This window comes from Nocardia sp. NPDC052001 (assembly GCF_040680615.1).
Taxonomy (GTDB): Bacteria; Actinomycetota; Actinomycetes; order Mycobacteriales; family Mycobacteriaceae; genus Nocardia.
On sequence record NZ_JBFAXC010000015.1, the window covers coordinates 55113 to 110981 of the forward strand.

A 55869-nucleotide genomic window follows, 5' to 3' on the forward strand; every position below is an offset into this window, starting at 1 on the left:
CTGCGCGCCAATCTCACCGCGCTCGCGGGCGCGCTCGAGAAGGGCCCGGGGTCGATCGGTCAGATGACAGATGCCATGGCGGCTTTCGTCGATGTGGTGAACCGGCAGAACACCGAGGTCAATCGGGCGCTCGATGTCGCCGACGAATACATCGGGTTGCTCGGGGATTACCGCAAGGCGATCGGGGCCATGCTCACCAAGATCGGTGCCATGGAGACCACGGTACTCGGCCGGCGTGCGGATGTGGAGAACGCCTTGCGCATTGTCACCGAACTGCTGTCGCGCATCGCGGCCATCGAACCGGCGTATCGCACTCACCTGGAGCCGTTGCTGGACAAGCTTTTCGAGACCAAACCGTCACTGGAACAGCTCGGGCAGCGGCTCGGGGTGGTCATCGATTCGCTCAATCAGCTCGGCACCCGGATACAGGGGTTGCAGGGTCCGCACGGGGGGATCGCGATAAATCAATTGGGACAGAGCATTTCGGCATCCTCGCTCTGCATTCCGGTGCCGGGGAGGGATTGCTGATGTTGCGCACCTTCGTCGCTTCCCGCGCCTTCGTCTCGCTCATGGCCGGGGTGCTCGCGGTGATCGTGGCCGCGGTCGGCGCGGTCTACTTCCTGCAACCGAACAAGAAGATGATCGCCTACTGCGCGATCATGCCCGACGGGATCGGGCTGTACCGCGGCAACGACGTCAAGATGCGCGGGATGAAGGTCGGGTCGGTGACCGATCTGCGGCCCGAGGGCACCGGGGTCCGAGTCGATTTCGAGGTCGAGGCCGCGCATCCGCTGCGCGGCGAGGCCAGCGCCACCACGGTGTCGGACAGTATCGTCGCCGACCGCACACTGGCGGTGTTCGGCACCAAGGGCCCGCAGTGGAAGAACGCGGACTGCATTACGAAAACCGTTACGCCCAAGAGTCTTACGCAGACCTTCAGCGCCATGTCCAAGGTCGCCGATGAGCTCCGAGGGGGTGATGATCCGGCACAACAGGATCGGATCAACCAGGCGATCACACTGTTCGATCGGGCCACCGCGGGCACCGGCCCGAAGATCAACGACATCATCACCCAGTTGGCGGCGGCGCTGCGCAGCCCGGACGCGGCGGTCAGCCATATCGGTTCGCTGATAGACAAACTCAACGAGTTGATCGCCAGCGTCGCCAATAACTGGGGTGATCTGCGGCAGATGCTCGACGGGTTCGCGCCGATCCTGCAAACGGTCAATGACGTGTGGGATCAGGTGACCGAGCTGGTGAATTCCATTGTCACCATTCTGCCCTGGCTCAACGATGTCACCACGAAATACGGCGGGCCGATACTGCAACTGCTGGATTCGTCGGTGCCGCTGGTGCATCTGCTCGGCGCGAATGTCGGTGGCCTGCAACAGCTCGTGTCGATGGTGCCCTCGATCGCCGGAATGTTCCGCACCGCGACCGATCCGCAGACCGGTGCGATCGGGGTGAGCTGGGCCGCGCCCCGGGTGGCGCTGCCCGCGCAACAGGCCGAGCAGGTGTGCGCGGCGCTCAATGTGGTCGCGCCGGGGCGCTGCGGCGGGACCCAGGACGGTATGACCTCGGTGGATCTGGTGCCCCTGATTCTCGGATCGGTAGGTGTGCGATGACAATTCGTGCGAACTCGGGGCGGTGGCGGCGGGTGCTCGCCGCGGCGGCTCTGGCACAGGCGGCGCTGGTGGGGGTGGCCGGATGCGGGGTCGATCCCGCGCGGTTCACGCTGCCCGGGGCCGGGATATCGGGGCAGACCTATCGGATCGATATCCGGTTCAGCAGTGCGCTGAACCTGCCCTCGGGGGCGAAGGTGGTGGCCAACGGCGCGCGGATCGGGCAGCTGAACAAGATCACGATTGCCGATCCGACCGCCACCGGTCCCGGATCCGCCACAGCGGAAGTCGATATCCAGCAATCGATCTCATTGCCCGCGGAGACGCGCGCACAGCTGCGGCAGGACACCATTCTGGGAGACATCTACATCTCACTGGACACCAATGTCGCGGGTGCGGCCGGTACGTTGCGCCCCGGGGACACCATTCCGGTACAGCACACCGTGCCCGCCTTGCAGATCGAGGACGTCATCTCCGGTCTGGCCACCTTCGTCTCCGGTGGGGCGCTGCGCTCGGCGCAAGACATTGTCGACCAACTCAATTCGGCGCTGCCGCAGGATCCGGCGGAGACCGCGCGCATCGCGGGGGTGCTCAAAGACAACCTCATCGACGTCTCACAGCACCTGGATCAATCCGATGCGTTTCTGACCGGTATCCAGTCGAATGTCGCTGCCATTCAGAACAATCGGGAGGCGCTGGACGTGCTGCTCACCCCGCAGGGCGCACAGGACATCACCAAGCTCGCGCAGACGCTGATCCACACCATCGGCATTATCGGCGCGATCGGCGGTATCGCGCACGCGCTGATCTGGCTCACGCCGCTGGTGCAGGCGGGCAATGCGGCCGCCACGGCGTTCGTTCCGCTGGTATTGAATGCCGGGCGGCCGTTGAACCTGGACGCTCCCTCCAACCTGAATCAGCTGACGGATCTCTTGCGCGACAAGCTGATTCCCTTCTTCGACCACGGACCCAAGATCGCCGTCAACGGGCTGTCGGTGCAGGGCGATGCGGGTGCGCCCGTCATCTCCACCGATCAGCAGGTGGCCACCATGATCGCGACCCTGCGCATGATCGGAATGGTCCGATGAGAGCACGCATGAGTTCGGTGCTGTCGCTGGGCGCGATCGCGGTGATCTTCGTGGTCGGCAGCGTCTACCTGACCTTCGGGATCGCGCGGGTCAACCTGTTCCAGCAGTACATCAGCGCCTCGATGGAGGTGAGCGATGCCGCCAATCTGGTGCCGCGGTCACCGATCCTGCTGTCCGGCTTACGGGTTGGCGAGATCACCGAGGTGAAGAACTCGGCCAACGGGGTGCGGGTGGACTTCCGGGTCGAGCGGGAGTACCGGATACCGGTGGCCAGCATCGTCACCATCGAATACCTGTCCGCGCTCGGTGAGCCGTACCTGGAATTCCAGCCGCAGCGGGCGGGGGCACCGTACCTGGAGGACGGGGCGCAGGTAAACGCCAAGTCGATCACGATGCCGGTCTCGATTCCGGAGATGGCCAATACCGTCACCCGGCTACTGGAGCAGTTCGATCCGCAGTCCGTCAGTTCGCTGGTGAACACCTTCTCGCAGTCGCTGGCGGGTACCGATGCGGTGCTGCCGGATCTGATTCGGGCCTCGAATCTGTTGTCCGCCACACTGCTCAGCCGCGCGCCGCAGCTGCGGGACATTCTGCAGAACGCGCAAGTCCCCGGGCCCGATGTGGCCAAGGCCGGTTCGGATATGGCGACCGCCGGACCGAAATGGGGTGAATTCGGGGTCAAGGTGCAGAGCGTCGTGAAATCGCTGGAGACGCTGCTGAACGCGCGTCAGGTGCCCGAGGCGTACACCACCGGCGACGGTCTGCTGGTGTTCCTGCCCAAGCTCACCGAATATCTGCGCACCATCGGTCCCGATCTCGGGGCGGCCTATCCCGCTGTCGCACCACTGCTTTCGCAGGCGTCGGGCTCGCTGCCGGGAATCGATCTGTCCGCGTTGATCGCACAGGCCCTGCAATCGGTGAAACCGGATGGCGGCGTCCGGCTGCAAATCCAAGTCAAATAGCTGGGAGAAGAGTATGACCACACTGGAGAAGACGAGCGACGACACCGCGGCGGAAACCGAAGCGGTGCGGAAGGATACGCGTGCGGGCAAGCCGTCGGTGACGCTGTCACTGCCGGTATCGACGCTGATCGCCGCAGCGGTGGCGGTGGTGCTGCTGCTCATCTCGGGCACCGTCGGTGTGCTGCTGTGGCAGTCGCGCGGCGAACTCGCCGACCGTACGGCCGCCGCGGCCGACGATAGGCACGCCGAGCAGGTAGCTACCGATTACGCGGTCGGCGCGGCCACCATCAACTACAAGGACTTCAATTCCTGGGTGGCCAAGCTCAAGACCAATACCGTTCCGCAGCTTGCCAATACGTTCGACGCGACCGCGCCCAAGTTGCAGGAGCTGATGGTTCCGCTGCAATGGACCTCCACCGCCTCACCGATCGCGGCCAAGGTCGAATCGGTGTCCGGCAACAGCTACAAGGTGGACGTTTTCGTCAATGTCACCTCCACCAATGCGCAGAACCCGCAGGGTGTGCAGACGACCGTCACCTACAACATCACCGTGGACAAGAACGCGGACTGGAAGATCACCGACGTCGGCGGCACCGCCGCGGCATTGCCGCTCAAGTGAATGCGGGCGGCCCGACCGGGTACGCCGTTCGAAACCTCCCGCCGGAATGGATGACTCATGACCGACACCGGGCGCGGTATCGCGTCACCGACCGCCGCGCTGGCCGATGCGGTCCGATACTGGGCGCCGCTCACCCGGGCGGCCCTGCGGACCGTGCCGGTGCGCCGCACCCCGGCGACCGTTGCCGCGCTTCGGCACGGGGTCGGGCTGGCGACGCTGCTGGCGCTGTCGGCGGCGCGGCACCCGGATCGGCCCGCCATCATCGATGACGAGGGTGCGATCACGGCGGAACAGTTGCAGCGCAGGGTGATCCGGCTCGCGGCGGCGCTGCGGGATGACTACGACGTCGGACCGGGGTCGAAGGTCGCGGTGCTGTGCCGCAATCACCGCGGCTTCGTGGAGGGGTTGCTCGCCGGGGCGCGGCTGTCGGCCGATTTGGTGCCGATGAACTACGACTTCTCCGGGCCGCAATTGCGCGGGGTCATCGAGCGCGACGGCATCGACGTGCTGATCTACGATGCGGAATTCCATCAGCGGGTCGAGCACGCCGGGTTCACCGGGGTGCGCGTGATCGCGAAACACGATGGCCTGCCGCCGGTTTCCACCGTGTCGGGCACACCTGTGCCTGCCATCGACGAACTGGTGGCCCGCACCCGGCGCGCGGTGGTGCGTCCCGCGCGTGGCAGCCAGCTGGTGATTCTCACCTCCGGCTCCACCGGCACTCCCAAGGGCGCGTTGCGGCGCATGGGAATTCGCGAACTGCGTGAGAAGGCGTCCTATCTGCACCCGCGCTTGTTGATGCTGGCCGCCGAGGCACCACGGTTCGCGCGCCTGCGCGCGATCCCGATTCCGGGACGGCCTATGGTGCTCGCACCGCCCATGCATCACGTCATGGGCATGCTCGGCCTCGTCAGCGGTCTGGCCACCACGTCACCCCTGATCATGACCACCTGTTTCTCGCCCGAATGGGTGCTCGCCAGCATCGAAAAGCACCGCGCCACAGCCGCATTCCTGGTCCCGACGATGATCAAGCGAATCATGGATCTGCCCGTGGAGGTCCGCACGGGCTATGACACCGCGTCTCTGGTTTCGGTCCCCAGCGGTGCCATGCCGCTGCCCCCGCACCTGGGCACCGAATTCATGGACGCCTACGGCGACATCCTGTTCAACGCGTACGCCTCCACCGAAATCGGCCCCTGCACCGTGGCCCTGCCCGAAGACCTGCGCGCCGCCCCCGGCACCGTGGGCCGCCCTATCCGCGGACTGGTCCGCCTTCGTCTCCTGGACGACAATGGCACCCCGGTCCCACCCGATATCACCGGCCGCATTTTCAACCGCAACCCATTCCAATTCAGCGGCTACAGCGGCGGTGGCGGCAAGGAAGTCATCGACGGCTTCATGAGCACCGGCGATGTAGGCCATTTCGACTCCGCTGGAAGGCTTTTCATCGACGGCCGCGATGACGAAATGATTGTCTCCGGCGGCGAGAACGTCTACCCCCAAGAGGTAGAGGAAACCCTGCTGACCCACCCCGCCATAGCCGAAGCGGCCGTCTGGGGCGTTCCTGACCCTGATTTCGGTCAGCGCTTGGCCGCCTTCATAGTCCGCAAACCCACCGCCGACCTCACCTCCGAAGAAGTTCGCGCCCACGTCAACCAGAATCTGGCGCGGTACAAGGTACCGCGCGATGTCCACTTCGTCACGGACCTACCTCGCACCACCACAGGCAAACTCAAACACAAGGCCCTCACCGACCTGGCCGAATCGCTCCGGTCACCCGAGCATTAGACCTCTCCGCGAAACCACCTCTCGGTTCAGGAATTCCTTCAGGTCGCCGAATCGGGTGTATTCGATGTCCTCGATTTCCCATACCGGTGCGGCGGTCCGCCGCTGTTCGGGGCTGCCGACGGTGACGTATTGGATGCCGTCGGGAGTGCCGCCGATGAGAACCAGGTTGTCGAAGGAATCCATTTCGAGATCGCCGGGCTCGATCAAGGATTCGCGGAACATATCGAGCATGGCGCGGTGTTCCGGGGAGTTCTTCGAAATGTCGCCGAGCGGGTAGAGATCACCGCCGCCGGAGAATGCGGTCCAGCCGTTGACGTGGGAGAGCCACTGCCGGTATTGATCATCGAACCGGAGACCGAGGGTGGTTTCCGCGGCGTGGATATCGTCAGGTGCGGCACCCGGGTTCGGTGCGCTCAACATCCATTCCGACATCCGTCCGGTCCCGGAATTGCGGTCGTACCAGTCCCGCTGCTGCGCCTTGAGCATCGAAATAATCGATGGCACCCAGTCATCATGAGCCCCGCCACCAGTCGATGGCAACATTTCAGCGTTACCCATGGGGCAACTCTAGATTCCGCCACCCCAGAATCTCGGTTTGTTGCCGATGTGTCGGCGACTCGGACAATCGGCGCGCGCTGCGGTGGTTTCCGCATCACGCCGCACGGTAGCGGGGTAGGCAGCAACGGCAGTTGGGCGTCCGGGGGGGCGGGGCGTCTTTCGACTGAGACCTTGAATTCATGACTCCGGGTCGGCCGGATTATGTGGCTGATTCCTGATGCCGCCGTAGATGCCCCGGCGCACGATGAATGGTTGCAGGCGGGACCAAGCCGGGATGGGGATGGCTCGGCCCGTTGGTGTGAAGATCTCCAGGGTGTTGCGCTGGGTGCCCACCACCGAACCCCAGCGGCGGCGCGCGGGGATGAAGGGTTTGGCTTCGCCGCCGGTGAGGTCGGCTCGGATGTTGTGTGCCAGTAGGGAATCGGCGCGGCTGCGGGCCGAGGTGCGCAGGGGATCGGTGGCGGCTACGTCGCCTATCGCGTAGACGCCGGGGGCGGTGGGGACGCGGAGGTAGGGGTCGACGTTGACGAAACCGTTCTCATTCAAGAGTTCTCGGGGGAGCCAAGTGGTGTTCGGGACGGTTCGGCCGATGGTCCAGAGCACCGCTGCGGCTTTGGTTTTCGGTTGACCGGTGCTCCATTCGACCGGGTCGCTGGTGATGTCGTCGCAGGCGAAGTCGTTCGGGATGATGGCGCGATGGCGAGGGTGCAGTCCGACTCCGAGCCGGTCGAGTCGAGCACTCAATGTGCGCCACACCCGGGGGTGGTGATGGGGGAGTGCTCGGTCGCCTGGGAAATACAGGTCTACCTGTTTGCCCGGCCACGTGGTGGCGACATTGAACGCGGTGCTGACCGCTGCAGCGCCGCCACCCAGGACGATCACCGAATCCGCTGTCGCGAGGCGTGCGTGGTCCGCGGCGATGGTGGCGGCGACCTGGTCACGGGTTTGCAGCTCGGGGCGTCGCCAGAAGCCATTGGATACGCCGGTCGAGATCACCAGGGCGTCATAGGGTTCCGTGGCGGGGGTTCCGTCGGAGCCGGTGAAATGGACTCGACGAGCTTGGACATCCAGGCCCGTCAGGCTGGCGTGCACGGTGCGCACCGAATCCAGCCGATGGAAGCGATCGAAGGGCACCCAATAGTCGCGCGCCCACTCGCCGGGACGCGATAGTCGCATGCCCAGCTCCTGGCCGCTGACAAGGCCGGGCTTGGCGGAAATGCCCAGCACGTCAGCATGTTTGGCGAGATGGATCGCGGTCAGCAGGCCCGTATCCCCGAGGCCCGCGACGATAATGCGCGGGCGGCTCATGCGATGTGCTCACTTACTTCGCGATTCACCTTGCGCGGCGGGCGCGGCACGAAACGCGGCACCCGGTCGATCACCCGCTGGTATTCCGGTCGGCGTTCCAGGCTGCGCTGCTCCATCATCGGGATGCTCGCGCCCTGGAACATCGCGTACATGCCGAGCGCGCCCAGCAGCACCCACCACCACGCGTGCGGTGCCGCGGCCTGGCCGAACAACCCCAGCGACAGCCAGAAGGTGAACTCCCCGAAGTAATTCGGATGCCGAGACCAACTCCACAGCCCCTGATCCATGGCCTGACCCGGACGGCGATGCGCGACAAAGCGATACATCTGAAGGTCTGCGGTGAACTCGAGCACCACCGCGCCGATACCGACCACGGCGGCGACGATATCGAGCCACCCGATACCGCGATCGGTATGCGTGAGCACCGCGTACACCGGCAGCATCCCGGCGAAGACCTGCAAAGTCGGAAAGAGATGAATCCCAACCAGATCGGCGAGCGCCTCGGCCTTACCCGCGCGCGCCCGAATCATCGGATAGCGCCAATCCTCATGATGCAAACCGGGAAACGCGTACACCCAGTTCCCGGTCAACCGCACCGCCCAGAACACGATCACCCCCAGCACCAGCCAGGCCCGCGCCCCACCCGAATCGAGCTTCACCCACCACGCGATCATCAACAGCGGCGGCAGCACACTCCAGTACGCGTCATAGAAGCTGGAGTTCTTGTACACCCGACTGGCCGCGAACACCACCAAGGTCGCGATTACATCGGCGATCAACCCATCCAGCAGCAAACTCGCCGTCTCAGGCCCCCACGCCAGCCACGCACCACCCGCCCCGAAGGCGAGCACATACGCGACCCCGACGCGCACAATCGACCCGGTCTTGTTCATGCCCCGACCGTACCTAGAACGAGTTCTAGTTGGCGGCTTTCCGGACAACCGGGCGCATGCTGTCCTCACTGCTCGGAAAGAGCATTGCGGGCGCCCATGATGAGCTTTGACCTGTGACGCGCCCAAAACTGTTGATAGACACTGTTGATGTCTCCTACGGCGAGCAATGGGGTTCCTATCACGGCACGGCTCATCCGCAACCGATATCCATCGCGGTGGCAGAACGCCGGCACATGGTCGGGCGGAGCTTCTCCGTGTTGTTGTCCGTAGCGGATCAGCCACTGGCGATGGCCGAGTATTGGCCACGGCCGAGCGCAGGCGATTGGCGGGTCTACCTGTTCGACGATCGGGCTCATCGGATACAGATGATTGATCTGGAGCCGCACTCCGACACCCTCATGCGGGTATACCGCGACACGCGGTGGCTGCTGCCGGGAACCGATCACCCATTCGGTGCCTGGGAGGAGCAGACCACCATCGCGATCTCATCCGAGGGGCGGGTTGAAATCGAAACCGCCTCGGACCGTGACGCATGGGAGGCGCGGTCACAGGCATGGATGCGCGGACAAGGCCGACCCGAGCTGGACACCGTTACGGCGCAGTACTTTTCGATTCCAGAAGACCATCTGACCGCCCGCCGGTCGATCAGGGTCACGCCCTACTGTGCGGTGAGCGGCCATGACCGCACCCCGATGGTTCTGGCCATCCCCACTCCGGAATTCGGTGACTGGAGCGTCTTCGTGCAGCTGATCGGCTTCCGTGGCCACGAACTCGCACCTCGGTTCACGTTCCGCCACGACGAATCCGCAGGTGTGCACGAGCCGCTGACCGGCGATGGCATCGACCAACTGCTGATCGCGGGAGCAGCGCTCGACACGAGCGAGGGGCCCGCCGTGGTCGAACTGGCGGATGCCGGGTCGGTACGTGTGCCCTCCGGGCATTTGGCCGCCGCCGACCCCGGCTGGATCACCGACGACCCGCGGACGGTGCGGGTACCGCCGGGCGACTATCCGGTCACGTTGTCCCTCATGCGTTTTCCCGACGGTGGCAAGCGAGTCGGAGCCGCGCGGGTATCGGTCACGGACGCCCCGGTCCGCACCTGGGAGATGGCCCTGGGCGCCGATGAGGATCCGCTGGTCCTGGGCCCCGGTCAGTTCTATGGTGTCGGCGTGGACACCGGCTACGCGGCCTTCTTCGACGCGAGCCACGGTCCCCTCGATGACGACACCTTCGACGGCCCCCTGCTCGACGCACTCGAGGCCGATCTGACAACCGACCTGACCATTGCGCACACTCCTGGGCTCAACCTCATCGCCTTCAGGGCGGGTCTCGGCGATGGCGCCTACCCCCTCTGGATCGGCCGGGCGGCCGATGACGAAGTGAGCTGCGTGGTCGTGGACTTCCAACTCGTCCGGCCGCACTCGTAGCCACCAGCCGGATGTGGCGGCCAGGGCTGGTGCGTGCCGGTCAGGCGGACACGAACGCGGCCAGGATGAGGGTGGCGGCCCCGAGGGCGAAGCAGCCTTGGGTGATGACTATTCGCAAGGGGAGATTGCGAGTTTGGGGGAGGCGGCGGTGGCGGCCGTGACGGGTACGGGCGCGGCGGACTTCGCTGCGGGTGAGCCAGGCGCCGAGAATGATCAGGCCGGATGCGGCGGTGGCGAGCAAGGGTTGCCAAAGCAATGTACTGCAACACCGCGCCCCCAGGGCAAATGTCGTGTCCGAGTGAATGATAACGCCAACACGGGTGCCCCGGGCGACGTTTCGGCAACCTCGACGGGCGCGATATTGAGCCAAACCACTATCTGTCCGGCACATTCCCGAGATAAAGCGCAGCTATCCAGGAGTCAGTAGTAGTTTTCACTCAATTCGAGTGCAGTCTCCGGGGAAGTGCTGATGCGCACTCGATTTCGTTGCCTTGTCGCGATCTGGCTGGTCATGGTCGCTGTTTTGTTCCTGGTGCCCGGGACGGCCGGTACCGCGCCGGAGCGGCTCACGAGTGTGCTCGGCGATGAATTCCTGTGGGGTGTGGCGGCTTCCGGGTTTCAATCCGAAGGTCAGTCACCCGATAGCAATTGGACCCGCTACATCGAGGCCAATCCGGGGTGGGATCGGCTCGGTGCTTCGGTCGATTTCCGGTCTCGGTACCGGTCCGACATCGCCTTGGCCAAGCAGATGGGCGTCAAGGTCTTTCGGGTCGGACTGGAGTGGGCTCGGCTGGAACCGCAAGCGGGAGTGTGGGATTCGGCGGCCCTCGGATTCTACGACGGATTGATCGATGCCATAGTCGCGGCCGGGATGCGGCCGATGCTGACGCTGGATCACTGGGTGTATCCGGGGTGGGAGGCCGATCGGGGCGGGTGGCGCAATCCGGGCATGGTGGCGGATTGGCTCACCAATATGCGCAAGGTGGTGGACCGGTACGCGGTGCGCAACCCCGTCTGGGTGACGATCAATGAGCCGGTCGCCTACATCATGCACGAGGTGACCCAGAACGGGACCGACGCCGATCAGATGCTGGGCCGGGTGGCGCAGGCGCACAACGGCATCTACGACTACATCCATCAGGTGCAGCCGAATGCGCTGGTAACCAGCAACGTCGGCTATGTCGCCGGGGCGGAATCACAGGTCAACGGGCCGTTGATGGCATTGATCGGGGACAAGCTCGATTTCATCGGGGTCGACTACTACTTCGGTTATGCCGCACCCGAACTCGCCGCGCAAACGCAGGGCGCTGCGGCCGCACCCGCGGGCATGTGGGATCTGCCGATCAGCCCGGAGGGCATTTACTATGCGCTGCAACGCTATTCGCGACAGTTCCCCGGAAAACCGCTGTGGATAGTGGAAAACGGGATGCCTACCTACGACGGACATCCCCGCGCGGACGGCTACACCCGCTCGGACCATCTGCGTGACACCGTCTACTGGCTCCAGCGCGCCAAGGCCGACGGCATGAATGTCATCGGCTACAACTACTGGAGCCTGACCGACAACTTCGAATGGGGTTCGTACGCACCGCGATTCGGCCTCTACACGGTCAACGTGCGCACCGATCCGGCCCTCACGCGCATACCCACCGACGCGGTCGCCACCTATCGCGACATCATCGCCCACGATGGCGTGGCCGCCGGCTACCTACCGGTCCGCCCGGTCGCAGACTGTCAGCTGGTGGATCCGCCCGCAAGCTGCGCCACCCCGGTCGCTGCACGTTGAAGGTCGAACTCGGTTACAGAGCTTGACGCATACCGATATGGGAATATGATGGTCGCATGGCACGAGCAGCGACGACATCGGACGTCTTCAACGCGATCGCCGAGCCGCAGCGACGGGAAATCCTGGAACTGCTGCGCGGTGGTGAGCGCCCGGTGACCGAGCTGGCCCAGGAGCTGGGTCTGACCCAGCCGGGAGCCTCCAAGCACCTGCGGGTACTCCGCGAGGTCGGTCTCGTCAGGGACCGCAAAGTGGGCAAACAACGCCTGTACGGCCTCGACGCCACCGGCCTGCGACCGATACACGAATGGGCCGGCGGTTTCGAGCGGTTCTGGAACGCGAGCTTCGACCGGCTGGACGCATACGTGCAGACACTCGCGCAGGCGCCATCCACAACAGCGAACGAAGGGACAACCGAATGGGTTCGGGATCAATGACAACGGCCGACCGCGAGATCGTGATCTCCCGCAGCATCAGCGCCCCGAGGGAGTTGGTGTTCGAGGCGTTCACCGACATCCGCCATCTCTCGCAGTGGTGGGGACCGGAGGGCTTCACCACCACCACGCGCGCATTCGACTTCCGCGTCGGCGGCACATGGGATTTCGTGATGCGCGGCCCGGACGGCACCGACTACCAGGAGTGGATCTCCTGGACCGAGATCACCGCCCCGGAGCGAATCACGCTGCGGCACGGTGAATTCCAGGACGATCCGAACGCCTTCGAATCCATCCTGACCTTCGCTCCCGAGGGCACCTCAACCCGGCTGGAAATGCGCACGGTATTCCCCACCAAGGAACTACGCGACGAAGCGGCCGAGAAGTACCACGCCATCGAAGGCGGCCGCCAAACCCTGGCCAAGCTCGACGCCTACATCACCGAAATCGTTTCGAAGGGAGCACAGAACTGATGGCCGGAAAGGTTTTCTTCAGCGTATCGATGTCACTGGACGGATTCATCGCCCCCGAATCCGCCGAGGAGCTGATGGGCAAGCAGTGGATGGAGCTGCAGCAGTGGGTCTTCCCGCTGCGCTTCTTCCGCGAAAACGGCGGGCTCGGCCAGGGCGGCGAGGAAGGCCACGAAAACGACATCGCCCGTGCGACATTCGAACGCACCGGAGCCAGTGTCATGGGCAAGCGCATGTTCGACGCCGGCGAAAAAGCCTGGCCCGAGGACGCCCCCTTCCACACCCCGGTCTTCGTGGTCACCCACGAACGCCGCGAGCCCTGGAAACGCCTGGGCGGCACCACCTTCCACTTCATCAACGATGGCATCGAGACCGCCCTCGAGCAAGCCCGCGCCGCCGCCGGAGACCGAGACGTCCGCATCGCGGGCGGCGGCACCGCCATCCTGGAGTACCTCAACGCCGGCCTGATCGACGAGTTCTCCATCGCCCTCTCACCGGTCCTGTTCGGCACCGGCATCCGCCTCTTCGAGGGTATCGACGCCAGTCGCATTGCCCTGGAACAGATCAACGCCGAGCCCGGCAAACGCGCCACCCACCTGACCTACGCCGTCCGAGCCCGGTAACCGTCCCGGGCGTTGTCGGCGGCGATCTCCAGGAAGTGGCGGGCCGGTGGGGTGAAGCGGTGGTGGGGGCGCCAGCAGGCGTGCAGGTTGCGTTCGAGGGTGAGGGTGGGGATGGGGACTTCGATCAGAGTGCGGTCGGCTAGTTCGTCGCGGACGGGCAACTCGCTCAGGACCGCAGGGCCCAGGCCGCTGTGTCCGGCTTCGGCGAACCCCAGTTCCGCACCGCCGCGATCGCTCAGCAGGCCGGGTACTCATCTCGCATCATTCGGGCGAGACCGAGGACGCCAGCATCGCCGATCTCGCCGTCGCCCTCGGATGCGGACAGATCACAACCGGTTCACTCTCGCGCTCGGACCGCACCGCGAAGTACAACCAACTCCTGCGCATCGAAGCCGAACTCGGCCCTCAGGCCCGCTAGCGGGAGCCCTCACGCTTGCGGGCGCGAGGACCCCGAGCTCGAGGTGAGGCGACTCGCGAGAAAGGCGACGTAGGCCAGAAACCCGATGGTTCCCAGGGGGCGGGTGCGGCGGAAGGTGATGGCCAGGCCGACAAGCAGTTCGGTGAAACCGTTGCGGTAGGTCCAGCGGCGAGTCGAGTGCGGGAAGGCTTTGCCGGTGAGGGGATCGAAGATCTGTGGAGCGGTGAAATGCGCGGCCCCCGTCCCAGCCAATCCGAGGCCGAAGAGCCGGGCGCGGGTGCTGTCGGGGGTGCGCGCGGTGATGACGACCGGGTTCTTGGGAGTCTTACCCGCGATCAGTGCTTGCTCCGCCTGACGTTGTCTTCTGCTATTGGTCATGATTCGCTCCCGGGTTCGCTGGATCACGCCCGGTCCGGGTCGGGCGACTCCGCGAGCGATCTTGTCTCAGACAGTTTGCCATATGGTGTGCGGATTCCGGTTTCCAATGTGTCAGCCAGGGCACGCCAGCGGTCGGCGCAGTCTCGGGCCAGGCTCGCGAGCATGGCCATGCGATGCGGAGGCAGTTCGCCGAGGATGCGTTCCCAGTGCGGATCCTGGAAGTTGGGCAGATCCAGTCGGCGCAGCAGACGGCGGCCGGATTCGGTATCACGCAGGGTGGAGTTGCGACGCAACTCGCGCAGCATGGGCGAATGGCTCATGGCGGCCGGGGGTGATCCGGTGGATTCGTTCGCACGGGCCGCGCGCAGGGCGCGTCGGCGGTAGCGGGCAATCCGCGCCGGCTTCGAATCACCGTTGAGCAACAAGGAGATTCGCAGATCGTCGATGGCCGCTTCAGGCATGTTCGATATCTTCGCCAGCTCCGGGGTCGACGTCGCCGGAAGCAGAGTGAGGAGTTCGGTGACGACCGCGCGTTCGGTGTTGGCGTCGAGCGGGCCGGTGGGGACCGGAACGAGTGCGCCTGGGCGCGCACCCTTCGGTCTCCTGCGATGGAAACCGCCCGTATCGGAATCGCTCATGAGCCCACCTCATTTTTGTGAATGTTGGAGCACATATTTACATAGTGGTGCTGTTCAAAGATGCGGTATAGATAGAATACGCATTAACTTAACTGGGAATCGGACTGGAGACAGCCATGGCGTACCACCGGCGATCGGCACGGCCCACGAATGAGGCATCGCATGTCGTGGTGGTGGGCGGGGGACTGGCCGGGCTCGCGACATCGGTGTGGCTTGCCGAGCGTGGATATCGAATTACGTTGGTGGAGAAGCGAGGTCGGCTCGGCGGCCGCACGATATCGTTCGAGGTCGCCGGAGTGCGGAGGCTGGTCGACAACGGACCGCATTTGTTCGCGGGCTGCTACGACGCGCTCTTGCGGTACACCGGCACGATCGGGACCCGGGATAGATTGCTCTGGGACGCACCGCCTTTCGCGGTCCGGACCGGGCCCGATCGGCTGCTGACCATGCGATCGCCGAAATGGCTGCCACGCCGCACGCATCGCGTGCTGGGATTGGCATGGCTGGCCTGGCCGCCGATTCCGCTGCGCGATCGCCCTGCCGCCCTGCGGACATGGCTGGCATTGGCCGCGGCCGCACGCAAGCCGCGACCGGAGTTGGACTCGGTCACGGTGGATCGCTGGTTGCATAGCATCGGCGCACCGCGCTCGCTGCGTGCACTGGTGCTGGATCAGTTCGTGATCGGCCTGCTGAACGAGAAGCCGGAGCGGGTGTCGGCGTACACCTTCGCGCAGGCGCTGCATTTCCTGACCGGCCGCGCCTTGGCCGGGAATCTGCGGGCCGGGGACGCGGTGTGGCCGCGGGTGAGCCTGCACGAGCTCTTCGTCGCTCCGGCCGAACAGTTCCTGCGGGACCGATATGCCGAAATCCTGACCGGCACAGGCATTTCCGACGTCGTGCTGGAGAGCGACTGCGCCACCGGTGTACAACTCTCCGACGGCCGCACCATCGCCGCCGATGCCGTCGTCCTCGCGGTCCCGCCCTGGTCGCTGACCACCCTGATCGATCACGGAAACCTCGGCCGCTTCGACGAATTCGCCCCGGCCCGCAAGATCGAAGCCGCCCCGATCTCCAGCGTGTACGTCTGGCTCGACCGTCCGCTGCGCATGCGGCGGCTCGCGGAAAACCTGCGCGACACCACGATCGAGTGGGTATTCGACACCGGCGGCATGCACGGCGACACCGCAGACGGCCACTGCTATGCCCTCGCGGTCAGCGCCTCCTACGATGTACTGCACCTCAAGAACGCCGAATTCATCTCCCGCGCAGTGCAATCGCTGCACCAGCACTACCCCGATTCCATCGACGCACAGGTGCTGCGCACCCACGTCATCCACCAGCCCCGAGCCACCTTCTCCGCCCAGCCCGGTTTCGAAGACCTGCGCCTACCCCAGCGCACCTCGATCCCCGGCCTGTTCCTGGCCGGGGACTGGACCCGCACCGAACTACCCTCGACCATGGAGGCCGCCGCGGAAAGCGCTTCGCGCGCAGTGGAAGCGGTGGTCCAATGCCTGGGGATCAGACCTCCGTCATTTCGATCCATGTAGTCGCGGTGGAGCGGTGGTAGGTCCGCTTGGTTACCTTGAATCGCGTGCCGGGTGGGAATACCACCTCGCGTTCGGCTGGATACCGCGAATCCGCGCTGATCAGTTTGCCCGACTGGACATGATGCGGTAACGCACCGCACCGGTGAAGACTCCGTTCTTGGTCGATGAACTGACGAAGGCCTTCTCGTCGATGATGCTGCCGGGCCGATAGCGAGCCAGCACCGCGGGCGGCAGTGTGGGGGTTCCGCGGTAGACCATTCCGTGGTGATCGGGCAGCTTGGTAAGTGCGGTTCGAAGCGCGTCTATCTCTGCGGCCATGGCCGGATCGACGCGACCGGATCTGAGTGCCTCGTTCATGCGGGCGAAGCGCGGTCCCGAATATGCATGGAGCGCAGCGACATCGACCTTCGTCAATGGCAGAACATCGGCTTCGACCGAGGTGCGCGCCGCGTGCTTGGATGCCTGGCCGCCGCGTCGCGGCAACTGCGATGCTCCGGTACCCGCATCGCGAATCGCCGACTCGATCGGCTTGAGGACTCGCTCGCCGAATATTCTGGACAGCCTGCTCACTCGGTGGTCTCGCGATCGGTACCGAACCCACTGCTTTCGGAGTCTGCCACCTGCACATCCTCCTCCGCAGCGCCGGTCCTCCTCGCGTATCCGACACCGTACCCCCTCTAATCACCGGGATTCAGGGCGACGGCGCGAGGTTGTCGGAGAGGCCGCCGGTCAGCAGGCGTTTGACGACCTTGCCGGTTTCGCCTCGGGGCAGCGAGGGGAGGAAGACGATGTCGCGGGGGACGCTGAAGCGGCTCAGGCGGTGGCGGATGTAGGTGCGGATCATGTGCGGATCCAGGTCGGAGCCTTCGCGTTTGACGATGTATGCGGCCAGGCGCTGGCCGAATTCCTGGTCGGGGACGCCGACCACTGCGACCTCGCTGATTTGCGGGAGATGGGACAGGGCTTCTTCGACGGGGCGGGGGAAGACGTTCTCGCCGCCGGAGATGATCATCTCGTCGTCGCGCCCGGCGATGAACAGGCGGCCCGCGACATCGAGGTAACCGAGGTCGCCGGTGTCGAGCAGGCCGCGCGCCTCGTCCGGGGGCGGGCAGTTGACGTAGCCGTCGAAAAGCATGTGGTTGCCAACGTAAATGCGGCCGATGGCACCAATCGGGACGGCCTTGCGGTCCTGATCGAGCACCGAGACCCGGGTACCCAGGGGCGGTCGCCCGGCGGTGGTGGGGGAGACGCGCAGATCCGCCGGGGTGGCGATGGACGCCCAGGAGACCTCCGTGGAGCCATAGGTGTTGTAGAGGACGTCACCGAACGCGTCCATGAAGCGCAGAACCGTCGGACCTGCCAGTGGCGCACCACAACTGGCGACCACGCGCAGACTCGACAGGTCATACCGGGTGCGCACCTCGAGCGGCAGATCGAGGATGCGCTGCACCATGGTCGGGACCACGATGAGGGTGCTCGCGCGATGTTCAGCGATCAGGCGCAGACAGTCCTGCGCGTCGAATCGGCTGGGCAGCACCACCGTCGCGCGCAGCGCGGTGCTGAGCTGCAACGCTGCCAGACCCCAGGTGTGGAACAGCGGTGCGGGGATGACCATGGTCTCGTTCATGCGCAACGGGATTCGGGACAGCAACGCGGCGATGGTGGCGAACCCGCGCGGATGCGGACGGCGCGCGCCCTTGGGGGTGCCGCTGGTTCCCGAGGTCAGCACGATCAATCGGCCTCGACGCGACGAAGCGCGAAAGCCCCTGCTGCCCTGCGCGATCAAGCCGTCCACCGAATCGTCCGCATCCGGTGCGTCGGTGAGGTAGCGATGGATATCCGGATGCAGATAGTCGATCAGCGGCACCAGTTCCTGATCGGCGAACAGCGAGGTGAGCCGGTGCCGCTGCACGATATCTTCGATGGTCCGCGCGGAGAGTCCGGCATTGAGCAGGAAGACGTCCACGCCGAGTTTGCCTGCGGCGACCATGGTTTCGACCATCTCGGCATGGTTGCGCGATAGCAGTCCGATCGCGTCCCCCGGACCGAGTCCGAGACCGGACATCGCGCCCGACAATGCCCGGCTGCGATCGTGCATCTCCCGAAAGCTTCTCGATCCGCGGTCATCGATCACCGCGATCCGATCGGGTGCGTACGCGGCCGCGGCGGCATAACCGCCCGCCAGATTGAACCCCCATTTCGCCAGGCCGCCAATCTGTTTCACCGAGCGGATCGGGTGCAGCGGCCGCACCACGCCGGTCGACATGATCTGCCCTGCCACCTGTGCGCGCCGCCGCAGCGGCCGATCCTCGCCATTGACCACAACCGAGGTGTCCGCGCCCGAGAGCAATTCCCCCAGCCGGTGCAACCCGGCCTCGACCCAGGTGATGACCTCGGCATTGGACAGCTCGGCCACCGCGGGATGTATGCGCCCGGCCCCGAAGAACGTGACGGTGAGCCGGGTGTGCTCGTCCCGCTTGCGCAACCGCACATTCACCAGCGCACCGGTTTCCAGGCATCGCAATTGCAGCCCGCCGCGCCGATCCGGTCGGAAGATGGCGCGGCGGGAGCTCACCCCGGTGGCGGGGGTCCCGATGCGGATCAGCCAGGTCAGCCCGTCGAGTAGCGTTTCGAGCTGCTCACAGGCACCGACCCCGGCGAATATCCTCGGATACAGCTGCGGATCGACCAGCAGTTCCCGGACCGATTCCGGTGCGACCGGCAAATCCACTGTCGTATCGAAGACTTCGGTAACCAATTTCGCGGGCCGTTCTACCAGGTGTCCATGACGATCGGGACAGCCGCGCACTCGGGAGATGGAATGCGTCGGCGGATTCCGAATATCAACGGTAACAGCGTAATTCGGTCGTTGACCGCAGGCGGAACAGGTTTGTGGTGAATACCAGCGCGGGTGGGGCGTTACTGCCGAACTCTCCCAAAATTCTCGATCTCCCCCCGCGATGAGGCCCTCGAGGTGGTCGTGATTCGCTATCGCCGAAAGCTGAGCATTGTTGTCGAAAGTGTGCGGTCGCAGCGGCTCGAAGTTCACCTCTTCGCTACGTACCCTCAGGTAGAGCCCAGATTAGCGATCACACCCAATGCACCGCGAAGGAGAGTAGAAAGTGAGCCCTCGACCACTTTAGAGTTCGAACTCCACCGTTGACGTGCGGTAGACCACAACGGAAGGAGTCAACGATGACCACCGAGGGAGCACTCAGAACGGGCCTGACCGTGTCGGGCAGACCAATGTCCAACCCACTCCAGGATGTGCGGACCGTTTCGGAACAACTGGTGGGACTCTTCGTCGACAAGGTGGCGCCCTGCGGCACCATGCCCGGAGATTTCCTCGCCGGTGAGGTCACCTCGGTGACGCGCGTGTGTTTGGAAATGGCCGTCGGGATGCTCGACGGTCAGGACATGCCCGCCAAGATCGGGCGGCTGGCCGAGACGGCCAGCGGCTGGGCGCGCGAGGGCGTGCCGATCGACAGCATCCTGCACTCCATCCACGAGGGCTTCAAATACGGGATGGACCTCATCTCCGCGAACTCCTCGGCGCAGGACCACACCAATCTGATGGACGGCGCCAAGCGCGTGATCGAGATGCTCGACGCCATCAGCGTCACCGTGGCGCAGGCCTATGTGCGCGAGCACAAGGCGGTGGTCAGCGAACACCACAACGCCGTGCACACGCTGACCTCGGCGCTACTGGGCGGGCATTCGACCTCGACCATGGCGCGCGAATGCGGGATCGAGCTCGCGGCGGAGTATTCGGTGCTGGCCCTTGATATTCCGCGTCACCCCGATGAACTGCATCCGATGCTCGACGGAGAGGTGGTGGCGCGGCGCAAATTGCGGCGACTGCAAGCCGAACTGGCGACCCGTTGCGCCGGAACGGCTTTGGCGCTGCTGAGCGTCGACGGTGGCACGGTGCTCATTCCCACCACCGCACTGGCCGACAGCGAACTCGACGAACTGGTGGCGCGGCTCTCGGCGGCGGCGCATGTGCCGGTCATGGCGACGGTGGTGACCAGCGCGCCCGATGATGTGCCGTCCGCGGCCGATCGCGCGCACGAGCTGCTCGATATGGTCAAGCGCCTGCACAGTGTGGCGCGACTGTATCGATTCACCGATATGGCGCTGGAATATCAACTCACCCGGCCCGGACCGGGACGCGAAACCCTCGGCGCGCTATTGGACCCGCTGGACGACTATCCGGAACTGTTGCAGACCTTGCGCTGTCATATCAGCAACAATCTGAATCGGCAACGCACGGCGCATCTGATGCATATCCACACCAATACCGTCGACTACCGGATCAAACGCGTACGCCAGCTCACCGGATTCGATCCGGCGGCGAATTCCGGACTGTGGCAACTGCGTTCGGCACTGATCGCCCGGACATTCAACGATCAGCGTTAGGGCCGAAAACGCGCATCAGTTCGAGTAATTCATCGGGCGTGTAGGTGCCGCTCACCGCCACCCCCGCGGCGCCGAACGTAGCCAGCGCCCGGGGCAGGTGATATCCCGAGGTGATCAGGACCGCATCGCGAGCCCCGAGCGTGTCCATGACCTCGGCGGAGAATTCGGCGTTCTCGACCGTCGAACGCGCGGCCTGCTCCAAATGCACACGCTCACGCGGCATTCCGCGAGCGATCAGCCATTCGGCCATGGCCTGGGCCTCGGTGACCCCGGCCTGCGGGTTTCCGCCGGTCACGATGATCGGCGAGGCCGTGGACACCAGCGCCTCGACATAGCCCGCCCGCAATCGGTCGATCAGCTCCGGACGCATGGTGCCGTCGGGCAGCAGGCCGAAACCCAGGATGACGATGGCCGAGTCCGGACCCAGCGCGGGCGGGAACTCGGCCCGCGCGGGTGTCACGCAGTCGGCCGCGACACCGGTGGCGAGCACCGCGGTCGCGGCCGCGCGGCGGATTCGGCGGGAAAGGGGAGCGAATACGAAGTGGCGCACGGGAACTCCAGAAATGCCATGCGGGAATGCCAGGCAGGACCGCCGGGCTTTTCTCGATGATTCGTGAGCCCCAGGCGAAAGTGCGCAATAGTTTGCGATAACTGGAAAGGTCACCACCGAGTCCGCGCGGCATTGTGACGGACCGTCGAATCCTGTTCGGACAGAGGCGAATCGACGTCAATAGCGCTGTCGGAAATACTCTGTTGCGCCTCATGAATCGGATCCGCTTATTTGGTGAACCGCCCAAATACCTCGGCAGTCTCTTCTGACCCGCCCTTGCCCCGGCTTAGTTTGATCCCGGTTTCGATGCCGCCACCCATTGTGCGGCAAGCGAACTCGACGTACATCGGGCCGGAGAAAGGCACACAATGAGACGAAGTACCCGCCCACGGGCATTACGGTCAGCGATTCTGTCCGGGGTTTCCCTGCTGGCGGTCGGATTCGCCGGGACGACCGCCACCGCGGCCCCCGATCCCGCGCCCACCGAACAACAACTCGCCGACTACATCAACGCGGGACTCAAAGGCGGGCCGATCGCCGATTCCGGCAGCGGGGGCTCAGGGTCCTCGTGCAACTCCGGCAGCGGCGCGGGGTCGGGCAACGGCTCGGGCGACTGCTACGGCGGCTCCGGTTCCAGCTCGGGCTCGGCGGGTGGATACTCCTCCGACACAACGACTTACGGGCCGTCGATGACCTCGTGGCTGGCCGCGTTCGGTTACGGGCTCGCCCATCCCGACGCCACCCCGCCCGGTGCCAACGACTGGAACTGCAAGCCGACGGCTGAACATCCGCGCCCGGTGCTGCTGATCCACGGCACCTGGATGAATGCCTACAACGGCTACGCCTATATGGGCCAGCCGATCAAGGACGCGGGCTACTGCACCTTCACCTTCAACTACGGCCGCTCCAACCTGATCGAGGGCGGCGGGCTGGGCTCGGTCCTGCCCGGGGTGATGGGCACCGGCTATATCCAGGATTCGGCGAAGCAGTTGGCCGCCTTCGTGGATCGCGTCCTCGCGGCGACAGGCGCGCCGAAGGTCGATATCGTCGCGCACTCGCAGGGCGGGGCAATGGCGAACTGGTACACCAAGTTCGAGGGCGGCGGCCCCAAGGTGCAGCACCTGGTGACCTTCGGCGCCACCCATCACGGCACCTCGCTCGACGGTATCGGCGCGCTCGGGCGCATGATCAACAACGCTGGCATCGACGTGTTGGGGCTCATCGAGATCTTCGTGGGCCACGCGGGAATTCAGCAGACCATTGGCTCGGATTTCGTGAACAAGCTCAATGCCAACGGCGACACCATCCCGGGCATCGACTACACCGTCGTCGGCACCCGCTATGACGAGGTCACCAATCCCTACGAGCTGACCTTCCTCAAGGCGGTCCCGGGGGCGCACGTGGACAATATCGTGCTGCAGGACGGCTGCGATCAGGATCTGTCCGACCACCTGACGATGATGTACTCCCCGCGTGCCCTGTCGATCGCGCTGCGGGCACTGGACCCCGCGCACAGCGTTCCATTGCAGTGCACCTTCAACCCGCCGCTCGTCGGCGGCGGCGGCTCGCTGTAGCCGATCCACACACGTGTACCGGGCCGTCCACGCACCCTGACGGCGTCCGGTACACCTCGCAGGCCCGCACTTCGCCGAGTGCCGCTGGACCCGTGCGTGCTCTCGCCGGAGCTCCGCAGCCTGCGCGCGAGGCCCGCCGGGGGCTCCCTGACCCCGGTGGGCCTCGCGTCATTTTTTCGTTCGAGGAGTTAGCGCAGATGTCGAATCGATCCCTGAATCTTCTGTGTCGCAGTGTGTTCGCGACCGCTTCGGTCGTACTCGCGATGGTGGTGCCCGCGCAGGCGGCCCCGGACGGTGGGTCCGCGATCACCGGGTCCTGGGCGCTCGACGGGCGCACCGTGCAGTTGCGGGTGCACTCGGCGGCGATGAACACCGACATCATGGTGAATGTGCAACGACCGCCGGATACTTCGGCGTCCGCGCCGACGTTGTATCTGCTCAACGGCGGAGGCGGTGGTCAGGACAGTGCCACCTGGCAGCGCAACACCGATGTGCTGGGGTTCCTCGCGGACAAGAACGTCAATGTGGTGCAGCCGATCGGGGGCCGGTGGAGTTACTACACCGACTGGCGTGCGCCCGACCCGAGACTCGGTGTGTACAAATGGAAGACGTTCCTGACCGAGGAGTTGCCGCCGCTGATCGACGCGGAGTTCCATACCAACGGCGTGAATGCCCTTGCCGGACTGTCGACTTCGGGCACATCGGTGTTGCAGCTGCCGATCGCCGCGCCCGGACTGTATCGCGCGGTGGCGGCCTACAGCGGATGCGCACAGATCAGCGATCCTATCGGCAGGCAGTTCGTCAAGACCGCGGTCGAGGGCTGGGGCGGCGGCAATACGGTGAATATGTATGGGCCGGACGATGATCCGATGTGGGCGGCCAATGATCCGTATGTGCATGCGGACCAGTTGCGCGGGACCGCGCTGTTCGTCTCGACCGGCACCGGAGTCCCCGGCATGTACGACGTCTACAACGGTCAGTACATGCAAAGCGGGCCACGGGGTTTCGTCAATCAGCTGGTGATCGGCGGGGTGCTCGAGGCGGCGGTGAACTGGTGCACGCACAATCTTCAGACGCGGTTGGCAGATCTCGCGATTCCCGCCACCTTCGACTTCCAGCCAACTGGCACCCACTCCTGGGGTTACTGGAAAGACGCGCTGGTGCGGTCCTGGCCGATGCTGGCCGCGGGACTCGGTGTGCCGGGCGGCAATTGATCCATCGCGATCTCGGCTTCGATCCACGAAGCCATCATTCGTCCGGTCATGGTGATGATTTCCGCGCGTTCTTCGGGGTCGACCTCGATCGCGGAGGCGCGCAGCACGCCCGCGAAGCCGGTATTGACGAATACGAATGCCATCACGTCGTACTTGCGGTCATTGCCGGGTCCCAGGATCTGAATCAGCAGCACCTTGACCAATAGCCGCAGTCGCGGCTCGAACTCGGGCAGGCCGCTGCTGTAGAACTGCACGCCGCCCACCAGCGCGCGCACCAGTTTCGCGTTGGTGACGAGTTCCTCGGTGAATACCTCCAGGATCTCCACGACCACCGCCGCCCGAGTGAAATCCGGCTGCGAAGCGACCGAGTGCTGCGGAAAACCCGACAGCCATTCGGTGAAGGCGCGCTCGATACGATCGAGCAGGCGGCCCAGCAATTCGTCCACCATGACCGAACGATCGGCGAAATAGCGGTACACGGTGCCGATACTCACCTCGGCCTCGGCGGCGATGCGGTTCGTCGAGGTGTCATTGATACCGCGCTCACCGAACAATCGCGCGGCGGTGTCCAGGATGTGTTCCCGGGTCTCTCTCGAACGCTGCTGGGCCGGGCGACGTCGCTGACCTGCATTCTTGGGCGGCATCTCGACCTCCCTCCCTACTTTCCGGTAAGGATGAGTATTGCTCATTTTCCGGCTCTCGAAGATCGTTTCGCGATGCTGTAAGTTATTGCGCCACAGGGCTGATGGCATGCACCCCCGCGCGCAGGCCCATGGAGGTGCGCATGGCGTCAGGTCGGGTACCCAAGGGACGGTTGACCAGGGGCAGCCGGATGGGTCGCTTGGCCGCCGGACAGGCCATCCGGGGCGCCGGAACCCGGCTGGCGATGATCGGCCAACCCGAGGAAGCGCGCGCGATTCTCGCCGAACGCTCCGCATTGCAGGCCGCGCAGCAACTGGTGACCATTCTGGGCGGGATGAAGGGCGGGGCGATGAAGATCGGGCAGATGCTGTCCGTTCTCGATGTCGGCCTGATACCCGAATCGCATCGCGAAATGTTCCGGGTCAAACTCGCCGAATTGCGGGATCGGGCTCCGGTGGTGTCGTTCCCGGCAATGCGGCAGGTCATCGAGGACGACCTCGGACCTCTATCGGGCGTGTTCGCCGACTTCGACGAGATGCCGGTAGCGGCGGCCTCGATCGGGCAGGTCTATCGCGCGCGATTGCACGACGGCCGCACAGTCGCGGTGAAGGTGAAATATCCCGGCGTGGACGAGGCCGTGGCCGCCGATCTGCGCAACCTCGAATTCTTCAGCAAGCTATGGAAATCCGCGCTACCCAGCGCGGCTGACGCGGGCGTACTGGACGAGATAGCCAGCAATATCAGCGCCGAACTCGATTACCCGCGCGAAGCGCGCACCCAGCATCTGGTCGCCGCCCGCTACCGCGACCACCCCTACATCACCGTCCCCGACAGCATTGAACAATTCTGCGGACATCACGTACTGGTGACCGAATTCGTCGAAGGCCGTCCCTTCGACCACATGCGCACCCTCCCCGACGCCGACCGAAACCGCATCGGCGAACTCATCTACCGCTTCTACATCACCTCCCTGTTCACCGATCACGAATTCTGCGGCGACCCCCACCCCGGCAATATCCTGCTCGCCGCCGACGGCCGCCTCGCCTTCGTCGACTTCGGCCTCTACCACCGCATGGACCCCCTGCACGTCGGCTTCGAACGCACCGCCCTGCAAGCCGCCGCCGAACACCGCGGCGAAGACATCCACCGCCAATGGGTGGACCGCGGCATCATCGACCCCCGCGCCGGCGTCAGCCCCCAGGAATGCCTCGACTACGTCTGGGCCGCCACCGGCTGGCACCTGCTCGACGAAGACATCACCATCACCCCCGAATTAGCCACCGGCGCAGTAATTCTCGCCGTCAACCCGCGCTCCACCGAATTCCAAGGCATGCGCAAACAACTCCTACCCCCCGAACACGTCTTCTCCCGCCGAGCCGACCTCTTCACCTTCGCCGCCCTCGGCCAACTCGTCTCCACCAACAACTGGCACCGCATCGCCCGCGAATGGCTGTACGACGAGCCGCCGACCACCGAAATCGGTTGTGTGACAGCGCAATGGCGTGAGTCGATGCAATGATCCGAAGACGCTAGTTCGCCATGACGGTCACCCCGGCACGGGGGCTGTAGGCGATCCGGTTGCGTGGCGGGCGAATCCGCGTCGCACCAGATCACGCCCGGAGCGCCAGCTCCCGACATGCGGGGTGCGGCGAGCCTTCGGAGGGGATAGCGCCTCGGCGACTGCTTCGCCCTTGTCGGACAGCCGGATCGATCCGGGAATCGCCATAGGATCGGCCCAATCGTCCGGGTTTTCCGTGGCGAGCAAGCCGTAGGCCGCGATCAAACGGAGTGCGGACACCAGCTCACTGTGCGGCGCTCCCACCATTCTCACCAGTAATGCGGTGCTGCACCCCGACTCGGACACCAGATCGAGGATCTGCACCGCATCGCGGTGGGCCCTCAGCTCGTCCAGCATCCTCTGATCGTTGTAGTCGCCATTCACCTGAATCGCCTCCTCGCTGCCCGGAATACCGAACCGGTCAGAAACTGGACGATAGGACGTTCGTGCAGGTAGGGCGCCTGCATTGACACACCTTTGACACCGACGAATCGTTTCCTGACACGATCCGAACGGTCGGACCGGACGGGTCGATTATTCGCCGGGCCAAGGTAGGCCGTTCACTGCGAATATGACACTGCGGCCGTCATCGCCGCGGATACCACTCGGCCCGGTACGAATCTATAGGGACTCCAAGGGGCTGAGGTCTGTCAGGGCAGGGGCCGTCGAAGCAGTGTGTCGGTCCATTGGCGTTGCTCGGAAGTGTCGGGGACGGTGAGCCCGCGGGCTTGTTCCAGTCGGTTCCATGCCGTGTCAGGGTCGGTGCCGTTCAGCACGAGGAGCGCGGCGGCCAGCAGCGAGGCCCTGCCGATGCCGAAGCGGCAGTGGGTGAGGACGTGTGCGCCGTCGTCGAGTTCCGCGGCGAGGCGCTGGAGGGTTGGCAGCACACTTGCCTGCTCGGGTATGCCGCGGTCGACGATCGGGATGGAAACGAACCGCAAGCCCGCCTCGCGTGCGGTGCGTGGTTCGGCTTCGAGGTCGCATTCGTAGAGTTCTGGCGCGGTGAGCGCACAGACCAGAAAATCGACGCCACTGGCTCTCAGCCCGGCCATCTCGTCTCCGAGCCATTCTCCGCCGCGTGGTTTGGCCATGATGCTCAGCAATCCGGGACCTCGATGGTCGACGGTGTAAAAGGTTGGGCGCATATTCATTGCCTCAGGTTCTGGTGGTTGTTTGCCAAATCGGCGTCGCAAAGTCAGGTTGATCACCGAAGATGCTGCCGGGCACGGGCATTGCGTGCACTCTGGCGTGAATGGGCGAGGGTGCCGTCGACACCTCGCCACTGCACTGTATGTCACCACCGTCGACCTGTTGACCGCCATCTGTCACAACGCCACGATCGGCCAGCGAATCCACCGATCCCTCACCTGGTACGACCGCTAACCCTGGACTCAAATCATCTAGCGCGATCGGGTTTCGAGGGCCTGCGCCAGGTCTCGTAGTGCTTGAAGAATGCGGGCTCGATTGGGGCCGAGATCGGCGAGTAGTGCTGCGTGGCAGTGAAGTTCGCGGGGGAACACCTGGTCGATCGCTGCGATGCCGGTGTCGGTCAGATGCACCAGGGCGGAGCGCCGGTCGTCGGGGTTCGGGGTGCGGGCTATGAGGCCCTTCTGCTCGAGCTTGGTCAGGGTTTTGCTGACTCCAGCGCGCGACATGCCGAGATGTTCCGCGAGGCGAATCGCGGTGATCGGCTCGGTCGAATAGCGCAGCGGCACAAGCAATTCCACCTCTGCGGGGCTGACGTCCGCCTCGGAGTAGATGGGCTCGACGGCTCGATCGAGTAGGCCGGAGATGCGTTTGAGCTGGCCGATCAGCTGCATCGGCGAGGTATCCATGGCCGGGTTATGTTCACGCCAGCGCTCGATCGTGCGGTCTCGGAGTGTTGGCACGACCGGTTCTCCTTTTTGTTAACTGGTGAACAATCCGTTAGGTTCGATCGTAACAGGGAGAAGGGGCGGGTATGCGATTCGATGTCGTGGTTGTCGGTGGTGGAGCGGCCGGGCTCAGCGCGGCAACAGTTTTGGCGAGAGCCCGTCGCACCGTGGCTGTTGTCGATGCCGGCGAGCCGCGGAATGCGCCCGCCCGGCACGCGCACGGTTTCCTGTCACGTGATGGCGTCGAACCGGCGCAGTTGCTCGCGGCCGGGCGAGCCGAAATGCTCGGCTACGGTGGACAGTTCCTGCCCGCACGGGTGATGGGCGTTGACCGGTGCGCGGACGGATTCGTTGTGCGAATACCGGATTCGGTGATTTCAGCACGCACGGTTCTGGTGGCGACCGGTCTGCGTGATGGACTGCCGCCGATCCCGGGACTGCGAGAGCAGTGGGGAATCGATGTGCTGCACTGCCCCTACTGCCACGGCTACGAGGTGCGTGACACCACGATCGCTGTAATCGGCGGGGACAATAGGCCGTTCACCCTCCATCAGGCCGCCCTCGTTCGCCAATGGTCCGACGATGTGATCTTCTTCCCGAATGGCATCGAACTGACCGAGCGGGAACGGCGGGCGCTGGTGGCTCGCGACATTCGCATCGACAGTGCACTCGTCTCACGGACTACCGTGCATGCAGGACGAATTCGAGGTATCGAGCTGCGCGATGGCCGTTCGGTGCCGCGCCGGACCGTGTTCATCGGCCCGACCTTCATTCCACGCGACGAATTGCTGAGGAGTTTGGGCTGCAGTCTCGGCGAGAATGGTTGGGTCGCTACCGATCCGACGGGACTCACCAGCGTGACGGGCGTATGGGCAGCAGGCAATGTCGTCGATTCCCCGGCCCAGTTGATCGGCGCCGCCGCAGCCGGATCAAGAGCCGCCATCGCCATCAACCACCACCTTCTCGCCCAAGACATCGACTGCGCCCTCACTCACAGCTATTCGTGACCAGGACCGCTCGGTCGGAGGTTGAGCATGGCGGTCGCTACCTCGTCAGCGGCGGTGTGCGGCAGCGCGGTTCCCATGTTGTCGAGGGTGAGCAGTTGTGCCGCAGGGATTTCGGCGGCGAGTGCTTCGCCGTTGCCGAGGGGGAAGAACGGGTCGGCGCGGCCGTGGACCACGAGGGTGGGGATGATGAGGTCGCCGAGGCGTTCGCGCCAGCGTGGGGCGCAGTTGATTCGGGAGAAGACCACGCCGAGTTGGTTCGCCCGGTGCACTGCGGGATCGGCCGATGGGGTGCGGTCCCAGATTCGGGCTGCTGTCGTGCGAGCCTGATCCGGGTCGTTGCCCATCAACTTGGCGCTATCGGCGGCGAAAGCGGCTACGGCATCACGGTCGGACCAGTCCGGCGCCGCGCGGGAGAACACCGTGCTCAGGATCGCGTGGTCGTGGTCCGGCAAGTCCTCATCGACGGGACCGGGGGCGACCGGCCGGGTGCCGATCAGGGTCAGGGCGGAGAATTCAGCGGGATGGTTCAGGGCGGCAACCTGAGCGACCATTCCGCCGACACCGACCCCACCGAGATGAGCGGTCGAGGCACCGAGTGCTCCGACGAGCGCAACCGCATCGGCGGCCAGATCACGCAGGTCGTATGCCGGGTTTTCCGGATCGAGGGTCGTTGATGTGCCGGAGTCGCGCAGGTCGTAGCGCACTACGCGACGGCCACCGGACGCAAGTCGCTCGCAGAGTGCGTCGGGCCAGGACAGCATCGTCGTACCCCCGATCAGCAGTACCAGTGGATCGGCTTCGCGACCGAAACTCTCGACGCCGAGATCCACACCATTGGCTCGTATCGTGGTCGCACCGGATTGAAACGGGCTCGTCATGCCGCACTCCTGTCTGTCGGGATCCGTAGATATCGACGACGGGACCGGGTGAAAATCATCGGTGTCGGCGAGCGGGTTCTGGTCATCGGAGTGGCGGCTGTGGGTTCGGCACGTAGACGTCTGCCGCACGTATCGATGTATCAGTTTGCGCGCAAACGGTTTCGGATGTCGGGCTTGAGGACCTTGCCGATCTTGGAGCGGGGTAGATCGGACCAAATCTCTATCTGCTTAGGCGATTTCACTCCACTGAGCAGGGATCGAGCGTGCGCGCGCAGCTCGTCGGCGGTGGCGATGTGACCGGCGTGCAGTTGGACGACCGCGGTCACGCGTTCGCCCCATTTGTTGTCGGGGAGGCCGATGACGGCGCAGTCCTGGACGGCGGGGTGGCTGAGCAGGGCCTGTTCCACTTCGGCGGAGTAGACGTTGAAGCCGCCGGTGATGATCATGTCTTTGGCGCGGTCGACGACGAAGAGGTAGTTGTCGGCGTCGAGGTAGCCGATGTCGCCGGTGTGGTGCCAGCCGTAGCGGGAGACGTCGGCGGTGGCTTCGGGGTTGTTGTGGTAGCCGGCCATGACCAGGGGGCCTTTGACGACTATTTCGCCGCGTTCGCCGGTGGGGAGCAGGTTTCCGGCCTCGTCCATGATGGCGACCTGGGTCAGGGGAGTGGGGCGGCCCGCCGAGGCCAGGCGTTCGGTGGCGATGGTGCCGTCGCGGTGGAAGTGGTCGGCGGGGGACAGGGTGGAGACCATCATGGGGGCTTCGGATTGGCCGAAGAGCTGGCCCATGACGGGGCCGATACGGTCGAGGGCTTCGGTGAGGCGGGTGGTCGACATGGGGGCCGCGCCGTACCAAAGGCATTGCAGGGAGGAAAGATCGGTGCTCGAGAGCGCGGGGTGGTCGAGCAGCATGTAGATGAGGGTGGGCGGCAGGAACGAGTGCGTGACGCGGTGCTGCTCGATCCGGTGCAGATAGTCACCGAGATCGGGTGCGGGCAGGATGACGATCTCCCCGCCGAGAGCCAGGATCGGGAAGCACAGCACGCCCGCGGCGTGGGTGAGCGGGGCCAGGGCCAGATAGCGGGGCCGCTCATCGAACGGGTAGCTCATCAGAGTGAGCGCTGTCATCGTCTCGATGCTGTGGCCGGTGAGCCGAACTCCCTTGGGACGCCCGGTGGTTCCGCCGGTGCCGACCAGCATGACGAGGTCGTCGATCGGATCGGCCTGCCACGGTGTCGGCGGTATCCTCCCGATCCATTCGGCGAACCCGATCGCACCCTCGACCGCGCCGTCCAGGCAGATCGCGGTGGTCACGCCGGGCAGCTGCGGCAGGATTTCCTTCACCAGGGGCGCGAAGGACTCCTGGAAGATCAGATAGGTGCAGTCGAAAAGCTCCAGCAGGTCCCGGTTTTCGGCGGCATCGTTGCGCGGATTGATCGGGCACCACACCGCGCCCGCGCGTGCGATGCCGAAAACACAGGTGAAGGCCGTGATGTCGTTGGCGGACAGGATCGCGACCTTATCGCCGGGGCGAACACCGGACAGGTGCAGCGCGCGGGCGACCTGCCACGAAAGCTGTTGCACCTCTTGATAGGTACGGCTCTGCCCGCCGGCGGTGAGGCAGGGCGCCGCGGGACCGAGGGACGCACCCTTGTCCAGGTAGTCGGTCAGACGCATTGCATAACCTCCGAGAAACCTACTGGGGGATAGAAGAATTCGGGCCGCCGACGCCGATTGCAGGGGTTGCGCCGGCGGCCCGATGCGTGATCAGCGGTGCACGGTCAGAATCGGCTCCGAAACCAATCCGAAAGCGCGCAGCACCCCGAGCAGTTCCCGGTGCCCGAATGCCTGACAGGCGGAGGCGAATCCGACCTGTTTCGGCGGCGTTTGCAACAGGGCGTTGGCGGCGTACGCCTGCAGCAGTCCGGTCTGCTTGTAGTTGCAATTCCCGTAGATCACACAGTGCGCGCGCCCCAACGGCCCCGACGCGTGGACCGAATCCAGCGAGGTGTTGATGCGCGGGTTCTCGCGCGGCGGCATCTCATCGCGCACGGCCGCCGCCTGCTCGGTGAGCACCCGGAGCTTCTCCTCGGGCGGCAGATCCTTCACCTGTTCCAGGACCGCGGCCACGATCAACGGCACGCCCTGCATGAGCGCGCGGTCTGCGACTCCGCCGAGCACCTTGACGTTCGCCACGCGCGGATCGTGCTTGAACCACACCGGATGTGAGGTTCCACCCCACGGCAGCGCAAGGCCGATTTCATGCTGGCCGGGTACCACCACGTTGTACAGACCGGCATCGGCCGGCCATTCCACGTACCGGTTCTGCTCGAGGTAGTACGCCTTGGCCAGCGCGGCATTGACCAGAATGGTCTTGGTGGACGCGACGGTCGGGAAGCCCTTCCAGATCACCTGGATATCGAGGGTGTCCAAACCCGGTGTCTCCAAGCAGATTTGGGCGGCGATCTCACCGGTGGTGTACATCTGCGCGATACCGGGGGAGAGCAGCAGACCCTGCGCCGCCATATCCGCGCCGTACTGCTCATCGCAGTCGATGAGCCAATCCTGTTCGCCGGTGGTGTCCAGATAGTGTGTGCCCGCGGCGATGCACGCCTTGACGACCTCGTGGCCGTACTGCGCGAAAGGGCCGACGGTATTGCAGACCACCGACGCGCCGCGGAACAGTTCGGTGAGCGATTCCACCGAATGCGCGACCTCGACCGTCTCGTATTCGACGGTGTCGATACCGGGGATGTGGTCGATCGCCTCCTGCAGGCGGGTCTTGTCCCGCCCGGCGGCGATGAACGGAATCCCGTACTCGCGCAGGTATTCACAGATCAGTCGGCCGGTGTAGCCGGAAGCGCCATAGACGACAACGGGTTTGGTGCTCATATCTTTCGGACCTTTCATGGTTCCGGTGCTCACATGCCCATGCCGCCGTCGACCGGAAGACCGGCCCCGGTGATGAAGCGGGCGGCGTCGGAGGCGAGGAAGACGACGGCGTCGGCCATATCGGCGACTTCGCCGAGGCGGCCCTGCGGGGTTTGTGCGATCACCGCGGCGACGGCCTCGTCCGCGCTCCCGAACAGCCCGATCTCGGCGACATCGTTCGCCAGCTGCGCACCCATCTCGGTGGGCACCAGGCCCGGGTACACGCAATTGACTCGGACGCCGTAGCCGAGCTTGCCCGATTCCATGGCCGCGACCCTGGTGAGCCGGTCGACGGCGGATTTGGTCGCCGAGTACACCGAAATGCCCGGGAATGCGATTGTCGCGGCGACCGAGGCGATGTTCACGATCGCACCGCCCCGGCCTGCCGCGCCCCCGGGCCGCATTGCCCGGAACGCGTGCTTGATGCCCAGCGCGGTGCCGAGCACATTCACCTCGAGCATGCGACGCACCTGCGCCGGATCGAGATCCACTACGAGACTTGTGATTTCGACACCGGCATTGTTGACCACGATGTCGAGACCGCCGAGCGCTGCGACCGTATCGGTGATGGCGTGTTCCCAGCGGTCGTCATCGGAGACGTCGAGTGGGACGAATTCCGCAGTGGCTCCGGTCGCGCGCAGTGCCTCGGCGGTCTGCTTGCCGAGATCCTCGTTGACATCGGCGATGGCGACGGCAGCGCCCGCGCGGGCCAGCGCCTCGGCCATTCCCGCGCCCAGTCCGCGCGCCGCTCCGGTGACCAGCGCATGGCGCCCGGACAGGTCATACCCACTCATCAGGGATCTCCTCTTCGAGATGGCTTGTATTGCTCGACCACTCATTACGCGCCGGCGGGGGATGAGATGTGAGTCACAGTACGCAAATCTTTGGACAGTCGTCAAGACTTTTCTTGACGACTGTCCAAAGTCAAGCTGCGGATGTTTTGTGACCCGAGATACACTGGGCGGGGTTCCACCCGGTGCGACAGTGCAGATGAGAGGAGGCGCGGTGACCGAGATCGTCGAGAAGCGGGCTCGTATCGCCCGCCGCCAGGTCGACAAGTTCGCTGAACGTCGAGCCCAACTGGCAACCGCGGCACTGGATGCGCTGGCCGAACTCGGCTACGCCCGCACCAGCCTGCGCGAGATCGCCCAGAAATCGGAGTTCACGCACGGGCTGCTGCACTACTACTTCAGCGACAAGGTCGAACTGCTCACCCACGCGGTGCAGCAGTACGAGGCGGTCTGCGTGACCCGGTACGACGACATCGTCGCCGCCGCGACCACCGCCGATGGACTACGCACCGACTTCAGCGATGCGATGGCGGGCACCCTGGCAACCGATGCCGCCCTGCACCGTCTCTGGTACGACCTGCGCAATCAGGGATTGTTCGAGGAATCGTTCCGCGAGGACGTCATCGATATCGACGCCCGCCGCGAACGCATGATCGCCAATGTCGTGGTGCGCTATGCCGAACTTGCCGAAAGCCCTTTGCTCATCAGCGAATCCATGGCCTATGCCACCTTCGACGGACTGTTCCAGCGAGCGCTGCTACTGCACAACGCCGGTGCCGCCGATGCGGTCGAGGGACTGCGCCGCGATGCGGCGGCCCTGCTCGACCTGACCATCGGACGGCACCGGAGCTGATCGTTACTTAAGATGCCGGGCGAAGAAGCAATTCGCTTCTTCGCCCGCGTACTGCGGAACGCCGGTGTGCCCGCCCATATTGGCGTTGAGCGCCTTCTCTTTCGAGCCGAAGGCATCGAACAGATCCAGCGCCATCTGCCGATCGTTGCCCTCATCGTCCCACTGCAACAGCACATGCAGCGGAATGGTGACCTGCCGGGCTTGTTCGATAATGCTGCGCGGCACATAGCTTCCCGCGAACAGCACCGCGGCCGAAACGCGCGGCTCGACGATCGCCAGCCGGACGCCGACGGAGATGACCCCGCCCGAATACCCGACCGAATCGCCGATCTCGGGCAGTTCCTGCACGGCGTCGATGGTGGCCTGCCATTCGGGAACCGACTGTTCGACCAGCGGGAGGATGAGCCGGTCCACGATGTCATCGCTGACCGGCTGACCGGCCTGAATAGCCTGTCGCAGATCGGCTCTGGCCTGATCGGCAACCGCGGAACTCGGCCGGTCCCCGCTGCCCGGGAGTTCGATGGTGACGGCGGCATACCCTTCGGCCACCGCGCTCCGCGCCCGCGCCGCCACTCGCGGGTACATCCTCGGTAGTCCACCGGGATGACCGACGAGAATCAAAGGTGCTGGCGTAGCGGATGATTCGGCGGTCCACAGTATGCCGGGGACCTCACCGAGGGTGAATTCGCGCTCGATAACACCGTCATCGAGCCGCTTTTCGGAAGTGAATTGCATGGTCGTGCCTTTCGGGAGTGCTCAGGAATGGCGCTCCCGGACGACCTATCGCCCGACCGTGACCCCAGAGGGGAGCACCCATATCGATACAACGTTCACGGGTACCACCTCCTCATTCGCTCACACGGCCCACGGACTGTAGCAGCGGTCCCCGCCGCCGGGCAAAAGGTTTTGACCTCGTGTCGAATGTCGGTGCGCACCGATATCGTGGGTGGCCGTGTACGAGATTGCCGAGCTTGCGGGTTTTTGTGCGGCACACGGGATCTGGAGTGTGTCCGATTCCGATGTGTTGATCCCGTTGATCGGGTACGTCCATGCCGACGGGACCAAAGGTATGGAGCGTTTCCTCGACGACGATGTCGGTGACTCGGCAGTGGCAGCCGAGGAGAGGCTGGCTGATAGCCCGGTGGGTTGGCTACGCGCCGTGCTCGTCGTCGATGCCTACCTGCACCTGGACAGGGGGCGGACCGATGCGTTGATGATCAAAGCCGTCGAGTTCTCCCTGAATCCTCGGTCGATGCGGATAGCCGTTCCCTACCGGCACCATTCGACGGCGGAGGGTTTCGCGGTGTACCGGCCGAAATTCATGGAGGCACATGGTTTCGGCGATTCCGACTTCGACACCTTGGGAGCCGCGTTCTACGCGGGCGTCGACTCCCATGAGAAGGCAGCGGCGGTATGGAACGCTCACCTGCTGAACGAATCGGCCTGACGCGCTCAAGACAGTTTTGCTTCGGGGGCGAAGGCGGGCAGGCGTTCGAGGCTGGTGCGGACGGCTTCGGAGCCGTATTCGAACATTTGGCGTTCGTAGCCGTCGACCGCGCCGAGGAGGTTTTGACGGCCTTCGTTGGCCTCGATCAGGCTGCGGCGCAGCACGTCCGCGTCGCGCAGGGCGGTGTTCGCGCCGTTGCCGCCGGTGGGGGAGGTGGCGTGGATAGCGTCACCGAGGAGGGTGACCGGGCCGGGGGTCCAGCGCTGGCCGGGGTGGACAACCCGGATGGACAGCAGGGCGCTGTTGTCGGGGTCGGCCTGTTCGATGAGGGCGCGTAGTTGCGGGTGCCAACCGGGCATGTGGGAAAGGACGGCGTCCCGGGCGGTGGCGTTGTCGAGTGAGCCGTTCGGGGGCAGGATCATGGCCCAGCGGACGTAATCGCCGATATCGGGGAGGGTGACTTCGGGGGCGAGGTGTTCGGCGGCCTGCTTGGGCGGGGTGCGGAACTGCATCGCGCCGAGCAGCAGGCTGACGCCGTCTCCGGCGATCTTCGAGCCGAAAGCCTTTGAGATGTCGGCGAATTCGTCGGTCAGTGGAGTGCGGCCGATGACGAAGCGGACGCCGGTGTCGGTCGGGGTGGTGTCGGGTGACAGGACACCGCGGACCGCGGAGGTGACCCCATCCGCGCCGACAAGCAGATCGGCGGTGGCCGGGTCGCGATGGGCGAATTTGGCGTGGACCTGACCGTCGGGCAGTACGTCGTAGCCGGTCAGCGCGGCGTCGGTGTGCACGATGAGGCCGGTCAGCAGCAGGTGCCGCAGCACCTGGCGATCGACCACGATGCCGGTGCGACTCGCACCGAGCTTGCCGATCTCGTGGAGCTGCGGGTCCAGGATGAGCTGTTCGGCGGAGGCTTCCATGACGATCTCGTCGAGCAGTCGATGCCAGCGGGTGGGCAGGCAGTCGCGGACGGCCTGGAAACCGATCGGGTTCAGCACGAGGCGGTAGCCCTGGAAGCGGGCGACGATGCCCGGATCGCGCTCGAACACTTCGGCCTCGATTCCGGCGCCGCGCAGACCCTGCGCGAGAGCTAAACCGCCCAGACCTGCACCGATAACGGAAACTCGCATCACACACCTCCGGAAACACCGACACGAACTAAGTTCGTTCTGACGATCTAAGTTTTAATTGACGAACTAAGTTCGTGTCAAGCTATAGTTGCCGGTATGTCCGCCGATGCCCGCCAACGCCGCGCAGCCCGTCACGCCCAGCCCGCTGCGGAGACCGCCGCCCCCGCGCCGCGCAAGACGCCGATCACCGTGGAACGGATCACCGACGCCGCGCTGCAGGTCGTGGCCACCGAGGGGTATGACGCGCTGACCATCCGCCGGGTCGCTACCGTGCTCGGCACCGGACCGTCCTCGCTGTACGCACACATCGTGAACAAGACCGACATCGACGACCTGCTGATCGGCAAGCTGTACGCCGAAGTCGTTCTCCCCGAACCGAATCCGGAGTCCTGGCGTGAACAGCTACTCGACGTGTACACCCAGATCCGAGACCTGTACCTGCGCTACCCCGGCATCTCACGCGCCGCATTGGCTGCGGTGTCGACGAACCTGGAGACACTCCGTGTTGGTGAAGGAATCCTGGCGATCCTGCTCGCGGGCGGCGTCGAACCCAAGACGGCCGGCTGGGCACGCGACGCCCTTTCGCTCTACGTCAGCGCGTACGCACTCGAGCAATCGCTGGTCCAGCAACGACGCGGTGGCCAAGACCAGGAATGGGTACTGAGCCACGACGAGCTGCTGGACCGCTTCACCGCACTTCCCGCCGACAAATTCCCCGAAACGCGCCGCCACGCCGCCGACCTGATCTCCGGCACCGCACCCGAACGCTTCGAGTTCACCCTCGGCCTGCTCATGAACAACCTGCTTCCCGCTAATTGATCAGTCCACCAAAGGTTTTCGCCGATTGCTTGATTCCGCTGTCGGAGGGTGGGTCTAGCGTTCGGTAGGTGTCCGAGAATGTCGACTTCCGCGCAACTATCAGGTTCCACGGTGACGAGGCCCGTGCACGGGCCGTGCAGGCCGCCGTAACCGCGGTACTGCTCCATGAGGAGGTCGTCCACGAGATACCCACGTGCTGCGAGGTGATGGACGACGGAATGTACGTGGTCCGTGCGGAAACCGATCCTGGATCCTTGCTCGTCAATGGCTGGTCCACCTGGGGATCGCGATTGGAGGCGCAGATCGCGCACACTGTCGCGGACCTGGCACCTGACGCGCGAGTTACCTTCGACTGGGGAGTTCCGGATCAGGGCGTGGAACTGTCCGATCTCGTCGGGGAGCGCGGTCGAAGGCTGCCGACCGAACTCGTTGATCCTCCGGTCGATTGGGCGGACCTCGCCAACCGTTTGGCCAATGTGCTGGCAGCGATGCCGGACTTCGCGTACCTGACCCTCCGCGCGGCAGATGGTAGATATGTCCAAGTCGTCAGCCCAACCGGCGAAATGTACTGCGAGGTGGCGTCGAACCACTCACTCGACCCGAACTGTCGAATGTCCGCAGCGCAGCAAGCGCTCATGTCCGAGCAAGGGTGGTCGGCGCCCCTGGGCAACGGCACCGTGAACTGGTCGAAGGAACTGCACCAACCTGTGGCCGCAAGCGACCGCACCGCGCTCGCCGAAGACGTCGTACGTGCGCTGTCGACCGCGCTGGCGATACCCGCTCCGACCGATCTGCAAGTCCAGGCTTGGCGTGACGGGCTCTCCCAGGCCTTCGCGGTCGAAGTCCTCGGATTGAGTCGTCTCCCACGTCCCCTTCTATCGCGCATCCAGGCTTACACACCACCGCGGAAGCGGCCCACAGTGATTGGTCTCGCGAGCAGATTGCGCTGGGCGCTTTTCGCTCGATCGGACCGGTTCGCAAGAAAACAGGGAACCGATTAAGGCAGGTGACCGATACCCGGGCCGGGGTGCGCTTCGTAATGTCAACCGGGACATTCAGAATGAAGGAGCAAGGCATGAAAGCGCACGTCAGCTCGATTCTCCTCGGCGTCCGGGATTTGGACCGGGCCAAGCAGTTCTATACCGAGGGGCTGGGCTGGAAGATCGCGAAGGACTTCGGTATCTCGGTGTTCTTCGAATCGGATGGCGCATCGCCCGTGGGCTTCTACGGCCGTGAGGGTTTGGCCGGTCAGGTGGGCGCGGACGCGGAAGGCAGCGGCTTCAGCGGCCTGGTGCTGACCTACGTGGTCCGCTGCGAAGGCCGCGTCGATGAGATCGTCGCCGAGGCCGAAAAGGCCGGTGCCACAATCCTCAAGCCCGCCGCCGCGCTGCCCTGGGGTGGATACGGCGGCACCTTCGCCGATCCCGATGGCTACATCTGGAGCGTGGGATACAGCGACCAAGGGACCGATCAGCCCTACGCGGAGTAACTCCGGCCGCCTGCCGCACCGCCCTGGGCGGTGCGGCTCTATCGTTCATGCTGTGGCAGAACAGGATTGGTTCGGTGGCGATATCGCGGCGTTGCGGCAACCGTGGGATGTGTTCGGCGAGAGCGACTTCGAATGGAAGTCGCGGTGCCGGGGGCTGGTTGACATTGCGGTGCTGATGGCTTCGGATGAGCCGTCGCTGGCCGAATACCTGCGATGGGCACCGGCGTTGAGTTTGCGGGCTCAACTCCATGGGGTCGATGTGTGGGATCTGCTGACTGATGACGATCTCGAGCTCACCGTCGTCGATCTCGATGACATTGACATAGACGAGTTCGAGACCGACCAATTCGCGAGCGATGGGTTGGCGATTCTGCTGTCGGCGCTGCGGTCCATGGGTTTGCTGCTGTGGACCGATTGGAAGGCGAACCCGTGGGAGATACGCGACGGCCTGCGGGCGCTGCATTCGTATCCGGTGGGAATGTCGTGGGAGTGGTTCGAGGCGGCGGCACAGGACTACGAGGTGGCGGCCGAGACCGGCGAGCGATTCCACGAATTGCTCGCCGAGCACAGCCGCACCGCCGGCGCCGCGATGGTCTCGATCAATACCGAGTCCGATTCGATGGCCCTCGGATTCATCCCCATCGCGCAGGCGGATGCGGCAGTCCTTCGAACCTTGGAGGACATCGAGGTGCTACCCCGCATCAGGTGAGGTGCGGAGTTCCTGCACCAGGCCGATGGTGACGCCGTTCGGGCCATAGATGTAGCAGTAGCGGTAGATGTCCTCGTAGTGAGTGACGATGCCGACGAGTTCGGCGCCGTGGGGGCGGAGGCGGGCGAGGGTGTCGTTGACGTCGTCTACGACGAAGGTCAGGCGGGGGATGCCCGGGACGTTAACCGGGGATGGGGTCGTGGTGCCGGTGAACAGGGGGGAGTGGAAGGTCGAGAGTTCGATTCGGGTGTGGCCGTCGGGGGTTCGGACCATGGCGATGTCCGCTTTGACCCCGTCGAGGCCGAGGAGCTCGTCGGCCCATTGACCGCCTACGCGCGCCTCACCCTCCAGTTCCAGTCCCAGTTCGACGAAGAACGCGACGGCGGCGGCGAGGTCGTCGACGACGAGCCCGGCGTGATCCATTCGGCGGACGGTCATGGGAATTCTCCTTCGGTTCGGTGTATCCGAGGCCCGTTCGGGTGCTCGTACCTCTGGGACGGAGCCGCCCGCGCGTTCTCGACATCCCTGGCGCATGAATTTCAAACTTCTTTCCGAGCGCGGTCGGCCAGCCCTATATTGGGCCACGGCAGGGTCGGTCCGGTGGGGTGGGCGGCTCGGCGAGCGAAAGAGTGCGTATGTCAGCGACCTTCACCGAGCGCGCGCGGCGCATCGTCGATTTCGCCACGGCGGAGGCCAGGGTGCGCGGGCACGACCAGGTCGGTTGTGAGCATCTGCTGCTGGGCCTGATCGATGACGGCGACGGCATTGGGGCGAAAACGCTCGAAGGGCTTGATATCTCGCTCGACGATCTGCGCACGCAGGTCGATGCGATCATCGGGCGGGGTGAGCCGGGGCCGCCGCTGGCCGAGTTACCCCGCACCGCGGGTGCGACGAGAGCGCTGGAGTTGGCGCTCGAGGAGGGGCGGCGGATCGGGCTGGAGTACGTGGGCAGCGAGACGATCCTGCTGGGTTTGGTCCGCGAGGGCGATAGTGTCGCGGCGCAGGTGCTGGTGCGGCTCGGTGCCGATCTGGAACGGGTGCGCGCATGGATCCGGTGGCTGCTCACCGCCTACAGCGGAACCGGTCCGAGATCGACCGCACCGACGTGGGCGCAGAAGTCTCCGCTGGAACGGTTCGGCCGCAATCTGACCGGGGAGGCGGATCGACTCGAGCCCGTCGTCGGCCGTGACGACGAAATCCGCGAGCTGATGTGCGCTCTGTTGCGACGCGCCAGGCCCTATCCGATGCTGATCGGGGAACCCGGCGTCGGCAAGACCTCGGTTGTCGAGGGCCTCGCGCGGGCTTTGGCTGCCGGGCCGGTCCCGAAAAGCCTGGCGCGCAACCAGATTTACAGTCTTGAGCTGGATTCCCTCGTCGTCGGCAGCCGCGACCGTGATGAGGTGGAGGCACGGCTGGAACCGGTCTTCGAGGAAATCGCCGGGCGCGGCGACGTCATTGTGTTCCTCGATGACCTGCACACGCTGATCGGTGCGGGCGAGAGCTATTCGAGTCCGACCGCAATGTATCTGGCCGAGGCCATGCGATCCAGGATCTCTCGGCGTGGACTGCGGTTCATCGGCGCGACCACGCCGGACGGCTATGACTCACTCATCGCGGCCAATCCCACTCTGCGTCACCGAGTTCAGCCGATCCAAATCGCCGAACCGACTATCGATCAGGCCATCGACATGGTGCGCGGGCTGCGCAAGAGGTACCAGTCCCACCACGGTGTGACCATCACCGACGCGGCAGTGACCACGGCCGTCACCGTGTCCCACCAATTCGTCAGTGCGCGAAGGCTTCCGGAGAAGGCGATCGCTCTGATCGACCAAGCCGCCGCGCGCGCCCGCATCGCCGATCTGCCGGACCTGCGCGAATTCGACGATGGAATCGCCGCCGCACTCGAAGGTAAGTTCGCCGCCGTTGAGGCCGAGGATTGGGCGGCGGCCGCCCAGTTCCGCGATACCGAAAAGCGCTTGATCGCCGATCGCTCGGTACGCGAGAAGGATTGGCAGGCAAGCACTTCGGAGCCGACGGTCGATCGGCAGCAGGTGCTCGAGGTACTCACCGGCTGGACCGGAATCGCCCTGTCCACCCCCTCGAATCCGGACCCCGGCGTCGACGATCAGCAATAGGTGCGCAGGTCCTCGAGCCGTACCGGTTCGGTGGCTTCGAACGTGACACCGACGCCGTAGGGATCGCAGATCGGCAGTGCGCCCTCGGCGAACCGGAGCAGCCATTCACCGTCGGCGTAGAAGTTCAACTGCGGCAGATCAACCGGGAACGTCGACGGGTCGAACTCCCGAAACTGCTCCGATGCGCCCGCATCCAGCCCGAATGCGGTCGCATCGGCCATCAGCGCCGCATGCAGAAATCGCAGACCGGACAACAGGTATCTGTCGATATCGCGAATCACCTCGGCGATGAGCTCCTCATCCACCGATTCCCGTTCGCCGAGAAGGATATTCACCTCGACCGGATTCGGGTAGAGGGCACTGACCACCGGCCCCTGCGCAGACCACAGGGTCTGCCCGTCGGGGCCCGGCCCCGCCGCGAACGCTCCCACATCAGCAATGAACACGTTCATACATTAAGCGGCCCGACCGTGGGCGGCAGTCGGGCCGGGGGCGAGCGATATCGGCGGCCATGTCGTGGCCGTACGCGCGGCACACCCCCGCGTAGCATTTGATCGGGCAGCTTATCGGCCACCAGCCCGCTCATTCCCAGCGCGACTCCCATCCCTCGCATTCAGCCCGCATGATCGAAGGAGTCCTCATTACAGCCCTGCCCGCATCCGAACTGGTCCTGGTCCCCGGCGGCACGCTCATCACCGCGACCCCCGAGGAAGGCCGAGCCCTCGCGCTGACCCTGGCACGCCACACCATCCACAACATCCAGCCTGACCTGGACAGGCTCAAAGAGGGCCGCCCGATCTACTCCGCCAACCCCGACAGCCTCATCGCCGCCGGACACGTGGTCGCGGTGGAGTTTCAGACCATCGCCGCCGCGAACAACTACTGGCGCGACTGACACCCGATCGGCTAGCGAACCCCGTTCTCCCGCTGCGCCTTTCGCTTGGCCCGTGCCATCCGCAGCAGATAGGCCGGGGTCGGTGGCACCCAGCCCAGCTGGACCGCCTGTCCGAGATCGTCGCGGTTTGCCCAGTGTTCGATCACCTTGCCATCCGCGATGCGCAGCCAATGTGACTGTGTGACAGCGAAACTCCGGCCGGTGGGCGGGAATACCTGATCGATCCGGCCATCCTCGCCATAGGCCACGAATGGTCCGACGTGCCGCCCGTGCATGATGGTGTGCAGCGCCACCAGATCGCCTTCCACCACCGCGTCCTCGATGGTGTGGCGCAGATCCGCGTAGGCGGCGCGCAACCAGAGCGCCGTGGCGAAATACGCGGCGGGTCCGTGTCCACGGGCTGCGGGCGGCTCGGCTTTGGCTTCCCGATTGGTCGCCTCCGGATGGATGATCGCGTCGAAATCGGCGCGCTCACCATCGGAGATAATGTGCACCGAGCGAATCGCCAGGGCGCGTGCGGCTTCGGCCGCGATCGCGGATGTGCTGTTCATGGGACCTCGCAATCGATTGCGGTACGTGTCCCAGGATGTATCGGCCACAACGGGGTTCGCGTTCAATCGGTCGAATAGGGCAGACGCACATCGGAAATCTAGCAACGCTAGACAAGCTGGCGCGCCGATGTTACCGTTGCTCCAGCTTCTAGCAACGCTAGAACTCATCGATTCGACGCACCGAGGAGCACCTGACATGACCTTCACCAGCAACGAGCAGCAGTTCCTCGCCGAAGCCGGAATCGGCCGTCTGGCAACGGTATCCCCGGACGGGGTCGTGCAGAACAACCCGACCGGCTACCGCGTGAACACCGACGGCACCATCGATATCGGCGGCATGCGCATGCGCGGCAGCCGCAAATACCGCAATGTCGAGGCGGGCAGCCGAGTCTCCTTCGTCGTCGACCAGCAGGTCTCCCTGGACCCGTACGTAATCCGCGGCATCGAGGTACGCGGCACCGCCCAGGCACTCGACGACCAGGAGCCGCCGTCCCCGCACCAGGAGCGCGCGGTCATCCGCATCCTCCCCGAGCGCGTCGTCTCCTGGGGCATCGACGGCGGATCCTTCGACTTCGTAGGCCGCGACGCCCCGTAGGTCGGTGAGGTGCACCGTCCGTCACCGACCTACCGGGTTCGAATGTGTACTGCCCATTCAACTTTCGAGACACCGGCTCACCGGAGCGGCGGAAGCTCAGACGGCCGAGGCGCGGGAGTCCGGGACGCCCTGGTAGTCGGGGAGGTCGACACCGTTGATCGCGCGGTTGATCAGGTCCATATCCCATTCGGGTTCGGCACCCGGTTCGGCGGGCGGCGGGGGATTGAGGATGCTGGCCGCGTGCTGGCGGCCGATTTCCTGGTTGGCTTCGACGAATGAGCGCATTGCCTTTTCGTAGGCGGCGAATCCGGCTTCGGGGTTCCAGTCGGCGGCGGCGAGTTCGCCGGCCAGCAGGTATGCGCCGACCAAAGCGAGGCCGGTGCCCTGGCCGGACATCGGGGAGGAGCTGAACGCGGCGTCGCCGAGCAGGACCACTCGGCCGTTGGACCAGCGGTCCATCACCACCTGGGCTACCTGGTCGAGGTAGAAGTCGGGGGTGTCGTCAAGGTGCGCGAGGATTCCCGCAGCCTGCCAGCCCATTCCGGTCATCCGCTCGCGCAGTAGGCGCTTCTGGGCGTCGATATCGCGGTAGTCGACATCGAATTCGGTAATGGGGAAGGAGAACATGGCCATCGCGTGGGTGGGATCGGGAATGGGCCGCAGGCCCGCCGAGCGACCGGACTCCTGGTAGTCGATCAGGAACCGTTCCAGTCCGAATTCATTGGGCACGGTGTAGAAGGCCAGGGCCATTCCGAGGTGGCGGATGAACTTCTCGTGCGGGCCGAAAACCATCGACCGCAACGAGGAATGCAAACCGTCCGCGCCGACCACGAAGTCGAAACGCCGCGTGTCGCCGCCCTCGAAGACCACGTCGACCCCGTCGGCGTCCTGGGTGAGTTCGGCGATGCGGTCGCCGAAGATGTACTCGACTCCCTCGCGGGTGTCGTCGTAGATCACTCGGGACAGGTCGCCGCGCAGGATCTCGATCTCGGAGATGTAGCCGTCGCCGCCGTCGTCATCGGCCCGAAAGGTCTCCAGCACTTGACCTTCCGCGTCCACGTTGTGGGCGCCGGCGGTCTCGGTGCGCGCCGCGCGCACCGCTTCGTCCAAACCCATCCGCCGGATGACCTCCTTGGTCACCCCGCGCGCGTCCACCGCCTGACCGCCGGGACGCAGCTCGGGAGCCCGCTCGACCACGGTCACCTCGGCCCCGCGCCGGTGCAGCCAATGGGCCAGCGCGGGACCCGCGATGCTCGCGCCCGCCACCAACACCTTGTTACCGCTCACTGCGTCTCCTGCTCGCCGGTCCGGATCGCTGTCCGGATTAACTCGATCCTGATGCACCGCCGCCGGTGCATTCGGAGGTACTGACTGCCGAGCCATCCGAAACTCATCGGTGCCGCGAAGATTGTTTCATCGCGGACCCGGAAATCGCGGTGAACGCCCGGTGGGACGTTCCTTGCAGCTACTGCTGTGCGGCACGTGCCGCGGCTCGCTGCGCGAGCGCCAGGGTTTCTCGCGTGACAACGGTGTACCGGTGGTCCGCACCGAAGACACGGACACGGTCGGCCAGGGCACGGGTAAGAGTGGCGATCGCGGCGTCGTGTTGACCGGCCGCGTTGTAGGCGGTGCCGAGCAGGTGCCGGGTCGACAGAGCGCCCGGGTGGTCGGGGCCGAGTACTCGTTCTCGGTCATCCACCGTACGTGCGGCCAGGGCGATCGCCTCGTCGTGGCGACCGGCGGCGACGAGTGCGAACGCCAAGTTGTGGGAGGAGGCGAGGGTGTCGGGGTGTTCCGGACCGAGGATGTGGCCGCGTCCGGCGAGCGCGAGTTTGTGTTGTTCGATCGAGTCGGCATAGCGGCCCAGTGCGCTGTAGGCGGCACCCAGGTTGTCGTGGGTGAGCAGCGTCATCGGATCGTGCGGGCCGACAACGCGTTTGCGGACGGCCAGGATTCGTTCGTAGGCGTCGGCACAGCGGTCGTGTTGTTTGAGCTGTTCGAAGATCGCGGCCAGATTGTGCAGCGACAGCAGAGTGTCGGGGTGGTCCGATCCGAGGGTGTCCATGCGGATCGCCAGGACACGTTCGTGCAGGTCGATCGCTTCCGGAAGGCGATCGGTTCTGTGATAGGCGTGGGCCAGGTTGTTGCAGACGACGAGGGTGTCGTTGTGGCGCGGGCCATAGGTCCGCTCATGGTGTGCGAGCAGGTGTTCGCACTGGTCGGCGGCTTTGTCGTACTGCTCGAATTCGGCGGAGTAGAGGTGGGACAGGATGCGACGCACCGGAATGGTGTCGTCATGGCCGGGACCACGAAGCCGCTCGTGCGTCGCCAGCACCTGTTCGAACAGCGGCAACCCGTGCTCGGGATGACCGGAATGCCATGAACTCCACGCGAGTTGGAACCTCGCCTCGATCGTATCGTCGTGGTCGGGTCCCAATTCACGCTCGCAGACGACCAGATCGTAGGCGAGCAGCGGAATCTCCGAGGCGTAGCGATTGGTGCCCCGATACAGCGCGGCCAATCCCTTTCTGGCATGGACTGTCTCGGGGTGATCCTTGCCGTGCACGCGCTCGGCGGAATCGAGAACGCGCTCCAGCAGCGGGATCGCCAGCTCGTCACGGCTGGTTTCCACGTAGTACGACATCAGCCGGTAGCGAAGGTCGATGGCGACCGCATCGTCGAGGTCGATGATGCGCTCGCGATCCCGAAGTGCCTGTCCCATAACGACAATCGCCTCCGGAACCCGGTCGGGCAGTCTGAGTAGCGCCAATGCCAGATACTCGCGTGCTTCGAGGGTCAGGCGACTGTCGACGCCGCGGACCCGCTCGTTGGCGGCCAGGCTGCGCTCGAGCAGCCCGACCGCCTCACCGTGCCGGCCGCGCCGATTGATATCGATCGCGACCGCGGTGCACACATCGATCGTCTTCGCATCATCAGTGGCATAGAGCGTTTCGCAGTCGGCGATCAACCCCTCGAAGTCCGGCGCATCGACGTACTCCGCCGAATCCAGCAATACCGCGAAGGCTCGCGGGTGTCGTGAACCGAGCTCCTGCTCGACGGTGTGCAACGAAAACTCGTGGAGCCGAACCGAATCGTCGTGCCAGCCCGCGAGTTGATACTGGAGATGATCGTGTTCGCCGGTGGAGATCGACATCCCGAAACTGTATCCGCCGCTGCGGAAGTCGTATTCCCACCAGCAATTGCCCCGTCAGGCGAGGAGGGCTCCCCAGCCAGGAATTTTGTGGCCAGGGAGCCCGGTCGACGGCTACGTGCTCAGGCGAACTTGCCCGGATTCGCCGCCACGGCGCGGCGCAGGGTGGGGCGGTTGGCGCGGTATACGTCGACCACCGATTCGAGTTCGTGCGGGCTCGCGCCGTGCATGATCACCGAGTGGCAGCCGAGGTCGTATTCGCGCGAGATCTTGCGCACGCACTGCTCGGGGGTGCCGTAGGCGGCCGAGTCCAGCCATTCGTCGGGGATGAGGGCATCGAACTGCTCGAGCACCTCGACCGAGGCGGAGGCGTCGATGGGGCCCGCCGCCGCGGCGTCCTGGAACAGCTGCGTGGCGCGAATCCGCTCCCACACCTGGGGATCCCAGCCGTTGGCGCTGATCAGGATGTCGGCGTACGCCTGCAGGTAGGTCACCAGCCGGCCGGTGCGGCGACGCAGCTGATCCGCTTCGGAGAGGGCATCGCTCGCGGTCGCCAGGCAGGACCAGATCCGGACGCTGTCGGGATCCTTGCCCGCGCGCTCGGCGCCACGCCGCACGGCCGCAACGGAATTCGCGGTCGCCTCATCGGAGAAGAAGGTGTGCAGGACAACGAAATCACCGATCTCCCCGGCGAGTTCGAGGGTCTTCGGGCCCACGGCGACGAAGCCGATCGGAGGCGCTTCGTCGAGGCCGTTCTGGTGGTACAGGACGGGCCATTTACCCGCCGGCCCATCGTGATTGATGATGGTCTCGCCGTCCCAGAGACGGCGCAGGATGCCGACGAAATCGCGCAGTTGCGCCTCGGTGACCGGGGGCAGGCCGATCGCCTTCCAGTTCGCCGCCATGCCGCGGCCGAATGCCATGGCGTATCGGCCTTCGGTCATCGCCTGCATGGTGGAGCCGATGGTCGCGGTCACCATCGGGTGCCGGGTGTGGTGATTGGTTGCCGCAGCTGCGATTCCGAGGTCGGTGGTGCATCCGGCGAGGCCGCCGGAGAGCACCGCGGAGTCCTTGACGGTCATGCGCTCGCCGATCATGCACGAGCCGAGGCCGAGCCGTTCGGCGTCGCGCGCCTCGGGCAGCAGCACGCGGGCGTCGGCGGGGTGGCGGGTAATGCAGTAGTAGGCGAGTTCGTTCAGTTGATCAGTCACGAGAGTGGTTCTTTCCCAGTGGTTTTCGGCTTGATTTTCAAGCGCCGAGGTCGGCGAGCAGCTCTTCGACGAGCGCCCGGTGATGCAGCAGTACTTCGATGTCCTCGGGGCGTTCCATCTCACCGAAATGGATCTGACGTCCACCGGCGCGCATGAAGACGACGCTGTAGTTCAGGGCGGCGAACATCGTGTACCAGGTCAGGTCGCCCAGCTCCACGCCCGAATGCGCGGCATAACTGGCCAGCACCTCGTCCTCGCGCATGAATTCCGGCATGCCGGGAAAGCCGAAGTTGTTCGCGATCGCGTGAAAGACGCGATGCCCGAACACGATCCAGGCCACATCGAGCTCGCGCGGGCCGATGGTCGCCATCTCCCAGTCGAGCACCGCCACCGGTGCGAAGTCCCGGTACATGAGGTTGCCCAGGCGTGCGTCGCCCCAGGAGAGCACGGTCTCGTAGGTCGAGGGCTCGGGGAGATTGGCGCTGAGCCACTTCAGGATTCGCTCCACCAAGGGCGACGGACCGATATCGCGGGCCGCGAACTCGTACCACGCCCGAGCCCGGTTGAGGTTGCGTTCGAGCACGGTGACACCGGGCTGCTTCGGGTCCAGGAACGCGAAAGTCGTTGCCGCGTCCGGAATCGCGTGCAACTGAGCGAGCGTCTCGACGGTGCTTTCCTGCACTCGGCGCTGCTGCTCCGGGTCGGCCTCGAAGAGCCAGTTGCCACCGAAGGTGTAGGGCATGACATCGGGCGGCACCTGCCCGTCGACCCGATCCATCAGCAGAAACGGAGTGCCCAGCACCTCACCGGAGGGTTCCAGGAACCGCACCCGCGGGACGCGGACATCGCTGGTCTCGGCGACGATGCGCATGACATCGAATTGGTCAGGCAGGCTGTAGTTTTCGTACACCGGGAAGTCGCCGGGCGCCGGGACCACCCGCGCGATCAGTTCGGCGATCTGCGTGTCCCCGGCTTCGCGCCAGGTCAGCGTCAGGGTCAGGGTCTCCGCGGACATCCCGTTGCTGTCGATGCCGGACCCGAGCGTGAGCGTCGGATCGGCCTCATCGGGCAGCTGGGTCGCCAGCCATTCGGTGAGGCGCGGGATCAGGGCGGCGGGGTCGCGGCTGCTGCGCTGCAGCCGCATGCCCTGATCATCGGGAGACGGAGACATGGATCACTCCTGACTGAATTGCTAAGGGTGGAGGTAAGACTGGACCTCCCCTTCGCAATTGTCAACGAGGGTTCTCAAAGAATATGGGTTATTGCAGGTAGAGCGCCATCGCATCGACGAGGCAGTGGCGTGCGTCGGTCAGTTCGGCGGGGGAGTCGAGCCTGCGCTCGTTATTGATCCCGCGTATGGCCATCGGGATCAGGGCCTGGACCCGATGCACCCTGTCCGCATCCAGGGGCAGGTCGGCCAGAAAGTATTCGAATGCTCGGAGCCAGGCGTTTTCATACCCGGCCATCGCCGCGGTGGTCAGGGGGAAGACCTCGAGACGCTCGTCCTGCGCGTTGGGCAGGCCCGCGCGCAGGGCCTCGACCGCGCGCCCTTCGGGGGAATCCAGGATGGTCCAGATGGCATCGACCATCTCCCAGACCCGCTCGCGGATCGATCCGGTGACCTGCGGCCAGATCTCGGGGCTGTTCGCGCCGCTGCGATCGGTCAACTCGGTGAGCACCGCGGCCCACAGGCCGTCGATATCGCCGAACTGATGCTTCAGGGTGCCCCAGCTGACTCCGGCCTCCCGGGCAATCCGGTTGGCCGACAACGGTTCTCCGGACCCGTCACCGAGGCATACGATGGCGATGTCGAGCAGCCGCTGGCGCGTCTCACGCCCCTTGCGATTGAGGCGAGTTCCCGCCGCGGACTGCATGGTCGAACTCGCTTCGCTCATCGCTGTTTCCGTTCCGCACGTCCCGCTGTCTCGGAGTCTCCGATTGTCGGTGTGACCATATCGGGGTGCAGCAGCCGCTGTGGCCCCGCGCCCTGTTCGGCGAGGCTATCGGCCGGATTCAGCACGTAGCAGCGGCGCAGGGACAGGCAGCCGCAGCCGATGCAGTCGGTGAGTTCGTGCTGGAGGCGTTCGAGTTCGCGGCGACGGGCTTCGAGGTGATCGCTCCAGCGCCGCGAAATGCGATCCCAGTCGCGCTTGCTCGGCATGTGGTCCTCGGGCAGGGTCGCGAAAGCCTCGGCGACTTCGGCGAGGGGGATGCCCAGGCGTTTGGCGAACAGGACGAGGGACAGTCGCCGCAGCACGTGGCGGGGATATCGGCGCTGATTGCCCGAGGTGCGGATCGAGGTGATCAATCCCTGATCCTCGTAGAAGCGTATGGCCGATGTGGCGACGCCCGCGCGTTCGGCGAGATCACCGATGGTCAGCAGATCGGTCGGAGTTCGTTTCACGCGGCACGCTCTCGCTTGACTTCAATATAACTTGAAGTTCTAGCGTAGCTGTCGTGACGCGAAATTCCCTGAATGCCAGCGTGCAGAGCACAAACCAGCCGGATGATCGACCGCGGGAATCGCCCGCGAACAGCGTCGGCAGCTGGTCGGAGCTGTTCTCCGGCCGCCATGCCGTGGTGGTGTCGATCCTGGCGGGCGGCGTCGCGCTGTATGCGATGAATCTGTATTTCACCGCCGCGCTGCTGCCGTCGATCGTGGACGATATCGGTGGCGACCGCTATTACGCCTGGGTCGCAACGGGGTTCCTCATGGCGGCGGTCATCGCGTCGATGCTGGTGAGCCGAGTCCTCGGATCGTGGGGCGGTGCGAGCGCGTATCTGACCGGGTTCCTGGTGTTCGCGGTCGGCGCCGCGATCAACGCGGCGAGCCCGACCATGGAATTGCTCCTGGTGGGCCGGGTGATTCAGGGGTTCGGTGGCGGATTGCTGGCGGGTCTCGGCTATGCGGTCATCAGAACCGCTCTGCCGCAACACCTCTGGGCTCGCGCCGCCGGTTTGATGTCGGCGATGTGGGGTGTGGGGACGCTCATCGGACCGGCCTCGGGCGGGCTTTTCGCCGAGTTCGGCGCGTGGCGCTGGGCGTATGTGTTGCTGATGGCCGTCGCGATCGTGCTGGCCGGACTCACTCGATGGACGCTGCCGCGCGGTGGCGGTTCCACCGCCGATCAGGCTCCCGTCCCGGTGCTTTCGCTGGCCCTGCTCACCTTGGCGGCCACCGCGTTCAGCCTCAGCTCCGCGGTGTCGACCGGTGCGCCCACCGCGATCGCACTCGGCGTGGGCGTCGCGCTGATCGCCGCGTTCTTCGTCGCCGAGCGACGAGGCCGGGCCAGCGCGCTCCCGAAACTCACGTACGCACAAGGCAATTCGCTCAAGTGGATCTACCTCACCGTCGCGGCCCTGTGCGCGGGCGTGATGACCGAGAACTTCATCCCCCTGTTCGGCCAAGAACTCGGCGGCCTCTCACCCCTGATCGCGGGCCTGCTGGGCGCCGCCCTCTCGGTCGGCTGGGTCGTCGCCCAGATCTTCAGCGTCAGCTTCGCCCCCGCCGCCGCCCGCCGCGCGATCCGTCTCGCACCGCTGCTGCTCACCGGCGGCCTGATCGCCTACGGGCTCCTGCAAACCGACGGCGCGTCCACACCGCGCATGATCATCTGGGCCGTGGCGCTCTTCCTGGCGGGCGCGGGCATCGGACTGGCCTTCCCACACCTGAGCGTGGCCGCGATGAGCAGCACCGACGATCCAGCCGAAGGCGCGAAGGCCGCCGCCGCCCTCAACACCACCCAGCTGATCTCCTACACCGTCACCTCGGCCATCGCGGGCACCCTCATCCGCCTCGGCGACACCACTCCCGTCGACTCGGCCCGCCTGATGACCATCGGTATCACCGTCCTCACCGCCCTGGGCATCGTCACCGCGCTCATGGCGACGCGCACGCTCTCCCGGTCTCACCACCAGCCGAGGATCGGGGCCAATTGACGGCCCAGGGCCGGGGCCAGGGTGCGGGAGTAGGTGGCGGTGAGGTGGTGTTCGTCGTGGTAGATCAGGACATTGCCTTCGACGACGGGGCAGATCTCGGGTTCGCAGACGGCGTCGGTGAGGTCGATGGGGTAGATGTTCGGGTAGGTCGACGACGCTTCGATGGCGGGATTGACGGGGTTGAGGGCGTCGGTGCGCCGCATACCGCAGCCGAGGCGGTCGCCGCCCTTGCTGAGGCAGTCGACGGCGCGGTAGCGAATGCCGTTGTGCCGCAGCCATGGTGTGTCACGGATGACGATCACGTCGAGGCCGCGGGCGGTGAGTTCGTTCCATACGTCGAGGTAGTCGGCGGGGGTTTCGTCACCGCCCTCGTCCACGGGACGGGTTCCGGTGGTGAATACCCAATCCGGTTGCTCCTCGCCGAGCAGGTTGATCACCTCACGGGACCAGTTGACGCAGTCGGGATTCGACTCGCCCCGGTACATCGGGTCGGCCTCCACGGTGAGGGGACATCCCATTTTGAGGTGGACGACGATGCGGAAGTGGTTTTCGGTCGCCAGCAGATCGAGGGCGGGCAGCCAGTGCTCGGCGTGTGAGCTGCCCACCACCGCGAGTGTGCGGTCGGATTCCTGATCGCCGTAGACGCAGGTGACGACGGTGCTGGTATTCCAATCGGAGATGCAGCCCTGGAGGGTGGGCGGCGGCAGTTCTGATGGCGCTTCGAAGACGGTCGGGCGCATCGTCGCCGGTGGTGCGGCGATGCCCGCGCTCAATGCCTCGGCTCCCGGATAGAGCACCGGGTCCAGGGCTGCCGCGGGCGCGGTGGGCTGGGAATCGACGATCACGTGCCATACCGATGCGGCCGCGATCACCAGCACGCTCGCGAGCGCCACCCCCGCTCGCGCGATCCAGCGGTAAGTGCGTGGGGCGGAACCGGATTCCCGCCGGAATGCCGCCCGCACCGGCTGTTCGATCCCGTGATGGGTCATCCAGGCCAGTACCAGCGACAGCCCGATGATCACTATCCCCTGACTGAAATTGACTGTGCGCTGCTCGAATTCGATGAGAAAGAAAATGAGCATGGGCCAGTGCCACAGATACAGCGGATAGGCGAGCGCGCCGAGCTCGACCATCGGCCGGGTGGCGAGCAGCCGGTTCGGCCAGGGCAGTGCGGCGGTGGGCAACCCGGTGCCGGAGATGATCAGCGCGGCCGCCGTGGCGACCGGGAACAGCGCGGCGGGACCGGGAAAAACGTTGGCGCCGTTGAACAGCCATCCGCAGGCCAGCACACCGGCTACGCCGAGTACGGCGAGTACGGGTCGGCTGATCCGCGAGGGAGTCAGCGCCGGGGCGATGACGGCGAGCGCCATGCCCGCGAGCAATTCCCATGCGCGGGCGAAACTGTCGTAGTAATTCCAGCCCTGCTGGGTGATCGCCCCGTGCGCGGCGTACCCGAACGACATCGCCCCGAGCACGACCGCCAAGATCAGCGTCGCCGGACGCAGCAGTGCGGGCTTACCGATGCGCCGGCATCCCCACGCCAGCGCTGCGATGAAAAGTACTGCGGCGAGATAGAACTGGCCCTGCACCGCCATCGACCACAGATGCTGGAGCGGACTCACCGACGGATCGGCCGCGAGATAGTCCGACCACGACAGCGCGAGTTGCCAATTCTGGTAGTAGAACAGCGAAGCCAGTGCTTGGTCCGCCACATCGTTCCACCGCGTGTACGGACTGATAAGCACGGTGGCCACCGCGACCGCCACCAGCACGATGAGCATCGAGGGCAGCAGACGGCGCAGAGTACGCCGCAGAGTCGGCAGCACACCCACCGCGCCGATGGAATCGTTGCGCCGCAACAGCAATCCGGTGAAGAAGAATCCCGAGAGCACCAGGAATATGTCCACCCCGCCGGACACCCGGCGGAACCAGATGTGGAAGACCACCACGAGCGCGATGGCGAGGCCACGCAGCCCATCGAGGTCATGCCGATACTGCTGGGGGGATGCGACGGAAATGATGACGAGTTCTTTCTACTCAAGCGAGAACGAAATAGCGCAGCCACAGATACGGGGCGGCGACCGCCACCGTGATAGCGGTGACGACGACGCCCTTGCGGGTGAATTCCCAGAACGAGATCGGATAATCGGCCCGGCGCGCGATACCGAGCATGACGACATTGGCACTGGCGCCGACGGCGGTGAGGTTGCCACCGAAATCGGCGCCGAGGGTCAGCGACCACCACAGCGGATGGCCGGGGGTGCTGTGATCCATCCCGGCGACCAGGTCCGCTACCAGCGGGCTCATCGTCGCGACGTAGGGAATGTTGTCGATCACCCCGGACAGCACCGCCGACACCCCAAGGATGAGCATGGTCGCGGCGAGCGCGTTCCCGCCGGTGGCGTCGGTAGCCGCCGCGGCGAGGCGTTCGATGACACCGGTTTTCACCAGTGCGCCGATCATGATGAACAGTCCGGCGAAGAACAGCAGGGTCTCCCACTCCACCGCGGCCAGGTAATCGCGTTGCGGGAGACGCGAAGTCAGGATCAGGATGCCCGCGCCGAGCAACGCGACCACGGACGGCTCGATATGGAATATCGAATGGCCGATGAATCCGGTGAAGACCGCCGCCAGCACGAGCCCGCACTTGATCAGCAGTCTCGGATCGCGGATGGCCTCGCGTTCATCGAGTGCCATGACATCGGCGACGCGTTCGGGGTCGACCACGAACGAGCCGCGGAACAATCGCGGCAGGATCAGTGTGAACACCGCGATCTCGATGATGACGATGGGTGTCATATGGACCAGGAAGTCGTTGAACGTCAAGCCGGCCCGGCTGCCGATGATGATGTTGGGTGGGTCGCCGATCAGGGTCGCCGCGCCGCCGATATTGGAGGCCAGCACTTCGGCGATCAGGAATGGCACGGGGTTGATCGCGAGCCGATCGCACACCAG

59 protein-coding genes and 1 pseudogene (2 of these 60 running past the window's edge) are annotated in these 55869 nt (G+C 65.2%); 28 read left to right on the forward strand and 32 right to left on the reverse strand.

Annotated features, from left to right (window positions below):
• The 6 genes in view from AB0L82_RS39060 to AB0L82_RS39085 are tightly spaced (at most 57 nt apart) and all read left to right on the forward strand, a layout consistent with a single transcriptional unit that may run on beyond the window.
• Positions 1–528, forward strand: the 3' portion of a protein-coding gene (locus AB0L82_RS39060) for an MlaD family protein (protein ID WP_364648843.1). The gene continues 516 nt to the left of window position 1, outside the view; only the last 528 of its 1044 coding nucleotides appear in the window; its start codon lies beyond the left edge, outside the window; it ends in the stop codon at positions 526–528.
• Positions 528–1625 (forward strand): MlaD family protein, encoded by a 1098-nt coding sequence (locus tag AB0L82_RS39065; RefSeq protein WP_364648846.1) that lies wholly within the window; start codon positions 528–530, stop codon positions 1623–1625. The genes AB0L82_RS39060 and AB0L82_RS39065 overlap by 1 nt, the downstream gene beginning before the upstream one ends.
• On the forward strand, positions 1622–2710 hold the full coding sequence (locus AB0L82_RS39070) for an MlaD family protein (RefSeq protein ID WP_364648849.1): 1089 nt from the start codon (positions 1622–1624) through the stop codon (positions 2708–2710). Before AB0L82_RS39065 ends, AB0L82_RS39070 begins: the two co-directional genes overlap by 4 nt.
• Positions 2711–2718: 8 nt before the next feature.
• Positions 2719–3672, forward strand: coding sequence for an MlaD family protein (locus tag AB0L82_RS39075; RefSeq protein WP_364648852.1), 954 nt, complete (start codon positions 2719–2721; stop codon positions 3670–3672).
• Positions 3673–3685: 13 nt separating this feature from the next.
• Positions 3686–4291, forward strand: coding sequence for a hypothetical protein (locus AB0L82_RS39080; protein WP_364648855.1), 606 nt, complete (start codon positions 3686–3688; stop codon positions 4289–4291).
• 57 nt (positions 4292–4348) lie between these two features.
• Positions 4349–6079: an AMP-binding protein gene (locus AB0L82_RS39085; protein WP_364648858.1), complete on the forward strand. Its 1731-nt coding sequence runs from the start codon at positions 4349–4351 to the stop codon at positions 6077–6079.
• Here the strand turns inward: AB0L82_RS39085 and AB0L82_RS39090 are convergent.
• The 4 genes from AB0L82_RS39090 to AB0L82_RS39105 all read right to left on the reverse strand — a co-directional run bounded on the left by AB0L82_RS39090 (position 6065) and on the right by AB0L82_RS39105 (position 9194).
• Positions 6065–6583: an SMI1/KNR4 family protein gene (locus AB0L82_RS39090; RefSeq protein ID WP_364648862.1), complete on the reverse strand. Its 519-nt coding sequence runs from the start codon at positions 6581–6583 to the stop codon at positions 6065–6067. The two genes, AB0L82_RS39085 and AB0L82_RS39090, sit on opposite strands and share 15 nt — an antisense overlap.
• 231 nt (positions 6584–6814) lie before the next feature.
• Complete coding sequence (locus AB0L82_RS39095; RefSeq protein WP_364648865.1) at positions 6815–7945, reverse strand: FAD-dependent oxidoreductase; 1131 nt, start codon at positions 7943–7945, stop codon at positions 6815–6817.
• Positions 7942–8838, reverse strand: coding sequence for a DUF1295 domain-containing protein (locus AB0L82_RS39100; protein ID WP_364648868.1), 897 nt, complete (start codon positions 8836–8838; stop codon positions 7942–7944). Before AB0L82_RS39100 ends, AB0L82_RS39095 begins: the two co-directional genes overlap by 4 nt.
• A gap of 65 nt (positions 8839–8903) precedes the next feature.
• Entirely contained in the window at positions 8904–9194 is a 291-nt protein-coding gene (locus AB0L82_RS39105) for a hypothetical protein (protein WP_364648871.1), read from the reverse strand.
• 9 nt (positions 9195–9203) lie between these two features.
• On the opposite strand from AB0L82_RS39105, the gene AB0L82_RS39110 reads away from it, so the two are divergent.
• Positions 9204–10265, forward strand: a complete 1062-nt coding sequence (locus AB0L82_RS39110) for a DUF4241 domain-containing protein (protein ID WP_364648874.1) — start codon at positions 9204–9206, stop codon at positions 10263–10265.
• 40 nt (positions 10266–10305) lie between these two features.
• Here the strand turns inward: AB0L82_RS39110 and AB0L82_RS39115 are convergent, their stop codons facing one another.
• Positions 10306–10521 (reverse strand): hypothetical protein, encoded by a 216-nt coding sequence (locus AB0L82_RS39115; protein ID WP_364648877.1) that lies wholly within the window; start codon positions 10519–10521, stop codon positions 10306–10308.
• 213 nt (positions 10522–10734) lie between these two features.
• Here AB0L82_RS39115 and AB0L82_RS39120 point away from each other — a divergent pair, with 213 nt between their 5' ends.
• Genes AB0L82_RS39120 through AB0L82_RS39135 form a run of 4 tightly spaced genes read left to right on the forward strand, consistent with a single transcriptional unit; the run spans position 10735 to position 13575 of the window.
• Positions 10735–12051: a family 1 glycosylhydrolase gene (locus tag AB0L82_RS39120; protein WP_364648879.1), complete on the forward strand. Its 1317-nt coding sequence runs from the start codon at positions 10735–10737 to the stop codon at positions 12049–12051.
• 56 nt (positions 12052–12107) lie between these two features.
• On the forward strand, positions 12108–12485 hold the full coding sequence (locus AB0L82_RS39125) for a metalloregulator ArsR/SmtB family transcription factor (protein WP_364648882.1): 378 nt from the start codon (positions 12108–12110) through the stop codon (positions 12483–12485).
• The gene (locus AB0L82_RS39130) at positions 12482–12955 is read left to right on the forward strand and encodes an SRPBCC family protein (RefSeq protein WP_364648885.1); all 474 of its coding nucleotides are present in this window, start codon (positions 12482–12484) and stop codon (positions 12953–12955) included. The genes AB0L82_RS39125 and AB0L82_RS39130 overlap by 4 nt, the downstream gene beginning before the upstream one ends.
• Positions 12955–13575 carry a dihydrofolate reductase family protein gene (locus tag AB0L82_RS39135; protein ID WP_364648888.1) on the forward strand — a complete coding sequence of 207 codons (621 nt, stop codon included), beginning with the start codon at positions 12955–12957 and terminating at the stop codon, positions 13573–13575. Before AB0L82_RS39130 ends, AB0L82_RS39135 begins: the two co-directional genes overlap by 1 nt.
• On the opposite strand, the gene AB0L82_RS39140 is transcribed toward AB0L82_RS39135, so the two are convergent.
• Positions 13554–13817 (reverse strand): LysR substrate-binding domain-containing protein, encoded by a 264-nt coding sequence (locus tag AB0L82_RS39140; RefSeq protein WP_364649133.1) that lies wholly within the window; start codon positions 13815–13817, stop codon positions 13554–13556. The genes AB0L82_RS39135 and AB0L82_RS39140 overlap by 22 nt on opposite strands.
• Between AB0L82_RS39140 and eno the strand changes: the two are divergent.
• Positions 13808–13993, forward strand: a pseudogene (gene eno / locus AB0L82_RS39145) (phosphopyruvate hydratase); the annotation flags it as partial. The gene AB0L82_RS39140 and the pseudogene eno sit on opposite strands and share 10 nt — an antisense overlap.
• A 9-nt stretch (positions 13994–14002) precedes the next feature.
• On the opposite strand, the gene AB0L82_RS39150 reads toward eno, so the two are convergent.
• Together AB0L82_RS39150 and AB0L82_RS39155 are read right to left on the reverse strand one after the other, a co-directional pair.
• A complete protein-coding gene (locus AB0L82_RS39150) occupies positions 14003–14371 on the reverse strand; it encodes a hypothetical protein (RefSeq protein ID WP_364648891.1) in 369 nt (122 codons plus the stop codon).
• Positions 14372–14394: 23 nt separating this feature from the next.
• Positions 14395–15009, reverse strand: a complete 615-nt coding sequence (locus tag AB0L82_RS39155) for a hypothetical protein (protein ID WP_364648894.1) — start codon at positions 15007–15009, stop codon at positions 14395–14397.
• Positions 15010–15125: 116 nt separating this feature from the next.
• On the opposite strand from AB0L82_RS39155, the gene hpnE reads away from it, so the two are divergent.
• Complete coding sequence (hpnE, locus tag AB0L82_RS39160; protein WP_364648897.1) at positions 15126–16556, forward strand: hydroxysqualene dehydroxylase HpnE; 1431 nt, start codon at positions 15126–15128, stop codon at positions 16554–16556.
• A gap of 99 nt (positions 16557–16655) precedes the next feature.
• On the opposite strand, the gene AB0L82_RS39165 is transcribed toward hpnE, so the two are convergent.
• Both AB0L82_RS39165 and AB0L82_RS39170 read right to left on the reverse strand, forming a co-directional pair.
• On the reverse strand, positions 16656–16913 hold the full coding sequence (locus AB0L82_RS39165; protein WP_364648900.1) for a hypothetical protein: 258 nt from the start codon (positions 16911–16913) through the stop codon (positions 16656–16658).
• A gap of 334 nt (positions 16914–17247) precedes the next feature.
• Complete coding sequence (locus AB0L82_RS39170; protein ID WP_364648903.1) at positions 17248–19287, reverse strand: AMP-binding protein; 2040 nt, start codon at positions 19285–19287, stop codon at positions 17248–17250.
• A gap of 464 nt (positions 19288–19751) precedes the next feature.
• Here AB0L82_RS39170 and AB0L82_RS39175 point away from each other — a divergent pair, with 464 nt between their 5' ends.
• Complete coding sequence (locus AB0L82_RS39175) at positions 19752–20975, forward strand: helix-turn-helix domain-containing protein (protein WP_364648906.1); 1224 nt, start codon at positions 19752–19754, stop codon at positions 20973–20975.
• On the opposite strand, the gene AB0L82_RS39180 is transcribed toward AB0L82_RS39175, so the two are convergent.
• Entirely contained in the window at positions 20959–21525 is a 567-nt protein-coding gene (locus AB0L82_RS39180; protein WP_364648909.1) for a YdcF family protein, read from the reverse strand. The genes AB0L82_RS39175 and AB0L82_RS39180 overlap by 17 nt on opposite strands.
• Before the next feature lie 368 nt (positions 21526–21893).
• On the opposite strand from AB0L82_RS39180, the gene AB0L82_RS39185 reads away from it, so the two are divergent.
• A complete protein-coding gene (locus AB0L82_RS39185) occupies positions 21894–23099 on the forward strand; it encodes an alpha/beta fold hydrolase (RefSeq protein ID WP_364648912.1) in 1206 nt (401 codons plus the stop codon).
• A 263-nt stretch (positions 23100–23362) separates the two neighbouring features.
• Positions 23363–24313: an alpha/beta hydrolase family protein gene (locus tag AB0L82_RS39190; RefSeq protein ID WP_364649136.1), complete on the forward strand. Its 951-nt coding sequence runs from the start codon at positions 23363–23365 to the stop codon at positions 24311–24313.
• On the opposite strand, the gene AB0L82_RS39195 is transcribed toward AB0L82_RS39190, so the two are convergent.
• Positions 24241–24957 (reverse strand): TetR/AcrR family transcriptional regulator, encoded by a 717-nt coding sequence (locus tag AB0L82_RS39195; RefSeq protein ID WP_364648915.1) that lies wholly within the window; start codon positions 24955–24957, stop codon positions 24241–24243. The genes AB0L82_RS39190 and AB0L82_RS39195 overlap by 73 nt on opposite strands.
• Positions 24958–25097: 140 nt before the next feature.
• Between AB0L82_RS39195 and AB0L82_RS39200 the strand changes: the two genes are divergently transcribed.
• Entirely contained in the window at positions 25098–26474 is a 1377-nt protein-coding gene (locus tag AB0L82_RS39200; RefSeq protein WP_364648918.1) for an AarF/ABC1/UbiB kinase family protein, read from the forward strand.
• Positions 26475–26501: 27 nt separating this feature from the next.
• Here the strand turns inward: AB0L82_RS39200 and AB0L82_RS39205 are convergent, their stop codons facing one another.
• From AB0L82_RS39205 to AB0L82_RS39215, 3 genes are all read right to left on the reverse strand, one after another.
• Positions 26502–26870 carry a hypothetical protein gene (locus tag AB0L82_RS39205; RefSeq protein ID WP_364648921.1) on the reverse strand — a complete coding sequence of 123 codons (369 nt, stop codon included), beginning with the start codon at positions 26868–26870 and terminating at the stop codon, positions 26502–26504.
• A 293-nt stretch (positions 26871–27163) separates the two neighbouring features.
• The gene (locus tag AB0L82_RS39210) at positions 27164–27721 is read right to left on the reverse strand and encodes a hypothetical protein (RefSeq protein WP_364648924.1); all 558 of its coding nucleotides are present in this window, start codon (positions 27719–27721) and stop codon (positions 27164–27166) included.
• Between the two features lie 192 nt (positions 27722–27913).
• Positions 27914–28402 carry a MarR family transcriptional regulator gene (locus tag AB0L82_RS39215; RefSeq protein WP_364648927.1) on the reverse strand — a complete coding sequence of 163 codons (489 nt, stop codon included), beginning with the start codon at positions 28400–28402 and terminating at the stop codon, positions 27914–27916.
• A gap of 71 nt (positions 28403–28473) precedes the next feature.
• Between AB0L82_RS39215 and AB0L82_RS39220 the strand changes: the two genes are divergently transcribed.
• On the forward strand, positions 28474–29394 hold the full coding sequence (locus AB0L82_RS39220) for an NAD(P)/FAD-dependent oxidoreductase (protein WP_364648930.1): 921 nt from the start codon (positions 28474–28476) through the stop codon (positions 29392–29394).
• On the opposite strand, the gene AB0L82_RS39225 is transcribed toward AB0L82_RS39220, so the two are convergent.
• The 4 genes from AB0L82_RS39225 to AB0L82_RS39240 form a co-directional block, all read right to left on the reverse strand.
• Positions 29385–30272: an alpha/beta hydrolase gene (locus tag AB0L82_RS39225; protein ID WP_364648933.1), complete on the reverse strand. Its 888-nt coding sequence runs from the start codon at positions 30270–30272 to the stop codon at positions 29385–29387. The genes AB0L82_RS39220 and AB0L82_RS39225 overlap by 10 nt on opposite strands.
• A gap of 140 nt (positions 30273–30412) precedes the next feature.
• Complete coding sequence (locus tag AB0L82_RS39230; RefSeq protein ID WP_364648936.1) at positions 30413–31945, reverse strand: long-chain fatty acid--CoA ligase; 1533 nt, start codon at positions 31943–31945, stop codon at positions 30413–30415.
• 90 nt (positions 31946–32035) lie between these two features.
• Positions 32036–33160, reverse strand: coding sequence for a DUF5938 domain-containing protein (locus AB0L82_RS39235; RefSeq protein WP_364648939.1), 1125 nt, complete (start codon positions 33158–33160; stop codon positions 32036–32038).
• A 29-nt stretch (positions 33161–33189) separates the two neighbouring features.
• Positions 33190–33993: an SDR family NAD(P)-dependent oxidoreductase gene (locus tag AB0L82_RS39240; protein WP_364648942.1), complete on the reverse strand. Its 804-nt coding sequence runs from the start codon at positions 33991–33993 to the stop codon at positions 33190–33192.
• Positions 33994–34204: 211 nt separating this feature from the next.
• On the opposite strand from AB0L82_RS39240, the gene AB0L82_RS39245 reads away from it, so the two are divergent.
• A complete protein-coding gene (locus AB0L82_RS39245; RefSeq protein ID WP_364648945.1) occupies positions 34205–34843 on the forward strand; it encodes a TetR family transcriptional regulator in 639 nt (212 codons plus the stop codon).
• Between the two features lie 3 nt (positions 34844–34846).
• Here the strand turns inward: AB0L82_RS39245 and AB0L82_RS39250 are convergent, their stop codons facing one another.
• The gene (locus tag AB0L82_RS39250) at positions 34847–35578 is read right to left on the reverse strand and encodes an alpha/beta hydrolase (RefSeq protein ID WP_364648948.1); all 732 of its coding nucleotides are present in this window, start codon (positions 35576–35578) and stop codon (positions 34847–34849) included.
• 217 nt (positions 35579–35795) lie between these two features.
• Here AB0L82_RS39250 and AB0L82_RS39255 point away from each other — a divergent pair, with 217 nt between their 5' ends.
• A complete protein-coding gene (locus AB0L82_RS39255; RefSeq protein ID WP_364648951.1) occupies positions 35796–36290 on the forward strand; it encodes a hypothetical protein in 495 nt (164 codons plus the stop codon).
• Between the two features lie 5 nt (positions 36291–36295).
• Here AB0L82_RS39255 and AB0L82_RS39260 read toward each other — a convergent pair whose 3' ends face one another.
• Positions 36296–37420, reverse strand: coding sequence for an FAD-dependent monooxygenase (locus tag AB0L82_RS39260; RefSeq protein WP_364648954.1), 1125 nt, complete (start codon positions 37418–37420; stop codon positions 36296–36298).
• Positions 37421–37516: 96 nt separating this feature from the next.
• Between AB0L82_RS39260 and AB0L82_RS39265 the strand changes: the two genes are divergently transcribed.
• The 4 genes from AB0L82_RS39265 to AB0L82_RS39280 all read left to right on the forward strand — a co-directional run bounded on the left by AB0L82_RS39265 (position 37517) and on the right by AB0L82_RS39280 (position 40437).
• Complete coding sequence (locus AB0L82_RS39265; RefSeq protein WP_364648957.1) at positions 37517–38239, forward strand: TetR/AcrR family transcriptional regulator; 723 nt, start codon at positions 37517–37519, stop codon at positions 38237–38239.
• A 68-nt stretch (positions 38240–38307) separates the two neighbouring features.
• Positions 38308–39240, forward strand: coding sequence for a hypothetical protein (locus AB0L82_RS39270; protein WP_364648960.1), 933 nt, complete (start codon positions 38308–38310; stop codon positions 39238–39240).
• A gap of 74 nt (positions 39241–39314) precedes the next feature.
• Positions 39315–39728, forward strand: a complete 414-nt coding sequence (locus tag AB0L82_RS39275) for a VOC family protein (protein WP_364648963.1) — start codon at positions 39315–39317, stop codon at positions 39726–39728.
• A gap of 52 nt (positions 39729–39780) precedes the next feature.
• Positions 39781–40437 (forward strand): hypothetical protein, encoded by a 657-nt coding sequence (locus AB0L82_RS39280; RefSeq protein ID WP_364648966.1) that lies wholly within the window; start codon positions 39781–39783, stop codon positions 40435–40437.
• On the opposite strand, the gene AB0L82_RS39285 is transcribed toward AB0L82_RS39280, so the two are convergent.
• On the reverse strand, positions 40420–40875 hold the full coding sequence (locus AB0L82_RS39285; RefSeq protein WP_364648969.1) for a VOC family protein: 456 nt from the start codon (positions 40873–40875) through the stop codon (positions 40420–40422). The two genes, AB0L82_RS39280 and AB0L82_RS39285, sit on opposite strands and share 18 nt — an antisense overlap.
• Before the next feature lie 197 nt (positions 40876–41072).
• On the opposite strand from AB0L82_RS39285, the gene AB0L82_RS39290 reads away from it, so the two are divergent.
• Positions 41073–42572 (forward strand): Clp protease N-terminal domain-containing protein, encoded by a 1500-nt coding sequence (locus AB0L82_RS39290; protein WP_364648972.1) that lies wholly within the window; start codon positions 41073–41075, stop codon positions 42570–42572.
• On the opposite strand, the gene AB0L82_RS39295 is transcribed toward AB0L82_RS39290, so the two are convergent.
• Complete coding sequence (locus AB0L82_RS39295) at positions 42563–43018, reverse strand: hypothetical protein (protein WP_364648975.1); 456 nt, start codon at positions 43016–43018, stop codon at positions 42563–42565. The genes AB0L82_RS39290 and AB0L82_RS39295 overlap by 10 nt on opposite strands.
• 176 nt (positions 43019–43194) lie before the next feature.
• Between AB0L82_RS39295 and AB0L82_RS39300 the strand changes: the two genes are divergently transcribed.
• Positions 43195–43467 (forward strand): hexameric tyrosine-coordinated heme protein, encoded by a 273-nt coding sequence (locus AB0L82_RS39300; protein WP_364648978.1) that lies wholly within the window; start codon positions 43195–43197, stop codon positions 43465–43467.
• Between the two features lie 11 nt (positions 43468–43478).
• On the opposite strand, the gene AB0L82_RS39305 is transcribed toward AB0L82_RS39300, so the two are convergent.
• A complete protein-coding gene (locus AB0L82_RS39305) occupies positions 43479–44018 on the reverse strand; it encodes an ester cyclase (RefSeq protein WP_364648982.1) in 540 nt (179 codons plus the stop codon).
• A gap of 196 nt (positions 44019–44214) precedes the next feature.
• On the opposite strand from AB0L82_RS39305, the gene AB0L82_RS39310 reads away from it, so the two are divergent.
• On the forward strand, positions 44215–44613 hold the full coding sequence (locus AB0L82_RS39310) for a PPOX class F420-dependent oxidoreductase (protein WP_364648985.1): 399 nt from the start codon (positions 44215–44217) through the stop codon (positions 44611–44613).
• A gap of 96 nt (positions 44614–44709) precedes the next feature.
• Here the strand turns inward: AB0L82_RS39310 and AB0L82_RS39315 are convergent, their stop codons facing one another.
• The 6 genes from AB0L82_RS39315 to soxR all read right to left on the reverse strand — a co-directional run bounded on the left by AB0L82_RS39315 (position 44710) and on the right by soxR (position 51379).
• Positions 44710–45900 (reverse strand): FAD-dependent monooxygenase, encoded by a 1191-nt coding sequence (locus AB0L82_RS39315; RefSeq protein ID WP_364648988.1) that lies wholly within the window; start codon positions 45898–45900, stop codon positions 44710–44712.
• Between the two features lie 178 nt (positions 45901–46078).
• Entirely contained in the window at positions 46079–47767 is a 1689-nt protein-coding gene (locus AB0L82_RS39320) for a tetratricopeptide repeat protein (protein ID WP_364648991.1), read from the reverse strand.
• 119 nt (positions 47768–47886) lie between these two features.
• Positions 47887–48975 carry a TIGR03857 family LLM class F420-dependent oxidoreductase gene (locus tag AB0L82_RS39325; RefSeq protein WP_364648994.1) on the reverse strand — a complete coding sequence of 363 codons (1089 nt, stop codon included), beginning with the start codon at positions 48973–48975 and terminating at the stop codon, positions 47887–47889.
• Between the two features lie 37 nt (positions 48976–49012).
• The gene (locus tag AB0L82_RS39330; RefSeq protein ID WP_364648997.1) at positions 49013–50146 is read right to left on the reverse strand and encodes a phosphotransferase family protein; all 1134 of its coding nucleotides are present in this window, start codon (positions 50144–50146) and stop codon (positions 49013–49015) included.
• A gap of 88 nt (positions 50147–50234) precedes the next feature.
• Positions 50235–50870, reverse strand: coding sequence for a TetR/AcrR family transcriptional regulator (locus AB0L82_RS39335; RefSeq protein WP_364649000.1), 636 nt, complete (start codon positions 50868–50870; stop codon positions 50235–50237).
• Complete coding sequence (gene soxR / locus AB0L82_RS39340; RefSeq protein WP_364649003.1) at positions 50867–51379, reverse strand: redox-sensitive transcriptional activator SoxR; 513 nt, start codon at positions 51377–51379, stop codon at positions 50867–50869. The genes AB0L82_RS39335 and soxR overlap by 4 nt, the downstream gene beginning before the upstream one ends.
• A 53-nt stretch (positions 51380–51432) precedes the next feature.
• Here soxR and AB0L82_RS39345 point away from each other — a divergent pair, with 53 nt between their 5' ends.
• On the forward strand, positions 51433–52914 hold the full coding sequence (locus AB0L82_RS39345) for an MFS transporter (protein WP_364649006.1): 1482 nt from the start codon (positions 51433–51435) through the stop codon (positions 52912–52914).
• On the opposite strand, the gene AB0L82_RS39350 is transcribed toward AB0L82_RS39345, so the two are convergent.
• The gene (locus AB0L82_RS39350; RefSeq protein WP_364649008.1) at positions 52884–54863 is read right to left on the reverse strand and encodes an acyltransferase family protein; all 1980 of its coding nucleotides are present in this window, start codon (positions 54861–54863) and stop codon (positions 52884–52886) included. The two genes, AB0L82_RS39345 and AB0L82_RS39350, sit on opposite strands and share 31 nt — an antisense overlap.
• Positions 54864–54951: 88 nt before the next feature.
• A protein-coding gene (locus tag AB0L82_RS39355; RefSeq protein ID WP_364649011.1) for an ArsB/NhaD family transporter crosses the window boundary here: on the reverse strand, positions 54952–55869 show its 3' portion. 372 nt of this gene lie beyond the right edge of the window; the window shows 918 of its 1290 coding nt (coding positions 373–1290); its start codon lies off the right edge, out of view; it ends in the stop codon at positions 54952–54954.

What these genes read in the sequence shown, in the direction of transcription:
- AB0L82_RS39065 (WP_364648846.1), top strand. Translation starts at nt 528, where the DNA reads ATGTTGCGCACCTTCGTCGCTTCCCGCGCCTTCGTCTCGCTCATGGCC.
- AB0L82_RS39070 (WP_364648849.1), top strand. Translation starts at nt 1,622, where the DNA reads ATGACAATTCGTGCGAACTCGGGGCGGTGGCGGCGGGTGCTCGCCGCG.
- AB0L82_RS39075 (WP_364648852.1), top strand. Translation starts at nt 2,719, where the DNA reads ATGAGTTCGGTGCTGTCGCTGGGCGCGATCGCGGTGATCTTCGTGGTC.
- AB0L82_RS39080 (WP_364648855.1), top strand. Translation starts at nt 3,686, where the DNA reads ATGACCACACTGGAGAAGACGAGCGACGACACCGCGGCGGAAACCGAA.
- AB0L82_RS39085 (WP_364648858.1), top strand. Translation starts at nt 4,349, where the DNA reads ATGACCGACACCGGGCGCGGTATCGCGTCACCGACCGCCGCGCTGGCC.
- AB0L82_RS39095 (WP_364648865.1), bottom strand. Translation starts at nt 7,945, where the DNA reads ATGAGCCGCCCGCGCATTATCGTCGCGGGCCTCGGGGATACGGGCCTG.
- AB0L82_RS39100 (WP_364648868.1), bottom strand. Translation starts at nt 8,838, where the DNA reads ATGAACAAGACCGGGTCGATTGTGCGCGTCGGGGTCGCGTATGTGCTC.
- AB0L82_RS39105 (WP_364648871.1), bottom strand. Translation starts at nt 9,194, where the DNA reads ATGAGCCCGATCGTCGAACAGGTAGACCCGCCAATCGCCTGCGCTCGG.
- AB0L82_RS39110 (WP_364648874.1), top strand. Translation starts at nt 9,204, where the DNA reads ATGATTGATCTGGAGCCGCACTCCGACACCCTCATGCGGGTATACCGC.
- AB0L82_RS39120 (WP_364648879.1), top strand. Translation starts at nt 10,735, where the DNA reads ATGCGCACTCGATTTCGTTGCCTTGTCGCGATCTGGCTGGTCATGGTC.
- AB0L82_RS39125 (WP_364648882.1), top strand. Translation starts at nt 12,108, where the DNA reads ATGGCACGAGCAGCGACGACATCGGACGTCTTCAACGCGATCGCCGAG.
- AB0L82_RS39130 (WP_364648885.1), top strand. Translation starts at nt 12,482, where the DNA reads ATGACAACGGCCGACCGCGAGATCGTGATCTCCCGCAGCATCAGCGCC.
- AB0L82_RS39135 (WP_364648888.1), top strand. Translation starts at nt 12,955, where the DNA reads ATGGCCGGAAAGGTTTTCTTCAGCGTATCGATGTCACTGGACGGATTC.
- AB0L82_RS39150 (WP_364648891.1), bottom strand. Translation starts at nt 14,371, where the DNA reads ATGACCAATAGCAGAAGACAACGTCAGGCGGAGCAAGCACTGATCGCG.
- AB0L82_RS39155 (WP_364648894.1), bottom strand. Translation starts at nt 15,009, where the DNA reads ATGAGCGATTCCGATACGGGCGGTTTCCATCGCAGGAGACCGAAGGGT.
- hpnE (WP_364648897.1), top strand. Translation starts at nt 15,126, where the DNA reads ATGGCGTACCACCGGCGATCGGCACGGCCCACGAATGAGGCATCGCAT.
- AB0L82_RS39165 (WP_364648900.1), bottom strand. Translation starts at nt 16,913, where the DNA reads ATGAACGAGGCACTCAGATCCGGTCGCGTCGATCCGGCCATGGCCGCA.
- AB0L82_RS39175 (WP_364648906.1), top strand. Translation starts at nt 19,752, where the DNA reads ATGACCACCGAGGGAGCACTCAGAACGGGCCTGACCGTGTCGGGCAGA.
- AB0L82_RS39185 (WP_364648912.1), top strand. Translation starts at nt 21,894, where the DNA reads ATGAGACGAAGTACCCGCCCACGGGCATTACGGTCAGCGATTCTGTCC.
- AB0L82_RS39190 (WP_364649136.1), top strand. Translation starts at nt 23,363, where the DNA reads ATGGTGGTGCCCGCGCAGGCGGCCCCGGACGGTGGGTCCGCGATCACC.
- AB0L82_RS39195 (WP_364648915.1), bottom strand. Translation starts at nt 24,957, where the DNA reads ATGCCGCCCAAGAATGCAGGTCAGCGACGTCGCCCGGCCCAGCAGCGT.
- AB0L82_RS39200 (WP_364648918.1), top strand. Translation starts at nt 25,098, where the DNA reads ATGGCGTCAGGTCGGGTACCCAAGGGACGGTTGACCAGGGGCAGCCGG.
- AB0L82_RS39205 (WP_364648921.1), bottom strand. Translation starts at nt 26,870, where the DNA reads ATGCTGGACGAGCTGAGGGCCCACCGCGATGCGGTGCAGATCCTCGAT.
- AB0L82_RS39220 (WP_364648930.1), top strand. Translation starts at nt 28,474, where the DNA reads ATGCGATTCGATGTCGTGGTTGTCGGTGGTGGAGCGGCCGGGCTCAGC.
- AB0L82_RS39225 (WP_364648933.1), bottom strand. Translation starts at nt 30,272, where the DNA reads ATGACGAGCCCGTTTCAATCCGGTGCGACCACGATACGAGCCAATGGT.
- AB0L82_RS39230 (WP_364648936.1), bottom strand. Translation starts at nt 31,945, where the DNA reads ATGCGTCTGACCGACTACCTGGACAAGGGTGCGTCCCTCGGTCCCGCG.
- AB0L82_RS39235 (WP_364648939.1), bottom strand. Translation starts at nt 33,160, where the DNA reads ATGAGCACCAAACCCGTTGTCGTCTATGGCGCTTCCGGCTACACCGGC.
- AB0L82_RS39240 (WP_364648942.1), bottom strand. Translation starts at nt 33,993, where the DNA reads ATGAGTGGGTATGACCTGTCCGGGCGCCATGCGCTGGTCACCGGAGCG.
- AB0L82_RS39250 (WP_364648948.1), bottom strand. Translation starts at nt 35,578, where the DNA reads ATGCAATTCACTTCCGAAAAGCGGCTCGATGACGGTGTTATCGAGCGC.
- AB0L82_RS39260 (WP_364648954.1), bottom strand. Translation starts at nt 37,420, where the DNA reads ATGCGAGTTTCCGTTATCGGTGCAGGTCTGGGCGGTTTAGCTCTCGCG.
- AB0L82_RS39265 (WP_364648957.1), top strand. Translation starts at nt 37,517, where the DNA reads ATGTCCGCCGATGCCCGCCAACGCCGCGCAGCCCGTCACGCCCAGCCC.
- AB0L82_RS39275 (WP_364648963.1), top strand. Translation starts at nt 39,315, where the DNA reads ATGAAAGCGCACGTCAGCTCGATTCTCCTCGGCGTCCGGGATTTGGAC.
- AB0L82_RS39285 (WP_364648969.1), bottom strand. Translation starts at nt 40,875, where the DNA reads ATGACCGTCCGCCGAATGGATCACGCCGGGCTCGTCGTCGACGACCTC.
- AB0L82_RS39290 (WP_364648972.1), top strand. Translation starts at nt 41,073, where the DNA reads ATGTCAGCGACCTTCACCGAGCGCGCGCGGCGCATCGTCGATTTCGCC.
- AB0L82_RS39300 (WP_364648978.1), top strand. Translation starts at nt 43,195, where the DNA reads ATGATCGAAGGAGTCCTCATTACAGCCCTGCCCGCATCCGAACTGGTC.
- AB0L82_RS39305 (WP_364648982.1), bottom strand. Translation starts at nt 44,018, where the DNA reads ATGAACAGCACATCCGCGATCGCGGCCGAAGCCGCACGCGCCCTGGCG.
- AB0L82_RS39310 (WP_364648985.1), top strand. Translation starts at nt 44,215, where the DNA reads ATGACCTTCACCAGCAACGAGCAGCAGTTCCTCGCCGAAGCCGGAATC.
- AB0L82_RS39320 (WP_364648991.1), bottom strand. Translation starts at nt 47,767, where the DNA reads ATGTCGATCTCCACCGGCGAACACGATCATCTCCAGTATCAACTCGCG.
- AB0L82_RS39330 (WP_364648997.1), bottom strand. Translation starts at nt 50,146, where the DNA reads ATGTCTCCGTCTCCCGATGATCAGGGCATGCGGCTGCAGCGCAGCAGC.
- AB0L82_RS39335 (WP_364649000.1), bottom strand. Translation starts at nt 50,870, where the DNA reads ATGAGCGAAGCGAGTTCGACCATGCAGTCCGCGGCGGGAACTCGCCTC.